We start from the raw sequence: 54,621 nt of genomic DNA on the forward strand, positions 1-54,621 counted from the left end.
GGCGGAGCTGTCTTCGATGTCGTCGCTGGGGCTCATGCCTTGTCCTCGGAGGATGAGCCGGCGGGCTGATCCTTGGCGGCCTTGGTGCTCTTGGTGGTCTTTGCAGTCTTTGTGGCCTTGGCTGCCGGTTTGGCTGTCTTGGTTGCCGCTTTAGCAGTCGTCGTCGCGGGTTTGGCCGCCGGTTTCGCCGCTGTCTTGGGGGCGGCGGGCTGCGCCGGTGCTTTGGGCGCATCGCTGGCGGCCTCGGCATCGGCCCGGGCCTGCGCTTCCTTGGCGAGACGCGCCTCGGCGACTTCGGCGGATTTCTGGCGGATCTTGTCGGCCTGGGCCTGACGCTCTTCGCTCAGGCGGCTTTTCTTGGGACCGGCCATCGTGTCCTGCGTGAAGCTGTCGGTCGCTTCCTTGGCCGTTTTCTTGACCTCGTCCATGGCGCTGCCAATGGGGTTGGACGCTTTCTTGAAGGTGTTCGACACATCCCGCACCCCGGCCTCATCGGCGGCGTCGTTCATGGCCTTGCTGAAATCGCGGGCCATCCCCTTGGCCTTGCCCACGAAATTTCCCACCGTCCGGAACATGCCCGGAAGGTCCTTGGGGCCGACGACGATCAGCGCGACAACGCCGATCACCAGCAGCTCGGTCCAGCCCAGGTCGAACATCTAGGTGTCAGACCTTGTCTTTTTCGTCGTTGGGCGTGACGTCCTTGGCGGTTTCCGAGGCGTCGTCCTTGCCATCCTCGAGCTCCTTGGTGCCCTCAGCCACGCCCTTCTTGAACGAGGTGATGCCTTTGCCCACTTCGCCCATCAGCGACGAGATCTTGCCGCGCCCGAAAAGCACCAGCACGACGACGGCGATCAGAAGAAGGCCCGGAAGGCCGATATTGTTCAGCATGTCTCAATCTCCCAATGTCGGGGTTCGTTTCTGCGCGTCCCCGGGAATTTCGTCAACCGTATCTAAGCCTTCACGGCGGCACTTGGAAGGACGAAAAAAGCCCGGCGGCCAACAAATCGGCAAAAAACCACTCTGGCGGCGCGATCAGGCGCGCTTGCCCACCGGAAAGACAAAGCAGCGATCGCGCCGGATCATCAGCCACAAGGGCTTGCCGGGACCGGGCAGGAACACATTGGGCACTGTGGCGCGAAGGATCGAGCCGTCGTGATCCATACGAAATTCCACAAGGCTTTCACTGCCCATGAAGCGGGCGCGCTGCACGATGCCGCGCGCGGCGGTGCCCATTTCGATCGTGGGATCGGGGCCGCGCCCGGCGCGGTCGAAGTCGATCTTGATGTGCTGGGGGCGGATCACGATCTCGACCTCGTTGCCCTCATGCACCCCCGGCGCCAGAAACTGGCCAAAGGCAGTCTGCACCAGCGACCCCTGAACCCGGCCGCGTATGATGTTGATATCGCTGAAGAAGGCCACCGCGTCGCGATCCACCGGCGCATTGTAGATATTGTAGGGCGCACCTTGCTGCACGATCCGGCCATTGCGCATCAGCGCGATCTCGTCGGCCATGCGCATCGCCTCTTCGGGCTCGTGGGTGACCAGCAGCACGGCGGTTTCCTGTTCGCGCAGGATATCCAGCGTCTCGTCGCGAATCCCGTCGCGCAGCCGGTTGTCCAGCCCGGAAAACGGCTCGTCCATCAGCATGATCGACGGGCGCGGCGCCAGCGCACGCGCGAGCGCCACGCGCTGTTGTTCACCGCCCGACAGCTCATGGGGGTATTTCTCGCCATAGCGCCCCAGCCCCACCCGAGTCAGAAGCTGATCGACGCGGGCGCCCATCTCGGCCTTGTCGCCCGACAGGCCGAACGCCACGTTGGCCCCCACCGTCAGATGCGGAAACAGCGCGAAATCCTGAAACATCAGCCCGATATGGCGCCGCTCGGGCGGCACGCGAAACCTGCGGTCGCAGACCAGCGCGCCATCCACCCAGATCTCGCCCTCGTCCTGCATCTCGACCCCGGCGATCATCCGCAAGGTGGTGGACTTGCCACAGCCCGACGGCCCCAAGAGGCACGTCACCTGCCCCGGCAACACCTTGAGCGAGACATCGTCGACCACCCGCCGCCCATCATAGAAGCGCACGAGATTCTTGATTTCCAGACGCGGAGTTGCTGACTGCACCTTGGCCTCATGTCTTTCCGATCAATTTGATCGGATTTATCCATGGGGCAGATAGCAACCCTTTCGCGGAGGCGCAAGACGGCACGCACCCTTGAAGGCGCATCACGACAGGCCTCAGCCCGCCAGCGCCCGGTCCAGATCGGCGATCAGATCGCCCGCATCCTCGATGCCGATGGACAGCCTGAGCAGGTTTTCGGGAATGCCGGTATGCGGCTCGATGGTGGCGCGATGCTCGACAAGGCTTTCGACCCCGCCAAGCGATGTGGCGCGCTGGAAGAGCTCAAGCCGCCCATTGACGTCAAGTGCTGCTTCGCGCCCTCCCTTGATGAGCACCGACATCAGATACCCTGACCCACCGCACATCTGGCGCGCCGCGATCTCATGGCCGGGATGCCCGGGCAGGCCGGGATAAAGCACCGCCTCGATCCTGTCATGCGCGTCCAGATGCCGGGCGATGGCAAGCGCGTTGGCGCACATCCGCTCCATCCGCAAAGGCAGCGTGCGCATCCCCCGCATCAGAAGCCACGCCTCGAACGGGCCGAGAATCGCCCCTGCATCATGGCGGTCGGCCTCGATCATAGCCCAGACAGGCAGTTTGGGATCGCGGCACGACAGCACCCCCGCCACCACATCGGTATGCCCGTTGATCGCCTTGGTGCCCGACTGCATCGATATATCGGCCCCCAGATCCAGCGCCCGGGTCAGAACCGGTGTCGACGCCGTGCCATCCACCGCCAGCAGCGCACCCGCGCCATGCGCCAGATCGGCGGCCCGCGCGATATCCACCACCTTCAGCCACGGATTCGACGGCACCTCGATCCAGACCAGATCGGCGCGCGTGGCACAGGCCGCCTCCAGCGCCGCGTCATCCGCCGCGTCCATCTCGTCCAGCGTGATGCCGCGCCGCGCGCAGAACGCCCTTACCCAGACCGTCGCGCCCCAATAGATGCCCGACTGCACCACGACGCGCCCGCCGTCCGGCACCGTGCGGAACAGCGCAGCGATCGCCGCCATGCCCGACGGAAAGAGAAGGCTCGCCGCCGCCCCTTCCAATTGACGCAGAACCTCTTCGGCCTGCCGGATCGTGGCGCTGTGATCGCGCGCATAGACATTGCCGGGCACCAGAAGCGCATTGTCCGGCCCGCGCCCATAGGTGGTGGCCATGCTGATGCCGGGCACGATACCGCCATCGGCAGCATTCTTGGCGCCCGCCGCCTGTGCTGCGATGGTGGCGGGCTTCAGATCGTCGTTTCGCATAACGCCTCATGGTGTTGAAAAAGCCGCCCCGGTCCCCAGCCCCGCGCCTCGGCCCCCGCAATCCGCAGCATGTGCCACAAGAGCGCCTGATTCGAGCTGATAACCGGCACGCCCAGTTCGGCCTCGACCGCGTCGATCACCCCGAAGGTGCGCAGGTTGGTGCAACTGGCAAACACCGCCTCCACCCCCGGTGCGCGCCCGGCCTCAAGCATGGCGGCGCGGGTGCTGGCCTCGGTTATCCGCGCCACGGTCCAGTCGTCCTTCTGGCCAAAGCTGACCTCGCTGACCACCTCGATGCCCTGACGGCCCAGATAGGCGCGCATTTCGGCGGTCACACTCTGGACATAGGGCGTGACCAGCGCGATCCGCCGCGCGCCCACAGCCTCCAGCGCCGCCAGAACCGCGCTGATCGGGTTGCTGACCGCAACGCCCGGATGCACCCCTCGGATCGCCGCCTCGACCGCCTGCGGCCCGATCACCGTCGACGCGGACGTGCAGCCGTAACCCACCGCCTGCAAGCCCTGCGGCAAGAGCCCTGCCGCCGCAGGCAAGGCCACCTCCATCTTGCGCAACTGCTCGGGCGTCACATCGGGCTGTGCCGGGATACGCGTGTGCAGCAGGTTCGCCGCTCGCCCCCCCAGCAGCGCGCGCGCCTCGTATTCCAGCGTCTCATCGGTGCTCAGCACGATCAGCCCAAGCCGCAACCCCGCGCCCGCGCCCGCATCCAGTGCATACTCCATCATCCCGCCTCCTGCCGTTGGGGTCGGCTCAACGTGCCACCTGCCACACTCGCCCTGACCCCGGTCGTGCCGGGGCACGAGGTGGGCAGCCCGCGGGCCACCCGCACCGCCAGATGCGCAAAAGCCTGCGCCTCCAGCATGTCACCGTCAAGCCCCGCCGCCTCGACCGGCTCCACCGAGCAATCAAGGCCTGCGCGCAGCATCTCCATCATCACCGGATTATGCCGCCCGCCGCCCGTCACCAGCACCCGCTCGGGCGGCTCGGGGCAATGCTCCATCCCGCGCAGCACCGCCGTGGCACTCATCGCCGTGAGCGTCGCCACCGCATCGGCATCCTCCAACTCGGCGACCTGCCCGATCATGTCGGCAAATGCATCCCGGTCCAACGACTTGGGCGGCATCCTGAAGAAAAAAACGTCCTCCAGGAACGATTCCAGCGCCCCCTGCGCCACCCGCCCCTGCCGCGCCAGCGCGCCGTCCCGGTCAAAGGCCTCCCCGCGCCGCGCCTGCATCACATCGTTGATCGGCGCATTGGCCGGTCCCGTGTCGAACGCCAACAGCGCGCCCTCCTCGTCGGGCCGCGCCTTGCGCGGATCGACCCAGGTGAGGTTCCCCACCCCACCAAGGTTCAGGAACGCCAGCGGCGCCTCAGCCCCCATCCACTGCGCACAGGCGAAATGGTAGAACGGCGCCAGCGGCGCCCCCTCTCCCCCCAGCCGGATATCGGCGCTTCGGAAATCCCACACCACCGGCAGGCCCAAGCCCTGCGCCAGCGCATCGCCATCGCCCAGCTGATGCGTCCCGCGCCCCTGCGGCTCATGCGCCAGCGTCTGGCCGTGAAACCCCACCAGATCGATATCCTCGAACCCGCTCAGCGCCTCCAGATGGGCGGTCTGCACCACCTCAAGCGCCTCCTTCAGATCCTCACCCGGCCACCGCCCGAGCGCGCGTGTCAGCACCGCGCGTTCGGCTTGCGTGTAGGGCCTGTAGCGGCTTGGCCCGAAGCCATAAAGCCGCGTGCCATCGGTCTCGACCACGGCGGCATCCACCCCGTCCAGTGACGTGCCCGACATCGCCCCCAACGCCCGGATGCGCCCGGCTGGCAATTTGGCCTGCAACATGGCCTTTCCCTTCGCGTTCTGCGTGCCTATACATGCCGCGCAATCAAGACCGGGACAAGCGATATGACCTACCACCCCAAGTCCGATTTCCTGCGCGTGATGATCGAGCGCGGCTTTCTCGCGGACTGCACCGATCTGCAGGCGTTGGATGACAGCCTGACATCGGGCACGGTGACGGCCTATATCGGCTATGACGCCACGGCCAAATCGCTGCATGTCGGCCATTTGCTGAACATCATGATGCTGCGCTGGCTGCAGAAAACCGGCCATCGCCCGATCACCCTGATGGGTGGCGGCACCACCAAGGTGGGCGACCCCTCGTTCCGCTCGGATGAGCGCCCGCTTCTGGACGAAGCACAGATCGCCGAGAATATCGGCGGGATGCAGCAGGTCTTCGCGCGCTATCTCGATTACGGCGACACCGCCCCCGGTGCCTTGATGCTCAACAACGCCGAATGGCTGGACGGTCTGAAATATATCGAGTTCCTGCGCGATATCGGCCGGTATTTCTCGGTCAACCGGATGCTCAGCTTCGAATCGGTCAAATCCCGGCTCGACCGCGAACAATCGCTCAGCTTCCTCGAATTCAACTACATGATCCTGCAGGCCTATGACTTTCTGGAACTCAACCGCCGCTATGGCTGCACGCTGCAGATGGGCGGCTCGGACCAGTGGGGCAATATCGTCAACGGGATCGACCTCACCCGCCGCGTCGTGGCGCACGAGGTTTATGGCCTCACCTCGCCGCTCCTGACCACCGCGGATGGGCGCAAGATGGGCAAATCGGCGGGCGGTGCCGTGTGGCTCAATGCCGACATGCTCTCGCCCTACGAATTCTGGCAATTCTGGCGCAACACGCTCGATGCCGATGTGGGCCGGTTCCTCAAGCTTTACACCGAACTGCCCGTCGAGGAATGTGATCGCTTGAGCGCGCTCGCGGGCTCCGAGATCAACGCCGCCAAGATCATCCTCGCCAACGAGGTGACAACCCTTCTGCACGGCGCCGACGCCGCCCGCACCGCCGAGGCGACCGCCCGCGAAGTGTTCGAAAAAGGCGGCGTGGGCGATGATCTGCCGACGCTGGAACTCACCATGGATGAGCTGGCCGAGGGCATGTCCATCGTGCAGCTTTTCGTGCGCACCGGGCTTGCCAAATCCGGCAAGGACGCCAAACGCCTGATCGCCGAACAAGGCGCGCGGATCGACGACGCGCCGCTCACGGATTCGGGGCTGATGATCGACGCGGCGGCACTGGCCTCGCCCATCAAACTGAGCGCCGGCAAGAAACGTCACGCGCTGGTCAAGCTGGCGTAATGCCGGGCCACGGCGTCGTTGGTCGGGGCTTGATCGCCCCCAACGGGTAGGACACTATCCCGCCAAGACCCTGCGCTTTGTGGGCGGGGATGTAAATCGTATGGGCGTGTTGCTCAAAGGGTATCAGTACAGCCATGGCACGGCCCAGGAAAAAGACCAAAACCAAGGTGTCCGCCAAAGAGCTCGAGGCAAAGGGCGCCCTTTTCCTGCAACATTTCCGCGCAGGACATTTCGACAAGGCGCTGGCACTCTCCCGTTCCATGATCGCGCAAGGTGTGAAGCGTCCCGTTGTCTTCGCGGATGCCGGCGTTGCCGCCATCAAACTCGAGCTTTGGCGCGACGCGATCACCTATGCGACGCGCGCCCTGTCCCTTGACCCCAACCATATCGGCAGCCTCGACACTCTGGCCCATGCCCATGGCGCCTTGCGCGAATGGCCACAGGCGGCGCAGGCGGGGCGTCGCGCCTTGATCCTGCGCGACAAGTTGATCGCCAAACAAGAGCCGTGCTCCCTGCCCCTGTCTGCCTGTCCTGCAACCGCCGACAAGGACGTGATCGCATTTTCGCTGTTTGGCGGGTCGTCGAAATACTGCGAAACGGCGGTGCTGAACTGCATCGACCAGCCCGAAATCTATCCCGGCTGGCTCTGTCGCTTCTATGTTGATGACACGGTGCCCGATACGATCCTGACGCGGCTGCAGGACAACGGCGCCGAGGTGATCGCCGTCCCCCCCGAGATGAAAAACTGGCCCGGCCCGATGTGGCGCTTTGCGGCCTATGACGCGCCGGATGTCCGGCGGGTGATATTTCGGGATGCCGACAGCGTGATCTCGCAGCGCGAGGCCGGCGCCGTGCGCGACTGGATCGCAAGCGAGCGCGCCTTCCACGCCATGCGCGACATCGGCAGCCACACCGAATTGCTGCTGGCCGGTCTTTGGGGCGTCGTCAAAGGCGCCCTGCCATCCATGACACAGATGATCGAGGCGTTTCTTGCCAAGCCTGTGAAAAACGCCCATTTCGCCGATCAGTTTTTCCTGCGCCAATATGTCTGGCCCTTCGCCCGTCGCGATCTCCTGCAACACGACTCGATCTTCGGCTTTATGGACGGCGTCGCCTTTCCCGACGGCCCACATCGCGACGATTTCCATGTCGGCTATGCCGAAGGCTCTCCGTTCCTGACCTTCACCAGCGCCCTGCCCGACGGGTCTGACGTGGTCTGGGAAATCCATGCGGCAACCGGGGATGACCCGCGCACGATCTGCCGCTATCCCGGCGTGATCCGGGACGGCAAGCTGCAGGCCCATGTGCCAGCGCGCTACGTGGCCCGGTTGCGCTCCAAGGAATGGGCGCTGCGGCTCGACAAAGCGTAATCGGGTGATCCGGTCATGGGCGCAAGTCGCGGCGCCGTGCTACCCCTTCCACTGATGCACGGCCCCGTCGCGTCTGGAATGACGCGGCTCTGAAATCAGGATTGCGTACGGGATGGACACAAATTCGGCAGATCGGGCCGGGTTTGGTGCTGAACGGCGTTTAAATCGTACGAACCCTACACAATCGCGGGCGTGGTCAGCTTCGGTCCTGCAAGGCCTCGGTCAGCAGGTCGCGCACCGCTGCCGGGTCCACATCCGAGGTGACGAACGCCTCTCCGATACCCCGCGCAAGGACGAATGTCAGCTTGCCATCGACCACTTTTTTGTCCTGCGACATCAGCTCCAGCAGCCCATCGGCATCGGGCAATTCCCCTGCGATATCAGATAGATCGGCCTTCATGCCCATGGCTTTCAGATGGGCGCGCACGCGGCTTGGGTCTTCCTGCGAACACAGCCCCATCCGCGCCGACAGCTCGAACGCCAACCCGCAGCCGATCGCCACACCCTCGCCATGCAGCAGCCGGTCCGAATACCCCGTCGCCGCCTCCAACGCATGACAAAACGTATGCCCCAAGTTCAAAAGCGCCCGATCCCCCTGTTCCGTCTCGTCTCTGACGACGATCTCGGCCTTCATCTCGACCGAGCGTTTTACAAGGTGGATCCGGGCCTCCATATCGCCCTCGGCGGCACGTGAAGCATGGGATTCAAGCCATTGAAAGAAATCATAATCTCCCAGAAGACCGTATTTGACGACCTCGCCGTAACCCGCCAGATAATCGCGCTTGGTCAGGGTGGTCAGAATGCCCGTATCGGCCAGAACAAGGTTCGGTTGATGGAACGCGCCGATCAGATTCTTGCCTTGCGGCGCGTTGATCCCGGTCTTGCCGCCCACCGAACTGTCCACCTGCGCCAGAAGGCTGGTCGGCACCTGCACGAACCGCACCCCCCGCCGCAACACCGCTGCCGCGAACCCCACAAGATCGCCCACCACCCCGCCACCAAAGGCGATGACGATATCCTGCCGCTCGATCTTTTCGGCCAGAAGCCACTCCACGACCCGTTCGAAATGCGGCCAGGACTTGGTCGCCTCACCTTGTGGTAGAGTCATACTCGAGACAGAAATACCGTTCTTTTCCAATCCCTTGCAGAGCGTTTCCAAATGCAGTTCCGCCACATGCGCATCCGCCACGATGGCCACGCGCGGGCGTTTGAGCAAGGGCGCGATCAACGCACCCGACCGCTCCAGCAGCCCGGGGCCGATATGGATGTCATAGGCCCGGTCATCCAGTGGCACGTGGACAATTTGCGTCATGTCAGACCCTCCAGCACATCCTCTCGCGTCGTCAGCGCCTCAAGCACCTTCTCCGCCATCGTGTCGATAGAATAATCCGGCTGCGCCGTCACCGTCAGATCGGCCTCCTGGTAAAAGGGCAGCCGTGTTTCATACAGGTCCCGTAGCGTCCCATAAGGATCAGCTGTGCGCAGCAAGGGTCTGGTATCCTTATGTTTTACTCGGCTCCAGAGCAGCGCCAGATCGGCCTTCAGCCACACCGAAACGCCCTTGCGGGAAATCAGATTGCGGTTGCGCTCGGACAAAAACGCCCCGCCCCCGGTGGACAGGATGCCCCGTTCCCCCTCGAGCAACCGGTCGATGACCTGCGTTTCACGGTCGCGGAAAAACGCCTCGCCATCGCGCGCGAAGATTTCCGCGATGCTCATGTTGGCAGCCTGCTCGATCTCGGCATCGGAATCGAGGAACGGCACGGCAAGCCGCACCGCCAAGGCCTTGCCCACAGCGGTTTTTCCGGCCCCCATCATGCCCACAAGCACGACCGTCTTCTTGAGCTTCCACCGCTCCGGCGCTGTCACGTTCTGCGCTCCCTTGGCAATATTTCGCGCTTTGCCACTGAATGACGTGATCTTGCCCAAAAGGCCAGTTATAAACATGCAAAAATACCGGCACAAACAGGCAGGCCCAACATGCTGAGATTGATCAAATGGCTGTTCTACCTCGCCATTCTGGCGTTCATCGCGCTTGTGGGCTATGCATATGTCGGGCCGTTTTTCGGCGCGGATTTCTCCCCACCGACCGAGGAAATTCGCCAGGACATCATACTTGAGACGGATTGACGCGCTGATCGCCGCTTTTCTGATCGCTCCGGCCGCCGCCGCGCAGCAACCGCTGTCGGCCATAGACTGGCTGGACGGTGCCGCATCAGTCAGCGTCGCGGGACCGCGCGTCGAACCGCTTGGACTTCCACCACAAGCCACTGGCGTCGACACGCCGACCGTGTCGGTCATGGCGCTTGACGCGGCCCGGTCGGATTCTGTCGGGCTTTTGCCCGCAACGGTCACCGGTCTGCCGGTCACGCTGTGGCAGGCCAGCAGCGAAGCCGCCATCGTGGCCTTGCTCGAGCGCCTCTCGCCCGAGCCACTGCCCGCCATTCAGGCGCTTTATTACACCCTGCTTCTGGCCGAGGCCGAGCCGCCCGGCGATGCCGGATCGGACGGATTGTTCCTCAAGGCGCGGGTCGCGGCACTTCAGACCTATGGCGCAACCGACCCGGCTCTTGCGCTGATCGAACGCGCCGGTCCCGCCACGCCCGCGCTGTTCGACACCTGGCTGGAACTCGCGCTTCTGTCCGGCACCGAAACCGAGGCCTGCGCGGCGCTGGCCGAGCGTCCTGCGCTGACCAATGATTACGGCGCAAGGGTGTTTTGCATCGCGCAGACCGGAGACTGGCAGACCGCCGCGCTGATTTATGAAACATCAGTCGGGCTTGGCCTTCTGTCGACGACGCAAGAGGGTTTGCTGGCGCAATTTCTGGACCCCGAGATGGTCGAAGGCAGACTTGCACTGGCCCCGACCTCGGGGATCACACCGCTGATTTTCCGGCTTTACGAGGCGGTGGGACAGCCCTTGCCGACCCAAGGCCTGCCGCGTGCCTATGCCTCGGCCGATCTGCGCCCGAGCGCGGGTCTCAAGGCCCGTCTCGAAGCGGCCGAACGTCTGGCCCATACCGGCGCCTTGCCACCCAATCGCCTGCTGGGTCTTTACACGGAACGCGCGCCCGCGGCATCGGGAGGGGTGTGGGACCGCGCCCGCATCATCCAGACCTTCGATCAGGCGATGATCCGCGAAAACCCCGGGCCGATCGCCGATATCCTGCCCGACACCTGGCAGGCGATGCGCGATCAGGGGCTGGCTGTGGCCTTTGCCGAACTTTACGGCGCGGCTCTGGCGGGCATCGAACTGCCGCCACGCGCGCAAGCGCTGGCGTTCCGGATCGGACTGCTCTCGTCGAGTTATGAAAGCATCGCAAGCGCCGCCCGGCCTTTGGATGATACCGAGACCTTCCTTGCCGGCCTCGCCCGTGGCATGCCGCCCGCCGATCTGGCCGATACCGCGCTCAAGCAGGCCATCAGCCGGGCCTTCGCCGCCGGTTCGGTTTCGGCGGATCACGCAAGTTTGCTGGAGGGCGGCAAGCTGGGACAGGCGATCCTGTCGGCCGGTCTTCAACTTGATCGCGCCGGGCTGCGCGGCTTTGACGATATCACCTCGGCCTTGTCCACCTTGCGCGCCCTCGGGCTCGAGGAAACCGCCCGCCGCGCCGCGCTCGAGCTTCTGATCCTCGAAAGCGGCGCATGAGGCAGGGGCGGCATTGGATATCCGCCTTTCTCGAGGCACAGGCGGCGGAACTCGGCGCGGCACAGAACACCTTGCAGGCCTATGCCCGGGATCTGAGCGATTTCGATGCGTGGCTGGCCAGCCAAGGCGACACCATAGAACAGGCCGACCAGAGCCGCGTTGAAGCCTATCTGGTGCATTGCGACGCCCAAGGGCTCGCGCGCGCCACCCGCGCGCGCCGTTTGTCGGCCATCAAGCAGCTCTACCGCTTCGCCTTTGAAGAGCGCTTGCGGGACGACAACCCCGCCATCACCATCAAGGGGCCGGGGCGCTCGCGAAAACTGCCCAAGACGCTCAGCGAAAAAGAGGTCGATCTTTTGCTGGGTGCGGCGCGCACGCATGGCCGCAGCGCCACGGACCGGGTGCGCAATACCTGCCTGATGGAGCTTCTTTATGCCACCGGCATGCGTGTCAGCGAACTGGTCGCCCTGCCCGTGGCGGCCGCGCGCGGCAATCCGCAGATGCTGCTGATCCGCGGCAAGGGCGGCAAGGAACGCATGGTGCCCCTGTCCCCCGATGCGCGTGATGTCATGGTGGAATGGCTGAAGCTGCGCGATGCCGCGGACGCGGCGGCGCGCAAGGCAGGCAAGCCCGGCTCGCCGTTCCTGTTTCCGTCCTCGGGAAAGATCGGCCATTTGACGCGGCACCGGTTCTATATGCTGATCAAGGAACTGGCAGTGGCCGGGGGCGTCTCACCGGACAAGGTCACTCCACATACGCTGCGCCATGCCTTTGCCACGCATCTTCTGGCCAATGGCGCCGATCTGCGGGCGATCCAGACGCTTTTGGGCCATGCCGATGTCGCCACCACCGAGATCTATACCCATGTTCTGGAAGAGCGGTTGCGCGAGCTTGTTCAGGAGCATCACCCGCTGGCGGTGGCCTCGCGGCGCAAGTCCGGCGGCAGCACATCCTCAGACGGCCAATAACCGCTGCCAAGCGCCAGGTGATAGCCTTGGGTCAGACCCGCGCGCCGCATCGCCTCCGCGGCGGCTTGGTGATCGTAGCTCAGCCGCTCGATCCGCGGCACGCCCGCCTCCAGCACGGCAAAGCGCGTCTCGGGGCTGCCATCATTGGCGGGCATCCCGATCACCCCGGCATTGACCCAGTCGACATGGCCGATACGGCGCATGAACGGCAGGCCGCAATGCCCGGCCAACACCATGTCGATCGGTCCATGCACCGCTTCGATCTGGGCGATTTCCTCCGCGAAATCGGCCTCGGGCGAAGTCGGCCACAAAAACCGCGCCACATCCGCGACCCCGCCATGGATCACCGCGCAGCGCCGCCCGTGATGCGTGAAGATCACCAGATCCGGCAGGCCGGCCATCCAGTCGCGCGCGTCAGCGTCAAGGCTGGCACTGGCATGGGCAAACCAGCCCGCCGACAAAAGGTCACAGGTGCTGCCCGGCGCAAAGCCGCAACCGCAATCCATCTCGCCCGCCGCCAACTGGATTTCGCAATTCCCCGCCACCACTGTGCAGCCCGCCTCGCGGATCGCGGCGACCGTGCCCGCGGCATCGGCGCAATAGGCCACGACATCGCCCGTGCAGATGATCCGCTCGCCCGCGACGCCTTGGGAGACGGCCCTCTCCAGCAGCGCCTGGGTGGCCTGCAGGTTCGAATAGGGACCGCCAAAGATCAGCACCGGCCCGTCCAACTGCCCCAGATCGCATTCATTCATCGCCATTCATCCCTTGATTGCCGCGCAACCCGGCCCCATAACCCTAATGAATAAAGGGACCCCGTACCGTATGGAACCAACTTCACCAACACTTGATGCCGCGTTCTGGATCACCTCGGCCTCCATCCTGCTGCTTCTGGTCATGTCCGGCTTCTTCTCGGGCAGCGAGACCGCGCTCACCGCCGCCTCGCGCGGCAAGCTGCGCGCCCGCGCCGACAAGGGCGAAAAAGGCGCGGCCCGCGCGCTCACCATCACCGAAGACAACGAGCGGCTGATCGGCTCGGTCCTTTTGGGCAACAACCTTGTCAACATCCTCGCCACCTCGCTGGCCACTGCCATGTTCACGCGGCTCTTGGGCGAATCCGGCGTGGCCCTGGCCACGCTGGTGATGACCCTGCTGGTACTGATCTTCGCCGAAGTGCTGCCCAAGACCTATGCCATCACCAATGCCGAAGCTGCGGCCTCAAAGGTAGCGCCGGTCATTCAGGTGGTGGTCAAGGTCTTCTCGCCCGTGGTGGGCGCCGTGCGCTGGCTGGTGCGCGGGGTGCTGCGGGTCTTCGGCGTCAACGCCGATCCCGACAGCCACATCCTTGCCGTGCGCGAGGAAATCGCCGGCGCGCTCTATCTTGGCCATTCCGAAGGCATCGTCGAGAAAGAGGACCGCGACCGGATCCTCGGCGCGCTGGATCTGGGCGAACGGGCCGTCGAAGAGATCATGCGCCACCGCAGCCAGATCGAGATGATCAATGCCGAGGACGATCCCGAAGCGATCCTCGAACAATGCCTGCAATCCAACCACACGCGCCTGCCGGTATACCGCGATGATCCCGACAACATCATCGGCGTGGTCCATGCCAAGGACCTGCTGCGTGCCATGCACAAGCTCGTCATGGGCGGCGACGGTTCTCGCAACACGTTGAAATCATTTAATATAATTGACGTGGCGATGAAGCCCTATTTCGTGCCCGAAACCACGACCCTGGACGACCAGATGCGCCAGTTCCTGCGGATGCGCAGCCATTTCGCGCTGGTGGTGGACGAATACGGCACCCTCGAAGGGCTCATCACCCTCGAGGACATCCTCGAGGAAATCGTCGGCGAGATCACCGATGAATTCGACCCGGACGCCGAACATCCGATCCGGAAAAGCGAGGACAATCAGTTCCTTGTGGACGGCGCCATGACGATCCGCGATCTCAACCGCGCCACCGACTGGAACCTGCCCGACGACGAGGCCAACACCATCGCCGGTCTGGTCATCCACGAAGCCCAGATGATCCCCGAGGTGAACCAGGTGTTCAACTTCCACGGCTTCCGCTTCGAGGTGGTCGCCAAGGCCGACAACCGGATCACCCGGCTGAAAATACGCAAGATCTGAGCGCCGCCTGCACCGCCTTGAAAACACGCAAAAAAACGCTGCGGTATAACGTCGGTATCACGTCGGTGCACTGAACCGATCTCCCCCCTGCCGCGCGCCCGGTTTCTTCTGGCCGAAAATATCCCCGGGGGTCCGGGGGGCTGGCCCCCCGGCGCTTGCCCCAAGCGCATCACGCCCGGAGTTTTTCACCCTTGGGATCGAAGGGCGGCTCATGCAGGATCCGGCCCTTGTGCGCTCGACCCAGCACCATGACCTCGACCTCATCGCCGGGGGCGGCCTGACCGTGGCGGACATAGCCGAGCGCAAGGCTCATGCCGACGGTATAGCCATAGGTCCCCGAGGTGACCCGCCCCACCGGTTTGCCCCGACAGAAGATCGGCTCGCCGCCCGTAGCATCGGCATTCGACGCGGTCACATCCGCCTCGTCGATATGGATCAGAACGAGATCCTCGCGCGGGGTCTTGGCCAGCACCGTCTCGAGCGTGGATTTGTGCAGGAAGTCCTTGTCCATCTTGCACAGCCCCGCCAGCCCCACCTCTTGCGGCCAGTATTCGGGGCTGTATTCGCGCGACCACGAGCCATAGCCCTTTTCGACGCGCATCGACATCAGTGCGCGCGCGCCTACAGGCCCTGCACCCAAAGCCTTGCCCGCCTCGAGAAGTGCGGCGTAAAGCTGCGCCTGATCCTGCGCGGCGCAATGCAGCTCCCAGCCCAGATCGCCGGTGAAACTGACACGCAGCGCCAGGCAATCGACCCCGCCCAACTCGATGCGCTGTGACCGCATGAACGGGAAATCCTCGGTCGCGAGCGACGCGTTGGTCAAACGTTGCAACAATTCGCGCGATTTCGGCCCGGCCACGTTGAAGCCGCACATCGCCTCGGTCATGCTTTCGAACGTGGTCCCTTCGGGCAGCGGCACCATGTCGAAGAACCGTTTGTGATAGCGCTCGGCCATGCCCGAGGACACGACCCAAAACTCGTCCTCGGCGGTGCGCGTCACGGTGGCGTCACCCGCGATCCCGCCGCGCACCGAAATCAGCGGCGTGAGACACGACCGGCCCACGGATTTCGGCATCCGGTTGGCGAAGACGGCGTTCAGCCAATCCTCGGCGCCCGGTCCCTTGACCCGGTATTTGGCGAAGTTCGAGATGTCGATGATGCCCGCACGGTCGCGCAGCATCCGGCATTCCGCACCCACCGGTTCCCACCAGTTCTGCCGGGTGAAGCCGTTGGTGTCGCTGGCCCCCGGTGCCTCGGCGAACCATTGGGGGTGCTCCCAGCCATAGTTCAACCCGAACACCGCTCCCATGTCCTTTTGCATCTGGTAAACCGGCCGCGTCCGCAGCGGGCGGCCCGCCGCGCGTTCCTCGTTTGGATAGTGGATGGCGAAACGGTGGGCATAGACATCCTCGACCTTGGCCATGATGAATTTGCGGTCATTGGCCCAGAGGCCAAAGCGCGCGATGTCCCATGGGAACATGTCGTATTGCATCTCACCTTCGATGATCCACTGGGCCACCATCAGCCCCATGCCCGCCGACTGACTGAAACCGGGGATGATGCCACCGCACATGAAATAGTTCTTCAGTTCCGGCACCGGACCAAGGATCACGTTGCTGTCGGGAGACCAGATCATCGGGCCATTGATGACCCGCTTGACCCCGGCCTCGGCGGCGACGGGCACCCGGTCCATGGCGCGCATCACGTTTTCCATGATCCGTTCCAGATCGTCGGGGAAAAGATCATGCGCGAAATCGAGCGGCGTGCCGTCCTCGGCCCAGAATTTCATGTCACGCTCATAGGCACCGATCAGCAGGCCCTTGCCCTCCTGGCGCAGGTAATATTCTCCGTCACGATCCGCGACCGAGGGCAGGCGGCGGTCCATCGCGTCGATCTCGGGGATGGTTTCGGTCACGAAATACTGGTGCTCGGTGGGTTGAAGCGGCACCTCGATGCCCGCAAGCCTGGCCACTTCACGCCCCCATAGACCGGCGGCATTGATCACCCATTGGGTTTCGATATTGCCCTTCGGCGTCTCGACAATCCATGTGCCGTCGGGCTTTTGCCGGGTCGCTGTCACGGGCGTGAAGCGGTTGATCTCCGCACCGCGCTGGCGCGCGCCCATGGCATAGGCGTTGGTCACGCCCGAAGGGTCCACATTGCCGCCATCGGGTTCCCACATGATGCAGCGGATCCCGTCGAAATTGACCAGGGGATGCTTTTCCTCGGCCTCGTCGCGGGTGATCTCGGAGAAGTTCATCCCGTAAAGCTGCGCCTTGGCGGCCTGCAGGCGCAGCTGATGCTCGCGTGCTTCGGTCTGCGCCAGATAGAGGCTGCCGGGCTGGAACACACCGCAGGACTGGCCTGTTTCGGTCTCCAGCTCCTTGTAGAGGTTCATCGTGTAATGCTGCAGCCGAGAGATATTCGCGCTGTCATGCAGGCCATGGATATTGGCGGCGGCGTGCCAGGTCGAGCCACTGGTCAGCTCGTCGCGCTCCAGAAGGACGACATCGCTCCAGCCCAGCTTGGTCAGATGGTAGAGAATAGAGCATCCGATGACGCCCCCGCCGATCACGACGGCCTGTGCATGGGTTTTCATTTTCGGTCCCTTGACTGTTCTGGCCTGACCCTGACGTGGCGCAGGGCTTTTGTGCCGCCGGTTCCCGACATCATTGGTCGCGACGATGCAAAAGTCCTATTGGTTTGCGACAGGATTTTTCGCTTTCCGGCAGGCGGAGGTCAAAGCCGCGCAAGGATCAGGCGGGCGTCGGATGCGCGGTGGATCCGGAGGGGCGCGGAACGGCGCGGGCGGATGCCTCCGGCGGGAGTATTTGGGGAACGATGAAAGCAGGCGGGGGCGCGGTGTTCAGCCGGTCAGGTTCAGCAGGTCAGGCCGCCGAGGCGGGCCAGGATCGCCGCCTCGTCGACCGCCCCGATGGTGCCTGCCGTGCGACCGCGCGCGCCCGAAAGGCGCGTGGCGATATAGGCTTCGGCGATGGCGGGCGGGGCATTCTGCATCAGCACCGAGGCGGTGAGCAGGGAGCCGAGGCTTTCGGCATACCAACGCGCCTCGCGCGGGTCGGGCAATTTGGGAAAACGGTCCATATGTGCACGCAGGGCTGCATCGTAGCGGCGGTATTGCCCGCTGACTGCGCCAAGCTCGGCGCTCAGGACCTCACCGGCGAGCGGCGCGCGACGCAGGGTGCGCAGGATATCGAGGCAGATGACATTGCCCGATCCTTCCCAGATCCCGTTGAGCGGGGCTTCGCGATAGAAAAGCGGCAGGCCGCTGTCTTCGACATAGCCCGCGCCGCCGATCGCCTCCATCGCCTCGTAGACGAGGCCGGGGCAGAGCTTGTTGCCGAGATATTTTGCCAGCGCCACCGCAAGACGGGCAAAGGCGCGCTCGGGCTCGGACGGGCTGTCGAAGGCGCGGGCGACGCGCAGGCCAAGGGCGAGTGTTCCCTCCCAATCAAGCGCCAGATCGGCCAGCACCGCGCGCATCAGCGGCTGATCGATCAGTCGCGCGTCAAAAGCGCTGCGATGGCGCGCCCAATGGGCCGCGCGATCAAGCGCCGCGCGCATCAGCCCGGCGGGCGCCATGGCTGTATCGAGCCTTGCGTGATGGACCATTTCGATGATGGTGCGGATGCCCTCGCCCTCGGGACCAAGGCGATAGGCCAGCGCGCCGTCATACTCGATCTCGGCAGAGGCATTGGCCCTGTTGCCCAGCTTGTCCTTGAGCCGCTGCAGACGGATCGCGTTGCGCCCATGGTCGAGCCAGCGCGGCACCACGAAACAGGTCAGCCCGCCCGGCGCCTGCGCCAGCGTCAGAAACCCGTCCGACATCGGCGCCGAGCAGAACCATTTATGCCCTGTCAGCCGGTGGGCATCGCCATCGGGCACGGCCCGGGTGACCGTGGCGCGCAGATCCGATCCGCCCTGTTTCTCGGTCATTGCCATCCCCATGGTCAGACCCGGTTTGCGCGCCATCGGCCGCACCGCACCGTCATAGGCCCGCGCAATCAGCTTGGGCACCCAGGCCGCGAAGAGATCGGCATCAGCCTTGAGCGCGGGCACGGCGGCATAGGTCATGGTCATCGGGCAGCACACACCGGGTTCGATCTGCGTCGTGAGATAGACCATCGCGGCATGGGTGGCATGACCGCCCGCCCCTCCTTCCCAGGGGATGGCGGCGTAGCCTGCGCTCAGCCCGGTCTCGAGCAACCGGTGATAATCGGGGTGATACCGCACCTCGTCCAGACGCCGGCCACCGGCATCGAAGGCCAGAAGTTCGGGGGGATGCCGGTTGGCCTGAATGCCGGCTTCCTGCATCTCGGCGGTGCCGATGGTGGCAGCATAGCTTTCGAGCGCGCCAAGCTGCGCGCCTGCGGCAGCGGCATGGGCCTGCAGCGCCGGGTCATCCCCCCAGAGCGCCAGATCCCCCCGCGGTTCGGGCTGGTTGGTGACCTCATGGCCGGGCAGATGAGCGGTGGGCGGCAGGTTGGGCATGGCGGCTCTCCTTAAAGATGAGTGTATGACGCAGCAGGCACAACGTGGAAAGGGGATTCACAAAGCGAATCACTTGTGGCATGGTAGCTGCAGACCGCCCGTCAGAGGCGGCACAAGAGGCAGAGCAACGGCATCCATGTCACAGCGCATACGACCCCAGATGGGGCTTTTCATTTACTCATTGATCGCCTTCGGCTTGGGCGCCTATTTCACCTTTGCCGCGGTGCAGGGGGATTACGGTCTTTTCCGCCGCGCCGAGATCGATGCCGAAACCGACGCGCTGCGCGCACAGCTGAAGGATCTGTCGGTGCAGGTGGCGCGGATGGAAAACCTGACCCTGCGGCTGTCGGACGATTTTCTGGATACCGACCTGCTGGATCAACAGGCCCGCGATGTGCTGGGCCTGCTGCGCCCCGACGAGATCGTCATTCGCTGAAGGCCGGGGGCCGCGCATCGCCGCCCAACCGCCCTGCAAAATTTGCCCTATCACTGCGGCCCCGCTTGGGATATAAATAGTTTAACGCTAAACTATTACCATCCGCAAAGGGGAGATGCGGCATGTCTGCCAGAAAAACCCAAGCAAAACCAAATGTTTCCGCCGATGAGCTGAAACAATATTACCGCGACATGCTTCTGATCCGGCGATTCGAGGAAAAGGCGGGCCAGCTTTATGGCATGGGCCTGATCGGCGGGTTCTGCCATCTCTATATCGGTCAGGAAGCCGTTGTCGTCGGGCTCGAGGCCACCGCCGAAGAGGGCGACAAGCGCATCACCACCTATCGCGACCACGGCCACATGCTGGCCTGCGGGATGGATCCCAAGGGTGTGATGGCCGAACTTACCGGCCGCGAGGGCGGGTATTCGCGCGGCAAGGGCGGCTCGATGCATATGTTCTCGAAGGAAAAGCATTTCTATGGCGGGCATGGCATCGTCGGTGCCAATGTGCCGCTTGGCGCGGGGCTGGCCTTTGCCGACAAGTATCTCGGCAATGATCGGGTGACCTATACCTATTTCGGCGACGGCGCGGCCAACCAGGGCCAGGTCTACGAGACCTTCAACATGGCGGCCCTGTGGCAATTGCCGGTGATCTTCGTGATCGAGAACAACCAATACGCCATGGGCACGTCGCAGAAACGCTCGACCTCAAGCCCCGATATCTACACGCGCGGCGCCGCCTTCGGCATTCCCGGCGAGGCGGTGGACGGGATGGATGTTCTGGCCGTGCGCGATGCGGGCCAAAAGGCCGTGGCGCACTGCCGCTCCGGCAAGGGGCCCTATATCCTCGAGATCAAGACATACCGCTATCGCGGCCATTCGATGTCGGATCCGGCCAAGTATCGCACCCGCGAGGAAGTCCAGAAAATGCGCGAGGAAAAGGACGCCATCGAACATGTGCGCGACCTGCTTTTGTCGGGCAAGCACGCGACCGAAGACGATCTCAAGGCGATCGACAAGGAGATCAAGGCCATCGTGAACGAGGCGGCCGAATTCTCGAAGGACAGCCCCGAACCCGATCCCGCAGAACTCTGGACCGACATCTATGCCGATGTCGCCCCGCAGAACGCCTGAGGAGGAGTGACGACCATGGCGACAGAAATTCTCATGCCCGCCCTCTCCCCCACGATGGAAGAAGGCACGCTGGCCAAATGGCTGGTCAAGGAAGGCGACGAGGTGTCGAGCGGCGACATCATCGCAGAGATCGAGACCGACAAGGCCACGATGGAATTCGAAGCGGTGGACGAAGGCACCATCGGCAAGATCCTCATTGCCGAAGGCACCGAGGGCGTGAAGGTCAACACCCCGATCGCCGTGCTTCTGGAAGACGGTGAAAGTGCCGATGACATCGAGAGTGCCGCCGCCTCCCCTGCCCCGCAGGCCACAAGCGACACCGACGCCCCCAGCCAGGCCGCACCGGCCAAGGCCAAGGCCCCCGACGCCCCGCAGCTGGATCGCTCGCCCGATTGGCCCGAAGGCACCGAGACCCGCAAACAGACCGTGCGCGAGGCGATCAACACGGCGCTGGCCGAAGAGATGCGCGCCGATCCCACCGTGTTCATCATGGGCGAGGAAGTCGCGGAATACGAAGGCGCCTACAAGATTACCCAAGGGCTGCTGGATGAATTCGGCTCCAAACGCGTGATCGACACGCCGATCACCGAACATGGCTTTGCCGGGATCGGGGTCGGCGCGGCCTTTGGCGGCCTGCGCCCGGTCGTGGAGTTCATGACCTGGAATTTCGGCATGCAGGCCATCGACCAGATCATCAACTCCGCCGCCAAGACGCTTTATATGTCGGGCGGTCAGATGGGGTGCCCGATGGTGTTCCGTGGCCCCAACGGGGCGGCGGCGCGCGTGGGCGCACAGCACAGTCAGGATTACGCGGCATGGTATGCCCATATTCCGGGCCTCAAGGTGGTGCAGCCCTATTCGGCCTCCGACGCCAAGGGCCTGCTGAAATCCGCGATCCGCGATCCCAACCCGGTCGTGTTCCTTGAAAACGAGATCCTCTACGGCAAGAGCTTCGAGGTTCCGGTGATGGACGATTTCACGATCCCCTTCGGCAAGGCGCGCATCTGGCGCGAAGGCACCGATGTCACCATCGTCAGCTTCGGGATCGGCATGACCTATGCCATCGAAGCCGCCGAGAAACTGGCCGAGGATGGCATCAGCGCCGAGGTGATCGACCTGCGCACGCTGCGCCCGCTGGATTACGACACCGTCATCGCCTCGGTCATGAAGACCAACCGCTGCGTGACCGTCGAAGAAGGCTGGCCCGTGGCATCGATCGGCAACCACATCTCGGCCACGCTGATGGAACGGGCGTTCGACTATCTGGATGCGCCGGTCATCAACTGCACCGGCAAGGACGTGCCGATGCCCTATGCCGCCAATCTCGAAAAACTGGCGCTGACCTCCACCGCCGAGGTGATCGAGGCCGTGCGCACGGTCACCTACCGTTAAGGAGACAAGAGCGATGCCAACCGAAATACTCATGCCCGCCCTGTCCCCCACGATGGAAGAGGGCACGCTGGCGAAATGGCTGGTCAAGGAAGGCGACGAGGTCAGCTCCGGCGACCTGCTGGCCGAAATTGAAACCGACAAGGCCACCATGGAATTCGAAGCCGTGGATGATGGCACCATCGGCAAGATCCTGATCGCCGAAGGCACCGAAGGCGTCAAGGTCAATACCCCCATCGCCGTGCTGCTGGACGAGGGCGAAAGCGCCGATGACATCGACAGCACCTCGGGCGATACGGGTGGTGACGTCAAGGCCGCCGCTTCCGAAGCACCCGCCAAAACCGGCGGCGAAGGCTCGGGCAAAGACGCGCCCACTGCGAAAGCCTCCGACACCAAGGCACCAGCCGCGCCGCAAGACGACAGTGGCAACCGGATCTTCGCCTCGCCCCTCGCCCGCCGGATCGCTGCCGACAAGGGTGTGGATCTTGCGCAGATCAAGGGCTCCGGCCCGCATGGTCGCATCGTCAAGGCAGATGTCCAAGGCGCCAAGGCCGGCACAGCCGCTGCGGCTGATGCGCCTGCCGCCGCCCCAGCCGCAAAGCAGGCCGCTCCGGTGGCACCCACAGGCCCCTCGGCCGATGCGGTCGCCGCCATGTACAAGGATCGCGCCTATACCGAGGTCAAGCTCGACGGGATGCGCAAGACGATCGCCGCCCGCCTGACCGAGGCCAAGCAGACCGTCCCGCATTTCTACCTGCGTCGCGACATCCGTCTGGATGCGCTGCTGAAGTTCCGGGGCGAGTTGAACGCACAGCTCGAAGAGCGCGGCGTCAAACTCAGCGTCAATGATTTCATCATCAAGGCCTGTGCCCTGGCGCTGCAGGCCGTGCCGGATGCCAACGCCGTCTGGGCCGGAGAGCGCGTTCTGAAACTCGCACCCTCGGATGTGGCCGTCGCCGTCGCCATCGAAGGCGGGCTGTTCACGCCGGTTCTCAAGGACGCCGAGGCGAAATCCCTGTCGGCTCTCTCCGCCGAGATGAAGGATCTGGCCAAGCGCGCCCGTGACCGCAAGCTCTCGCCCGAGGAATATCAGGGCGGCACCTTCGCGATCTCCAATCTGGGGATGTTCGGCATCGAGAATTTCGACGCCGTCATCAACCCGCCGCATGGTGCGATCCTTGCGGTCGGCGCGGGCATCAAGAAACCCGTCGTCGGCAAGGATGGCGAGCTTTCGGTGGCCACGGTCATGTCGGTGACACTCAGCGTGGATCACCGGGTGATCGACGGGGCACTGGGCGCCGAGCTCCTCCAGCATATCGTGGACAATCTCGAAAACCCGCTGGTCATGCTGGCATAAGCAGAACCCAACCCATCAAAAACCCCGGATAAGCAATAGCTTGTCCGGGGTTTTTCATGTTTTGCGTTAAGTTTGCGTTCGGGGATCGCCCGTCACTCGGACCCTTTGGTGCCCAGCAACTGATCCATGCTGACCGACGGCTGATCGCAGCCCGCCTCGCCCACGATCTTGGCCGGCACGCCCGCCACGGTCTTGCAAGGCGGCACCTCCTGTAGCACGACGGAACCCGCCGCGATCCGTGAGCAATTGCCGACCCGGATATTGCCCAGAACCTTGGCGCCCGCCCCGATCAAAACGCCGTCCCCGATCTTGGGATGGCGGTCTTCCTCTTCCTTGCCGGTCCCGCCAAGCGTCACCGAATGCAGCATCGACACATTGTCGCCCACCGTCGCCGTCTCGCCGATCACGATGGAATGCGCGTGGTCGATCATGATCCCCTTGCCCAGACGGGCCGCCGGGTGCACATCCACCCCGAACACCTCCGAGGCCCGCATCTGGAAGAACCGCGCCATGTCCCGGCGCCCTTCCACCCACAGCCAATGCGACACGCGATAGGCTTGAATGGCCTGAAACCCCTTGAAAAACAGCATCGGCTGGATGAACCGATCACAGGCCGGGTCACGATCATGCACCGCCACGATATCGGCGCGTGCGGCCACCGACAGCGATCTGTCACCCGCATAGGCGGCGTCGCAAATCTCGCGCAAAATCTGCTCGGGCATCTCGCTCGAGGCAAGCTTGAGCGAAATCCGGTAGGCCAGCGCCGATTCAAGCGTCTTGTGATGCAGGATCGACGAATGAATCACCCCGCCCAGCAACGGCTCGTGATCGATCGCTTCCTGTGCTTCGGCCCGGATGCGGCCCCAGACAGGGTCCAGCTCGGCCAGTTTCGCGCGGGTTTTCACCATAGTCAGGCTCCTGTTTTCGGCTCGAGTATACCAGATAGGCGCGTTTGGCAAAACGCAAAGCTGTCATGACCGCAATCACAAAACGAAATGACACCGGTATCCGCGATCCGGCGAACCCGCCATCATTCCCCGGCCACAACAAGCCGCGCCACCGCGCCTTCCCCGAACAACCCCGAGACCTGCGCCACCTGCAACTCGAACGCGCCCGTGATCCCATCCTGCGCCTGCGCGGTTGCGTCATAGGTCCATTCCGGTACCGCCACCGTCTCTTGGCGCCGCACGGCATCCCCCTGCAGAACCTTCACGACATAGCGTTCCACCTCTTCGCCAAGGGGCACCTCGGGGCCGTCCCACCTGTCCCCGCCGATCCGCGTGCGCCGGATCCAGGTCAGCCGCCGATCCTGCCCGGCCTGCCCCTCAAGCCGCAGATGCACCGGCGACAAGGGCCGCAGCCCCAGGCCGTCAAAGGCAATCCGCGCCCCGCGATACGCGGGATCGTCGATCGCGCGCTCGGCTGGTCCGATCCGGTAGAAGCGCGCAAGACCGCGCTTGGCCTCGGGAAGGGTGATCTGCCGCGCGCTGCCATCCAGCCGCACCACAAAGGCGCCCACGGGCCAGGGGGCGGCCATCGCCCCTTCGGTGCCCAATTGCCCGCGCAGCCGGTGGCGCAGAACATAGGTGTCCTCGCCGATCAACTCCGCATCGCGGAACTGGAACAGCTCCCAGCCATCCGGCTTCCCGGCTCCGATGGCGCATAGATTGGCCCCCCCGAGAAATGCGGGATCATCCACGCTTTGCAGCCCGCCGCTCAGCATCCTGACGACCAGCCCCTCGCCCCGGTCGATCCGGCCCATGGGCGCGGGTGCCAGCGGTGACGCGGTCATGCCCACGGGCGTGCGGGCCTCCAGAAGCGTGTTCAGCGCATAATCCGCATCCGCATCCGCCGCATAAAGCGCGGCAGCACCGGGCCATGGCTCCGCCGTCACCGCAAGATGCGGCGCATGCGGCACCTCGTCCCCGCTCATCAGCGGCAGATCGAGGAAAAACGGCGTGACCGACGCCGCCGCCACAAAGCTGCGCGCGCGCGGGCCGTCGGTCTCGAAATCGGGCACAGGGCTGGTTTCAGGCACGATCCGCACCGCGTCGATCCGTTGCGCCAGCCCGATCTGCTCGACCCGGTCGATCCGGAAATACCCGTCGCCTCCCATCTCGGGCAGGACGATCACATCCCCCGCGCCGGCCTCAAGCCGCGACGGTGGCAGCGCAAGGCGCAGCGTATCGGTGGCCATGCGCGCATCCGACAGCCAGCGTTCCACCGTCTGACGCCCCTCCCCGCGCGTCATCGACAGCGCCATCTCCGAGCTCGACACCCCGCGGCTTGCCTCGTCCGGCAAGATCGCCTCCTCGGCGATCACGTCGTAATCCGCATCGGCCTCGACAAAGCGCAGCCGCACCCGCCCGGCCAATTCGACCTCGCTGGCGCGGGTCTGCTCCAGCACCCCGTCCATCTCGGGATCGCGCACCAGCCGCTCCGGCTCCAGCCGATGATCGGCCCGTCCCTCACGCAGCCGGAACAAAAGCCGTCCATCGCGCTCGATCGCATCGAACCCATAGCGCAGCATCAGCGGTTGCAGGGTGCCGCGCCCCTCGCCCACCTCGTCCACCAGATAGCCGCGCACATGCCCGTGCAGCCCGTCGGTGTCGCCATGCCTCAGACCGGCGCGCGCCGTCACCTCATCCACCACCGAGGCCAGCCGCCGCGCCGACATCCGCCCGTTCAGCCAATGACCCCGCGTGTAATTGGCGCCATCGCTCCACAGCGCGCCATTGTTGGGAAAGAACGGAAACGGCCGCGCATCCCACGCCCAGGCACAGGCGTGATCCCAATCCACCATCGCCCCCTCATAGACAGGCGATACGGGATTGTTGGCCGGATCGGTCCAGTATCCGGCCATCGCCCTAAGATATTGCATCTGGATCAGATCGTCGCGTCGTCCGTCGGAATGATAAGGCAACCGCGACTCCGAGGATTTCTGATCGAGAAACGTGTTGGGCTGGTTGGTCGCGCGGTCCAGCGCCGCACAGCCATATTCCGTGAAGCGGATCGGCTTGGAGCGCGGCACCCATCCCGTGGGAAGCCCCGATCGCACGCCGCCGACCCGCTCGTGATGGGTGTTCTCCCACCAGTTGCGGATATCCTTGTAGCGCCAGACCCACGGCTCGCCATGGTCCTCATCGGTGATCGGGGTGCGGATCTGCGCCGCGCGCGCCGCATCCGAGGCATAATACCAATCATACCCCTCGCCGCCTGCGACATTGGCCATGAGATAGTCCAGATCATAGATCGTGTCCCACGCGCCCGCGTCCAGATGGTCATGCCCCTCGCGCCAGTCGCTCAGCGGCATGTAATTGTCGATGCCGATGAAATCGATGTTGGGATCGGACCAGAGCGGATCGAGGTGAAAGAACCGGTCGCCATTGCCCGGCTGATAGCCGAAATATTCCGACCAGTCGGCGGCATAGCTGATCTTGACATGCGGGCCGAGCAAGATGCGCACCTCTGCCGCCAGCGCGATCAACTGCGCCACCGCCGGAAAGCAGTTCGCGGCCCCTTGGATCTGCGTCAGCCCGCGCATTTCCGACCCGATGCAGAAGCTCTCAACGCCCCCCGCCGCCCGGCACAGCGCCGCCTGATGCAGGATGAACCGCCGATATCCCCATTCATCCGGCCCGCTGTAATGCACCGGGCTCGAAGGCGGCTCTTCCACCGGCCCGTATATCAGCGTTTCCGGCCCAAAATCGAGGCTCTCGGTGCTCAGGCGCGGCACCCGCGGTGCCTCCTGCACCTCAGGCGCGCGCAGGAAATCCGCCGCACTTGCCGTGCCGAAAAACGCCGCGACCTCGGTCTCGGTCTCGGCTGCGGCGGTCCCATCCGGGCTTCCGGGCCGCCCCGGCGCCTCCGAACTGGTGATCCTTCCCCGCCACGGCAGAACCGGCTGATCGGGCGCATCGCTATAGGGATCGGGTCGGCCATTGCCCGGCATCTGATCCATCAGGATGAACGGGTAATACATCACGTCCAGGCCCCGCGCTTTCATCCCCTGGATCGCCTGAATCACCGCCGCATCCGCAGGCGTGCCGCCGTAAACAGGCCGCCCCGCGCCATCCAGCGCCACCCGCTGCGCCGTGGCGCGCGTCGCCCCACCCGCCATCCACCGCATCCCTCGTGCATCGAACTGCACCTGCTCCACCTTGGGCCGGATCCTGCAGACCCCGCAGCGCAGATCGTCCCCGAACCAGCTCACGATCAGTAACGCCGTCCGGCAGGCGGGCAACTCGCCCTGCAAGTCATCCAGCGAGGTGGCGAAATCTGCCTTTCCCGAGGGCGAGTTGACATTGATGAGCCGCCCCGATCCCGGTCCGTAGTTCATCTCCACCGGCTGCATCGCCAGCGTATACTCCCCGCTGCCCGGCAGGATCGCCACACCGCGCATCGCATACGGCGGATCAAGCTCGTGACCGGGGCTGCCCGGCTGCGCGGGACGGCATACCTCGAAGCTGAATTGCGGCACCCGGTTGCCGAACCGCTCCAGCGCCAGCCCCTCGATCACCACATAGGCCGTGCCGCGATAGGCCGGCACCCGCCCTGCGCCCTCGACCGCCTCGATCTTGGGATCGGGCCGCTGGTCCTTCGTGCCCCGGTAGACCCGCATGTTCAGGCTATCGCGCCCGATCTCCTGCCCATCCGCCCAGACCCGGCCCACATGGCTGATCTCGCCCTCGCACAGCGCAATCGCAAGGCTCACCGAATAGCTGTGCACGCGCTGGAACGACTGCGGCGCGCTGCGCCTTGCCCCCTTGCCGCCGCCACCGCCACCGCCTCCGGCAAGCTGATAGGACACCGTCTCAAGAAATTCCGTGGCCCAGATCACCTGACCCGACACCCGCATCCGGCCATAGACCTGCGCGATGGCATCGCCCTCGCCCGCCCCCGTCAGCCGCAGCCGCTTGACCCGGCCGGTCTCGACCGTCTCGGATCCCTGCCCCATCAGCCGCTGGTCGATCGAGCGCCCGATGACCGCGCCTGCGAACCGGCCCACCGCCGCCATCGACAGCCCCAGAACCGAGCCGCCGACCGAGCCGCCGATCGCAGCACCCGCCGCGGAAAGAAGTATCGTCGCCATGTCCTAGACCTCCAGAGGAAAGGCGAAACGGGCCACGATCCGCCGCTCCCACGGCGGCGTCAGCGGGCTTTCCAGCACCGCGTGACCCGAATACGCATGTATGAAACTCGCCTGCGCACCAGCCTCGCCGGCAATGCCCAGATGCTTGGCCACCGCATCGTCGCGCATCCGAAACAACAGCACATCGCCCGCCGCCGCATCCGTCAGCGGCTTTTGTCGCAAATGCCTCAGCGCCGCGCGCCACAGCGCCTCGTCGCGCGCAGGCTCGGACCAGTCCATGCTATAGGCTGGCGGGCACTCGGGCTCCGGCCCCAGCACCTCGCGCCACACACCCCGGATCAGCCCAAGGCAATCGGCCCCCGCGCCCCGGCAGCTTGCCTGATGCCGGTAGGGCGTGCCGATCCAGCCGCGTGCGGCGCCCACGACATCCTCGCGCGCGCCGCTCATGCGCGCCTGCTCCCGCCGTTCAGGCTCCCCGCCCGCATCGGATCGCTGATCGACCAGTCATCTCCCGGAATATCCGGGAAGCCCTGAAAATTGATCAGGTTCGCGAACTTCACCCGGCAGGTGTCCGACCGCTTGTCACAGCCCGCCGTCAGTCGCAGCGCGTCTCCCGTCGCCACCGCCGCGCGCAGCGGATGCCACAGCTCGATCACCCTCAGACCGCCCTCCAGCCGGTCTTCCTTGATAAGCCCGCTCAGCCCCTGGGCCTGCCCGCCCGTCATCTTCACCACGCCATGACGGAACCAGCCCGGCGCCTGCCCCTCAAGCCCCTCGCAACGCAGCACCCGGCGGTCGTCGCCCTCAGCCAGCACCGTCTCCACGGTCCAGCCCGCCGTAAGATCAAGCCCACAGGCCGCATCCCCCAGCACCGCGCTGCACGGCGTCTGATAGACACGCCCCATCGGCACATTCAGCAGATCGGTCAATCCGCGCAGCTCGGCCTGAAACGCGCCGCCCGCGCGGCGCAGCTCTCCGATCGTGCCGCGAAACTGCAGATGGCGCTGCGCGACATCGGCCCAGTTGACCAGCCAGGCGCGCACCTCGGCCCCGTCATAGCGGCCCGCCTCGATATCCTCTTCGCGGATCGCCGCATCGCTCAGCGCGCCAAGCGCCTCGGTATTGTCCACCGACAGCCCCGTGCTTTGCTGCAGCGCCAGCGCGCTCATCCCGGTATCGGCGCGAAAGGTGACCCCCTCGAAACTCAGCGGCGCGTCATGATCGGTAAAGCCCATCACCACACCGTCGCGCCGGCTCAGCGCCCAGGCCCGGCAGGTGGTGGTCACCCCGGTCTCAAGATGCGCCTTCAGCCCTGCATCCAGCCCGCTCACAGCCGCAACTCCACCACCGGCACGCTTGGCACCTCACCGGCCTGAAAACTGGCCAGGCTGATCTGGATACTGTCCGTATCGAAACGCACCGGCACGTCGAACTCGTAGCCCGCGGTGATCTCCACCCCGGCATTGGGCGGATGCTCGAAGGTGACCAGCCCCGTGGTGCTGTCCACCTCGAAATGGATGCCCTCCTGCTGCACATCGCCATCCAGCCCGATCCGGACACTGCCCTTGACGGGCTTGGTGATGGGCCGAAGGTAGCTCTGCTCGCCCGAGCGATAGGTCTTGCTCAACGCGATCTGCGCCGTCACATCGTCACCATAGCCGATCACCTGATCCCCGAAATCAGGCTCCGCCTTCGCGGCGCCGGACTTGTAATCGCTCCAATCCTTCCAGCGAAACCCGTGGATGCGCCCCTGCCGCGCCTCGAAAAAGGCGATCAGCCGCTCCAGATCCTCCAGCCCGCGCATCGCCACGCCCGCATCATAGCGGCGGCGCGAATGGCGCCAGGGCGTGTTGCGCTCCTCGAACCCATTGGCCAGCGTGACCACATCCGTCAGCCGCTCTGGCCCACCGACCGACCCGAAGCTCAGGCTGGCGGGAAAGCGTATCTCGTGAAATCCCATGATCCTCGTCCCCCATGATTACCGATTGCGCCCGCCGCGGCCGATCACCCGGCCCAGTTCGGCGGCGATCTGCCCCTGCGAGCGGCGAAAGCCCTCCGCATCGGGCGTCGAGATGTTCATCACCACATGCACCGCGCGCCCGCCTCCGACGCCGCTTCCGCCGCGCGCCTGCACCCCCAGCTTGCCGTCAGGCCCGCGCGCCAGCGGCATGATCGCCTCGGGGCCGGCCTCGCCCATCAGCCCGGTACCGCCGCGCATCGGAAAGGCCACCGGCCCGCTCACGATGCCGCCGCTGGCAAAGGGCTGCACCCGGCCTTGCGCGAAACTGCCGCCCTTGGCGAAGGGCAAGAGCCCTCCCAAAAGCCCGCTGACGCCCTCCGCCAGCAGCCCGCCGACGTGATCGCTCACCGGCTTCACCGCCGCGTTGAACGCCGTGGTGATCATCGTGTTCGCCATCTTGTCGAGCGATTGCGCCAGGCTGTCGCCCTCCACCACGGCGCCCTTTATGGCCTGGCTCAGCCCCCGGCTAATGCCACGCTCCAGGGTCGCGGCATCCTGCCCGGCGCCTGCAAATCCCGCCCTCACCCGGGCAAGCTCGGCGTTGAACGCCGCCGCCATCCCGGTCGCCTGCCCAAGGCTGTCATCCAGCGCCTCGAGCTGGGCATCAAGATCATCCATGCTGTCCATGTCCCGTCTCCTTTCGCTCTCTATCCGCCCCGGCAGGGCCCACCCCGTCACGGCCCACCCCGTCGGGATAGGCCTCCAGCAACGCCTCAAGCCGCGCCCGCGCCAGCGGCACCACGACGCCCCCCCGGCCCAGCATCAGCTCCAGCTCGGCAGGCGTCAGCGCCCAGAAGTCCGCCGGGCGCAGGCCCAGCCCCCGCAGCCCCGCGCGCATCAGCGCAGGCCAGTTCACCCGCGCCCCGCTCATGGCCCGGCCTCGGGTGCCATGAAGGCCCGCGCCAGCAGGGCCGCCGCCGCCTTCGCCGCCCCCAAAGGCCCGCCCTCGATCTCGGCACTCAGCAGATCACCCGCATCGCCGCGCCAGCCCCCGCCGCGCAGCCCCGCCACGATCAGCCGCAGCACATCGCGGCTCGACAGCGCGCCCCCCTCGAAGCGCGCCACCAGATCGACAAGCGAGCCGCTCTCCAACTCCGGCTCCAGCTCCGCCAGCGCCCCCAGCGTCAGCTTCAGCACATGCCGCCGCCCGTCGATCACCAGCGCCACCTCGCCCGCCCAGGGGTTCGCCATCGCGCCTACGCCGCCGTGAAGGTCAGCTGCCCCGCCGAGGCCAGCGCCATCTCATAGGTCGCCTCGCCGTCATGCGTCCCGGCATATTCGATCGCCGTCACCTGAAACGGCCCCTCGACCGTGCCGAAATCCGGGATCACCACCTGGAAATCCGGCACCTCCCCGTCAAAGAAGATCTGCCGTGCGCGCGCGTCGCTGGCCGCATCGCGGAAAATCCCCGAGCCGCTGATCGCCGCAGATTTCACACCCGCACCGCCCAGCAACTCGCGCCAGCCGCCGCCCGACTCCAAGCTGGTGACATCCACGCTCTCGGCGTTGAAACTCACCCGCGTCGCGCGCAGCCCCGCCACCGTCTGAAAATTGCCATCCCCCGTCAGGTCGATCTTCACCAACAGGTCCTTGCCATTCTGTACCGCCATTTCACTCTCTCCATGAAATCAAGGGGTTAAACCGTGTCTTCCACCCGCGCCCGAAAACTCAGGTCGATCCGCCTCTGCGCGCCCGTCCCTTCCCTCTGTGCCCGTGCGCGGTAAAAATGCAGCCCCGCCAGACGCCCCCGGCTCAGGCTCAGACCCCCCTGCGCCAGCGCATCATCCACCGCCGCCGCCACCTGCTTTGCCGCGTGAAATCCCGCCGCCGAGGTGACCACCGACACCGTCAGCCGATGCCATGCACCGCCGCCGCTCGCATCGCTGCGCGCGCGCACCTCTTCGGGTCCAAGCGTCACATAGGTCTCGGGCAAGCTGCCCGCGGGCAGCGTGTCATAAATCGCCCCGCCCACCAGCGCCGCCAGCGCCGCATCGCCCACCAGCCGCTGATACACCGCCTCCTGCAAAGCCGCCGCCACCGCATAGCTCATAGCGCCACCTCTTCCTCGGCAAAGCAGACCAGGAACCGCGCACCCGCATCGCGCTCGGCCACCGCCTCGATGCGAAACACCCGTGTGCCCTCTCGAAACCTCTGGCCGGGCCGGGGCCGCATCGCGGCCCCCTCGGGCGCCGCCCGGACCGTGATCCGGTATCCCGTGGCCGAAACCGGCGCGCTCTCGCCGCTGCGCTCGCGACCCGTCCGCGCCACCAGCTCGGCCCAGAGCGTGCCAAGGCCCGTCCAAGCCTCGGTAAACCCGCCTGCGCCATCCGCCACGCGCTCGGGCGCCTCCAGCACCAGCTGCCGGTTCAGATGCACCCGCCCCATCATCCCGCACTTCCGTGAAACAGCCGCACGGTGCGATAGCGCTCGATCAGGCTCGACACCCCGAAAGGCATGCAGCCCCCGCCCAGCGCGGTCTCGTCGCGATATTCATAGTAATGCGCAGCCAACAGCAGCACCGCCTGCGCCAGATCCGCCGGCAACCCGCCCCAGTTGTCGGAAAACCCCGCCTCAAAGACGATCTCCGCCGTGCCGCCGCGCGGGATCGCCGGCAGCATCGCGCCTTGCGGGCGCAGGACCGGGCGATGCGCATCGACCTCAAGCCGGTAAAACGCAGGCCCGATCCCCTCTTGATCCCCATCCCGGCTGTGCAAGGTCAGCGACGTGACAGCCGTCACCGGCGCCACCGGCATCGGCTGGCCATTGGGCGCGCGCCACTCGGAGTGGGTCCAGTGAAACACCCGCCGGATCAACACCTTGCCGGTCCGCGCCTCGATCGCGGCGATGGCCGCGCGCAGGAAGCTTTCCAGCACAGGCTCCTGAAGACCCTCTTCGGCAAATCCGGTTCCCAGCCGCAGATGCGCCTTGAACTCGGCCAGCGGCAACGCATCCCGAGACACCCCGGTTTCTTCAATCAACATCATGGACCTTCTCCACAAATCCCGGCCCCCTCCCGTCGTTCAGGCGCGCGCCGCCCCTTTGCCCGCCCGGAGGGGGGATCAGCCGGACAACACCTTCGGGGACTCCGGCGCACGCCCCGGAGGCAGGCCGGCATTCGCCCGGCCCGCCCCCCATCCGCGCATCCCTTACGAGACGGCGAATTTCAGCAGCTTGATCGCGGCGAAATCGCTCACATCCCCGCCCACGCGCTTGGTGGCATAGAACAGGACATGCGGCTTGGCGCTGAACGGATCGCGCAGCACCCGCAGATCCGGGCGCTCGGCCACGGTGTAACCGGCGGCGAAATCGCCAAAGGCGATGGCCGTCTCGCCTGCCGCGACATCCGGCATGTCCTCGGCAATCAGAACCGGGTACCCCAGAAGCCGTGCAGGCTCTCCGGCGGCCAGCCCATCGGACCACAGGAACCGCCCGTCATTGTCCTTGAGCTTGCGCACCGTTCCTGCGGTTTTCGAATTCATCACGAACACCGCATTGGCGCGGTATTGCGCGCCCAGCGCATAGACCAGATCAATCAGCGCCTCGGCCCCCGCAAAGGCGCCCTCGGCCCCTGTGGGCACATAACCCAGATTGCCCCAGACCCAAACATCATTGTCCACATCGGGATGGGTCAGAAAGCCCTTGGGCTTATCGATCCCGTCACCGGCGACAAAGGCCGCCGCCTCGGCGCGGGCGAACTTGTCGGCGATGCGCCCCGCCAGCCAGGCCTCGATGTCGAAGGCGCTGTCATCCAGCAGCCGCTGGCTGGCTTTCGGCAAGGCGCTCAACTCGTGCAGCGGAATGGTGATCCGGTCGATGGCGGGCGTGCCGGTCTCTGCGGTGGCGCCGCTCTCGGTGGCCCAGCCATGGCCCACATCGGTGTGGTCGATCAGCACATCAAAGGACGTGGCCTCCACCTGCACCACATTGGCGATCGCCCGGATCGACGCGGTCGAGGCCAGCGTCGAGCGGATCGTCTCTGCCGTCTGCGGATCCACCAGATAGCCGCCATCGCCCGCCACCGCACTCGACATCGCCTTGCTGTCCAGCTCCAGACCGCGCAGCCCGTCATCATCGCCAGTGCGCAGATAGGCGTCGAACGCCTTCACATGCGGCGCGGCGCTCTCGGCGCTGGCGGACAGAATGGGGCGCGCCTGCGCCAGTGATTTTCGTTCCATCTTCGTCATCTTGTCGTCCTGCTGTTTGAAACGTTCCAGAATATCGGCCCGAAAGCCCATGAACTCGGTCATGAATCCCGCCACGGCGGATTTCACCTCGGCCACCGGAGACACATCTCCCCCGGTCCGAGCCTTCGCCTCGGTCTTGCTCATCGCTTGATCCCGTCTGTTTGAGGTGATCCTCGGCGCGTCAGTCGTCCCGGCGCGCCAGCTCCTGGCGGGCGACCTCGAAGATCGCCGCCACGTCACGCAAGGCAGGGTCGTCTTGCGGGGTCTCCCCCTTGGCCCCCACCCTTGCACTGGGCAGCATCGGGAAGGTCACCAGCGACACCTCCCACAGCTCCAGTTCCGTCAAAAGCCTGTGGCCCTTGTCCGTCTTGACCGCGCGCAGCGTGCGGTAGCCGATGGACAGACCATCCAGCGCCCCCGCCTCGATCAGCGCCCCGGCCTCGCGCGCTCGGGTGACACCGTCCAGCAGACGGCCCTTCACCCACAAGCCGCGCGCATCCTCGCGCGCCTCCTCCCAGACACCGATCGGCTGGGCCGGGTCATGCTGCCAGAGCATCCGCACCCGCCGGCCCTCGCGCGCCATGCGCTGCAACGAGGCCGCGAAGGCGCCCGGCGCCACCACGTCACCGCCCCTGTCGGGATCCCCGAACAGGCTCGCATACCCCTCGATCCGCGTGCCCTCGGTCACGCTCAAGCCCTCGCCCACCCGGCAAAACTTGTGTTCCAGCCCACTGTCGCCCTGCATGTCACTCATCCTTCGCTCACCCATCATTGCCTCGCCCCTCATGGCAGCGCCGCCAGCAGCGGATGGAACGCCTGCGCAAGGATCGCGCCCACCACGCCGTAAACCGCCAGCCACAACCGCTTCTCCAGCCGCTCCAGCGCGCCCTCGATCTTCTCCAGCCGGTGCAGCAGCGCATCATGCTGCAGCTTGGCCACCCTCTCATGCGCCTCCAGCCTCAGCGCCGGCGCACAGTCGAACGCCTCGAACCCGTAGCGCTCCGGAAGATAGGGATCACCCATCGTCCGTTTCCCGCGCAGGCAGCCCCAGCATCCGGCGCTTTTCCGCCTCGGTCAGAAACGCCGCCCCCGCGATCCGCGCCCATTGCGCATCGCGTTCCGCACCCAGCGCCGGCACCTGGTCCAGATCGGGACGCAGCTCGAGCCGCTCGCCGGTGAACCCCGCCAGCCAATGGCCGACCCCCGCCGCCACCCGCGACACCATCGGCAGCACGCTCAGCCTGTAGAACGCGCGATGCGCCTCCTGGTAATTGGCATAGGTCGCATCCCCCGGTATCCCCAAGAGCATCGGCGGCACCCCGAAGGCCAAAGCGATCTCGCGCGCCGCGGCCTCCTTGGTCTGCTGGAACTCCATGTCCGACGGGCTGAACCCCATCGGCTTCCAGTCCAGCCCCCCCTCCAGCAGCATGGGCCGGCCCGCATTGCGCGCCCCCTGATGATGCGTCTCCATCTCCGACACCAGCCGGTCATACTGATCCGCACTCAGCGCGCCCTGCCCCTCGGCCCCGCGATAGACGATCGCCCCCGAGGGCCGTGCCGCATTGTCCAACAATGCCTTCGACCACCGGCTGGCCGCATTATGAACATCCACCGCCTGTGCCGCCGCCTGCAAGGCCGACAGCCCGTAATGGTCATCCTGCGGATGGAACGACTTCAGATGACAGATCGCCTCGGCCCCAAACCGGTGCTTGCGCCCGCCCACGGCATATTCATACCCCACAGGCCAGCCATCCGCGCCGGGAAGGACGCTCATCCGGTCCGAGCGCAGCACATGCAGCTCCCCCGGCACGCCACCGGCCTCGCCCCCCACCGCCTCGAGATAGGCATTGCCCGTCAGCAGCAATTGCCCGTAAAGCGCCTCCAGCAGCGCCGCGCGCCCCTGCGCCGGGTTGGGCCGCGCGATCAGGTCGATCAACGGATGCTCGGCAAAGCGCGCCTCTCCCGTCTCCACCACCAGTGGCAACGACGCCGCCGCCTCGGCCAGCATCTTGACACAGCGAAACCCAACCGGGTTCCCGGCAAAGCCCGTGCGTGTCAGCGTGGCACTGTCCCTCGGGCTCCAGACCACCCGGCCCAGACCCGTGCCCAGGCCCAGGCCCAGGCCCATGCCCTGCCAGGCCGCAACCCGCCCCGCCGCACTTGCCTTGCGCTCGGGCGCGCCGGCCTCCTGCGCCGCAGCACTCCCCTGTCGGAAGAAATCCAGTATCATCTCGGCTCATCTCCTTGGCTCGGCCCGCCGACCTGTCGCATCACATGCGGGCCATCAGACCGCGAAAGGTTTAACAAAAGTAAATCAGACCGCGCGCACCTGCGGCCGCCGCCAATGCGCCGCCGGCTCGATCATCAACTCGGTCAACGCCCAGACCAGCGCATCCACCCGGTCGGGGCTGCCCTTGCCCTCGAAGCCGCGCGCCGTCATCGCGCACATCTGGTCCTCCAGCGTGCCCAACCCCCGCAGATGATGCACCCGCCCCTGCTCATAGAGTGCGGCCACAGGCTCGGCCCTCGTCACCTTGCCGCGCCGGGCATGCACCGATTTGACCGGCACCAGCGGGTCCACCTGCCGGATCACCTGCGCCACCATGTCCCCACCCTGGTTGACCTCGGCCACCAGCCGGTCCGCCCCCCAGTGTTCCATCGCGGAAATCGCCGCATTGGCCCAGCTGAGCGGCCTTGCCGCCCCCACCGAGCAATCCGCCAGCACATAGGCCCGCCAATCCTGCACCGGGCCGCGTGTCACGGCCCCCGCCACCACGATCCCGCATTCATCCGATCCCGCCCGCCCGGTCACCGGCGGATCAATGGCCACCACGATCCGATCCAGTTCCGGCAGATTGTCGACCCGGCAGGCCTCGATCCCGCTGTTGGTCCACAGCGCGCCCTCGGCCTCAGACAGCAGCACGCCGTCCAATTCCTGACGCCCGAGCCGTGTCCCCGCATAGCGCGCGCGCACCTCCTCAAGGAAGGATTGCGCCAGAAACGCCCGGTTGGCCTCGGTCGGGGCGCTGGTGACCACGGTGCTCTTTTGCTCCAGCAAGTCCTTCAGCACCCCCACATTGCGCGGCGTCGTGGTGATGCAGACCTGCGGATGATCCCCCAGCCGCAGCCCGAATTGCAGCATGTCCCACGTATCGCGCGCCTTTTTCCACTTGGCCATCTCATCCACCCAGGCCCCGTCGAATTGCGGACCGCGCAGCGCCTCGGGCTCATGCGCCGAAAACGCCTGCGCCACGGCCCCATTGGGCCAGACCAGCCGCTTGCGCGTCGCCTGCCAATCGGGCCTGCGGTCGGGCGGCGAACAAGCCATGATCCCGCTTTCGCCGAAAATCATCACCTCGCGCACCTGGTCTATCGTCTCGCCTACCAGCGCCATGCGCCGGCACAGGCCCTCGCTCAGCGGTCGCGCGCCCTCGACCTGCGCGCGCACCCATTCCGCACCGGCCCGCGTCTTGCCCGCGCCCCGCCCGCCAAGGATCACCCAGTTGCGCCAATCCCCCTCGGGCGGCACCTGATGCTCCAGCGCCCAGAACTCGAACAGGAAGGGCAGCGCCATCAGCTCCCCCTCAGCGAGACTGTCGATAAACGCGTCCTGGGCATCTTGCCCTTCTGAGACGATCCAGCCGGCCGCAAACCGCAACCCGTGCTTCGGAAAGGTCGAGCGCGTAGTCGTTGACGATGCCCTTTTCGTGTTTTCTGCGTTTTTCAAGATGTACCTCCGCTTCAATCGCGATCTTCAGCCATTGCCGGATTTCCGCCGTGGCCCGGTTCGCGTTTTTCAAGTTCTCAAGATCGCCGTCTTGAATCCGGTCGTAGAGTTTCAGCAACCCCACCTGCATGTCCGCCAATTGCCGTTCCAAAGAGTCGATAGACGTCGTCAATCCCGTGGGACGGTCGTCCTGGGTGATCAAAACCATGTATGCTCATGCCTCATGTGCCGTGTTCTTGTCCGCCCCTCCGGGTCGTCAGGACGGGCACAGACCGCCCTTCCGGCTGCAATCAGGCTGGACGACAGGCGTTAAGACAGCCTGAAGGCACCGCGCGGTGCTCCGGGCGGTGTGTTTCCTGATATGCTTTTTGAGGGTGGTGTCGCCGTGCGCTTCGCCGCGCCCGACGCTGGCGCCTGCGGGTCACGGCTTGCCTGTCTCAGGATCGGACCATCAGACGTCTCAAGCGCCTGTCAGCCCGCATTTGTGTACGAGATGGACACAAATTGCGGGCCAACAGCCAAGTTTGGTCCCAAACGCGTGTAGGTTTCGTACGGATCGTACGACCTCAGTCCGTGGCGCGCTGCGCCTCGATCTCGCGCCAGCGGGCGACGTTTCGGTTATGCTCGTCCAGCGTGATCGCAAAGGCATGTCCACCCGTGCCATCGGCCACGAAAAAGATGTAATCGTTGCTCAGCGGATTGACCGCCGCCTCGATGCTCGCGCGCCCCGGATTGGCGATCGGCGTGGGCGGAAGCCCGTCAATTACGTAAGTATTCCAAGGGGTTTCGGCCCGAAGCTCACTTCGCCGCAGCCCCCGGCCCAGCACGCCCTGACCCTCGGTGATGCCGTAAATCACCGTCGGATCGGTCTGCAACCGCATGCCCCGGTTCAGGCGATTGACGAACACGCTGGCCACCTGCCCGCGCTCTTCGGCGACGCCGGTTTCCTTCTCGATGATCGACGCAAGGATTAACGCCTCGAACGGGCTGTCCAGCGGCAGCCCCTCCTGCCGCTCCTCCCAGGCTTGGGCAAGGATAACATCCTGAGCCTGACGCATTCTTTCGACCACGCTGGCGCGTGTGTCGCCGTCCCGTACCTCGTAACTGTCGGGCGCAAGACTGCCTTCGGGCGGGATCTCGTTAACCTCTCCCTCCAGCACGTCCACCGCCGCCAAACCTTGCATCACCTGCCAGCTCGTGACCCCCTCGGCCACCGCGATCCGGTACCGCGTGTCGGCTTTTTCCCGAACGGTTTCAAAAGCTTCCGGTACGTCGCCCTCGCCGGGGACAAAGGCGGCCTTCTCGACATAGCGGTTTGTGGCCGGGTCCAGTTCGCGCACTTCGATCTCGGCATCGGTCACACCGATTCGATAGACCACCTCGGTCCCGCAGGTGCTCGCCCCTCCGCGGGTGATGATGTCGGAGATCTCCGACATGCTTGCGCTTTCCGGAATGAGCCAGCTACCAGCCTTCAACAGACTGTTCTTGTTGGCATAATCCACGCCGACCCGGAAAATCGTACCGTTGGAAATCGCCCCTTCCTGCTCCAGCTCGCGCGACACCGCCCGCATGTTGCTGCCCCGCTCCACCCTCAGGCAGATCGGTTCATCCAACGGGCCTTGCGCGGTGTATTCCGATTGGCCCCACAGGATCACACCACCTACAAGGAAAACCAGAACAACAAGGAAAGTCAGGAAGTTAGAGGCAATATGCCGCCACATCAGCGCGGTTTCCCAAGACACAGACAGGCATTCGTGCCCCCGAATCCAAAGCTGTTCGAGATCGCGACATCGATTTTCCGCTCCCGTTTCGCGTTCGGCGCAAGATCAAGCACCGTCTCCACCGCCGGGTTGTCCAGGTTGATCGTCGGCGGCGCCACATCATCGCGCACCGCCAGGATCGAGAAGATCGCCTCGATCGCCCCAGCCGCCCCCAGCAGGTGCCCGGTCGAGGATTTCGTCGAACTCATCGTCGCCGTGCTCGCCGCATCCCCCAGCAGTCGCTCCACCGCCTTCAGCTCGATCGGGTCAGCCATCGTGCTGGTGCCGTGGGCATTGACGTAATCCACCTGATCCGGCGTCACGCCGGCATGTTTCAGCGCCGCCTGCATGGCCCGGAACCCGCCATCGCCATCCTCGGACGGGGCGGTGATGTGATAGGCATCCCCCGACAGACCATAGCCCAGGATCTCGGCATAGATCTTGGCGCCGCGCGCCAATGCGTGCTCGTATTCCTCCAGCACCACGACGCCCGCGCCCTCGCCCATGACAAACCCGTCCCGGTCCTCGTCATAGGGCCGGCTTGCCGCCTTCGGGTTGTCCGCCCATTTGGTGCTGAGCGCCTTGCAGGCGTTGAAACCTGCGATCCCGATCTCGCAGATCGCAGCCTCGGCCCCGCCCGCGACCATCACATCGGCATCGCCGAACTGGATCAGCCGCGAGGCATCGCCAATCGCATGCGCGCCCGTCGAACAGGCAGTGACGACCGAATGGTTCGGTCCCTTGAAGCCATATCGAATGCTGACCTGACCGCTGATCAGGTTGATCAGCGCGCCGGGAATGAAGAACGGAGACACCCGCCGCACGCCCTTGTCGCGGATGATGAGCGTCGTCTCCTCGATCGAGCGCAGCCCGCCGATCCCCGATCCGATCATCACGCCCGTGCGCAGCTGGCCCTCTTCGTCCTCAGGCGTCCAGCCCGAATCCTTGACCGCCATATCCGCCGCCGCCATCCCGTAAAGGATGAAATCATCCACCTTGCGGCGCTCTTTGGGGGCCATGTGATCGTCAGCATTGAACGTGCCGTCGCTGCCATCGCCAAGCGGCACCTCGCAGGCATATTTCGTCGCCACGTTCACCGGATCGAACCGCGTGATCGTGCCCGCGCCCGACTGTCCGGCCAGCAGGCGTTTCCATGTTTCCTCGACGCCCGAGGCCAAAGGCGTGACCAATCCCAGCCCGGTGACAACCACACGACGCATCATGCTGCCCTTTCCACGTGTTTTCTTCGGTTGCTCTTAACCCGCCTTGCCCCCAAGGGGCAAGAGCACTGCAAGCCCGGCCTGCCCATGGACGCAAGATTGCCGATGCCTTGCCCTCGCGGAGACAGGAACGCTGCCGCTTGCTTGCTGGGCCGCGCATTGGTCCGAGATGTGCCAACGATGTTCCGGAGCCGCACATGAAAAAGGCCCCCGCGCTTGCGCAGGGGCCTTTTGCCGTCAGGCAATGTAGGTCGGCTTAAGAGGCGTCGCTGATGAACTTGACCGCATCGCCGAAGGTCTGGATGGTCTCTGCGGCGTCATCCGGGATCTCGATGCCGAATTCCTCTTCGAACGCCATGACAAGCTCGACCGTGTCAAGGCTGTCAGCACCCAGATCGTCGATGAACGACGCGTTCTCGGCCACCTTGTCTTCTTCCACGCCGAGATGCTCGACTACGATTTTCTTCACGCGGTCTGCGATATCGCTCATGTCTTAATCCTCATCTTCTTTCGGGTCGCTGAACCCGCTTTTTGCCCCTGCCCCAGCCGGGAGGCGGCTTGGTGATGCCCCTTGCCGGGCGATTTTTCGAACCCGTCCACGCGGGCAGCCGAGCGTCTGGTCCGGGGTCACCCGGCCAGTCTGCGCCGCCTATAGCATATGCCGCGCCATTGGCAAATCCTTTCGCAAATGCCTCGCCGCCGGAACGCCCCTCTGTCCGGTCGGCGTTGCATCGACGCCGCATCCGGGCCCTAATCCTCTGAACGAAAACCGAAAACACCGTTTGTCACAGTCTCCGACGGGACGCGCCGCTGGCCTCGCGGGTCGCATCCAAGCTTCGGGCGAGAACGGCATTTATCCGCCACGTTGCCCCTGACGTGCAGCCAGCCGAATTGATTCCCGCGCACAGCCCGGGCGTCAGAGCATCGCCATGCCGCCATTGACATGCAGCGTGGTGCCCGTGACATAGCCCGCCTCGGCGCTTGCCAGATACAAGACCGCCGCCGCGATCTCTTCGGCGCTGCCCATCCGCGCCATCGGAATCTGGGCGTTGATCTTGTCCTTCTGGTCGTCGGTCAGCTTGTCGGTCATGGCCGTCCCGATGAAGCCCGGCGCCACCGCATTGGCGGTGATGCCCCGGCTTGCGACCTCATAGGCGATGGATTTGGTCATGCCGACCAGCCCGGCCTTCGAGGCCGCGTAATTCGCCTGTCCGGGATTGCCCGTGGCGCCCACGATCGAACTGATATTGATGATCCGCCCCCACCGGGCCTTCATCATCGGACGCATCACGCCACGGCACAGCCGCATCGCCGAGGTCAGGTTCACATCCAGCACTTGCGACCATTCCTCGTCGGACATGCGCATGAAAATCTGATCCCGGGTGATGCCTGCATTGTTCACGAGGATATCGACCGATCCCATTGCCTCGATCGCCTGCTTGGGCAGCGCCTCGACCGCCTCTGCGTCACCGAGGTTGCAGGGCAGGACGTGCGCGCGCGCGCCCAAATCGGCCGCCAGCGCCTCGAGCGGTTCGGTGCGCGTACCGCTCAACCCGACGGTTGCTCCGGCTCCGTGCAGCGCCCTTGCGATCGCGCCACCGATGCCGCCCGATGCGCCGGTGATCAGAGCGGATTTCCCTGTCAGATCAAACATTCTCGTGCTTCCTTCTGGTCTGGTGCCGGATTTGTCACTGCAAATCCGGACTGAAAAATGCAATTTTTCGCGCCCGGGCTCAGCCGTTCATCGCCGCGACCGCCGCCGCGACATCTTCGGGCGTGCCCACCGCGCGGGTCTCGATGTCACGGTCGATCCGGCGCACCATGCCCGACAGCGCCTTGCCCGCGCCGATCTCCCATGTCTCGGTCACGCCCTGGGTGGCCATATAGAGCACCGACTCGCGCCAGCGCACCGCACCTGTCACCTGCTCCACCAGAAGCGCGCGGATGCGGTCCGGATCGCTTACCTGCTCGGCCACCACATTGGCCACCAGCGGCACCCGCGGCGCGCTGATCGCCACGGCACTCAGCGCCTCGGCCATCGCATCGGCTGCAGGCTGCATCAGCGCGCAATGAAACGGCGCGCTGACCGGCAACAGCATGGCGCGCTTTGCGCCACGGTCCTTGGCCATCGCGACTGCGCGCTCCACCGCCCCGCACTGCCCCGAGACGACCACCTGACCGGGATCGTTGTCATTCGCCGCCTCGCAGACCTCGCCTTCGGCCGCATCCGCCGCCAAGGCGCGCACCGCCTCCAGATCGAGCCCAAGGATCGCGGCCATCGCGCCCACACCCACCGGCACGGCCTTCTGCATCGCCTCGCCCCGGATGCGCAGCAGCCGCGCGCAATCGGCCACGCTCAACGCCCCCGCCGCCGCCAGCGCCGAATATTCCCCAAGCGAGTGGCCCGCCACCATCGCGGCGGCATCGATCGTGATGCCTTCGGCCTCGAGCGCGCGCATCGCGGCAAGCGACGTGGCCATCAGCGCAGGCTGGGCATTCTGCGTCAGCGTGAGGTCATCCTGCGCGCCCTCCCAGACCAGCGCGCTCAGCTTTTCCCCAAGCGCCTCATCCACCTCGTCGAAAACCGCCCGCGCGGCAGGATAAGTCTCGGCCAGGGCCTTGCCCATCCCGATGGTCTGCGCCCCTTGTCCGGGGAATACGAATGCTCGGCTCATCTGATCGTCTGCCTCCCTGATCTTGCGCCCCCCGGATAGCGCGCCTCGCGCCCGGAGGCAACGACCAACACCCGCGCACGTCGCCTGTGCGCAGGCGGGCATTGTTCCTGTCCAAAGCCCGGCTAGATTGGCCTGCAGACGCAACCGACAGGAGCCAAGTGATGCCCACCAGCAACTCCAGCACGACCTATGGCAGCGTGACCAAGACCTTCCACTGGCTCACTGCGCTCCTGATCCTTGCCGTCATTCCATTGGGGTTGATCGCCAATGATCTGGCCTATCAGATACGCAATCCCGATGCCTCCGCATCCGAGGCGACCGTGCGGCTGGCCACCACGCTTTTCTCGGCCCACAAGACCCTCGGTCTTGCCGTGTTCTTCGTGGCGCTGGCGCGTATCGGGTGGGCCATCAGCCAGCCCAAGCCGGGCCTTCTGAATGGTGACAAGCGCGCCGAGGCGTGGTTGGCCGAAACCGTGCACTGGCTGCTTTACGGCTCGCTGGTGCTGGTGCCCTTGTCGGGCTGGGTGCATCACGCCGCCACCACGGGCTTTGCGCCGATCTGGTGGCCTTTTGGGCAAACCCTGCCCTTCGTGCCGCAAGACCCGCATCTGGCCGAGATTTCGGGCGTTGTGCATTTCGTGCTTCAATGGGTGCTGGTCGGCGCGATCACGCTGCATGTGGCGGGCGCGCTCAAGCATCACGTGATCGATGGCGATGCCACCTTGCGCCGGATGCTGCCCGGCCTGAACCCCGCGCATCCCACCGCCAGGCAACCCGGGCATCTCCTGCCCTTCGTGACGGCTCTTGCGGTCTGGGCGGCGGTTCTGGGCGGTGCCGGTGCCTTGGGCTGGTTCTCCAAGGGGGCGGGTGCCGCGGGCATGGCCACTCTGGCCGCCGTCGACAGCGAATGGCAGGTTCAGCAAGGCACATTGAACATCGACATCACGCAGATGGGCAGTCAGGTCACCGGAAGCTTTGCCGACTGGACCGCCGAGATCAGCTATGCCGAGCAGCCCGATGCGAACGGGCGGCATGGTGACGTGACGGTGACCATATCCATCGGATCGCTCACCTTGGGATCGGTCACCGATCAGGCCATGGGCAAGGAGTATTTCAACGCCGAAAACTTCCCCACAGCCACCTTCCAGGCCGATATCCTGACCACTGAGACCGGCAAACTGGCGCGCGGCACGCTGACGATCAAGGATCAGTCGGTCCCTGTCGAGATGCCGTTCGACCTGAGCATCGACGGCGACACCGCCTCTGCCAGTGGCGGGCTGAGCGTGGATCGGCGCAACTTCGGGATCGGCGGCGATGGCACGGACTCTCTGGGCGCGACCGTCGATATCAGCTTCGATCTGACCGCCGCGCGCGGCTGATCGCGCGCCATTCCATCGACACCAACGAAAAAGGCCAGCCCAAGCCGGGCTGGCCTTTCATCTTGTGAAACTGCCGCTGGCTTACTGCGCCTTGCCGGCCTCGATCGAGATCATGACCTCGACCTCATCGCTGACCGCGGGGGCGAACTGGCCCACGCCGAAATCCGAGCGCAACAGCGTGGTTGTCGCATCGAACCCGGCCCAAGGCTGGCCGTTCTTCATCGGGTGACCTTCGACCTTGTTCAGCTTGGCATCCAGCACGACCGATTTGGTCACGCCATTCATTGTCAGATCACCAGTGATAAGCGCCGTATCCTCGCCCGTCACCTCGATCCCGGTGGAGGTGAAGCTCACCATGTCGCCCTCGGCCGCGCCGAAGAAATCATCGGACATGAAATGCTCGAACCGCTTTTCCCAGCCGGTCAGCATCGACCGCAACGGCATCGATACGTTCACCGACGAATTGGCCGGGTTTTCCTGATCGAACATGATCTCGCCCTCGAAGCCCGAGAACATTCCGAACGTGGTCGAATAGCCAAGGTGGTCATACGAGAACACGATCTGGCTGTGGCTTGCGTCCAGCTCATAGGTCTCGGGGGCGGCAAAGGCGGCACTTGCACCAAGCGTCAATGCTGCGGCCAGAAGGGTCTTTCTCATTGCAATTCTCCCTGTAGGGTTGTGTAAAATGCGTGTAAAGCAAACGTGGGGCGTCCGCTACAGCGGACAATCCCCCAGAATTCAACAAAATGTGTGGATCAGCGAACAGATGTGGCGCGGGTTTTCGCTTGGCGCGGGTCGCTCACGCCCGAAGATCGAACACCCGGCACAGTTGATCGTGCAACCGGCGATCGGTCACCCGCACCGAAACCAGCTCCTTGCCGCCAGCGTCGCGCACCGAAAAGAACCCGTTATCCAGCGTCGCCTCCTGCAAGCTGTCCAGCTGATGAGAGGCCGCGACGCGCGCGACGCCCCTTGCGTCGCGCTCCATCAGGCGCAGCTCGCCCCGGGCCCGGTCGACGTGAATTTCGGGATCGGCGCGGTGACTGCCCAGACAGGAAAGACAGGTCAGACCGGCCACCACCGCCACAGCCGAGATAAGCAGCTTTATCAACTGCATCGCGTAATCGCCCGGCTCTCCCGGCATCATCCACAGGCCCATGGCCGACATCAGGAACGCTGCACCCAGACACATAAGCCCCGCGCGACGCAGCGCGAAACCGGGCTTGTATCCACTTGCGGGGACGCCGTCTTGTATCTTCGCACGATACTGATCGGAAAAGGCAACCATTGCTCGACCTCATTCTTCTTACTCGTGAACAATTCAACTTCGGTATTCAAACCATCCAAATCGGGCAGGTTTGGGGCGCCTGCGCGGAGAAATCTTGCATCTGCACCGCCCCGGTCGGCAGGCCTTGCCACGCAGCGCAATCCATCGTAAGGACCGGCTTCCTTTCGCAAAACGATTTGAACCGCGCAGTCTCTCGTGGTGGGGCAGCGGAAGGGTATGACCCCGCCTATGAAATGCGCCTTGAAAAAAGTGGAGATCACATGCCGCTCTACGAGCATGTATTCATCGCGCGCCAGGATCTGTCCAACGCGCAGGCCGAAGGCCTTATCGAACATTTCGGTACCGTTCTGTCCGACAACGGCGGCAAGATCGTCGACAGCGAGTACTGGGGCGTCAAGACGATGGCCTACAAGATCAACAAGAACCGCAAGGGGCATTACTCCTTCCTGAGAACCGACGCACCCGCGCCGGCCGTGCAGGAAATGGAGCGCCTGATGCGTCTGCACGACGATGTGATGCGCGTCATGACCATCAAGGTCGACGAGCATGCCGAGGGTCCCTCGGTCCAGATGCAAAAGCGCGACGAACGTGAACCCCGTCGCGAGCGCCGTTGATATTCGCCTGAAGAAAGGACACTAAACCATGGCTGCAAAACCGTTTTTCCGCCGCCGCAAGGTCTGCCCCTTCTCGGGCGACAACGCACCTGCGATCGACTACAAGGACACGAAACTGCTCCAGCGCTACATTTCCGAGCGCGGCAAGATCGTCCCGTCGCGCATCACCGCCGTTTCGGCCAAGAAGCAGCGTGAACTGTCCCGTGCCATCAAGCGCGCACGGTTCCTCGCCCTGCTCCCCTACGCCGTGAAGTAAGGAGAGAGCATCATGCAAGTTATCCTTCTCGAACGCGTGGCCAAGCTGGGCCAGATGGGCGAAGTCGTCGACGTCAAGCCCGGCTTTGCGCGCAACTACCTGCTGCCGCAGGGCAAGGCGCTGACCGCTTCCGAAGCCAACATCAAGGGCTTTGAGAACCGCAAGGCACAGCTCGAGGCGCACAATCTCGAAAGCCGCAATGAAGCCGAGAAACTGGCCGAACAACTCGACGGTCAGCAATTCATCGTGATTCGCCAGGCATCCGACGGCGGCAACCTCTATGGCTCCGTGTCGACCCGTGACGCGGCCATCGTCGCCACCGAGGCCGGGTTCACCATCGACCGCAAGCAGGTTCTGATCCGTCAGCCGATCAAGACCCTCGGTCTGCACGAAGTCGAGGTGCATCTGCACCCCGAAGTCGACGTGACCATGCTGCTCAACGTCGCCCGCTCCCCCGAAGAAGCCGAGCTTCAGGCCTCCGGCAAGACCATTCAGCAGGTCGCCGCCGAAGAAGAAGAAGCCGCGGATTTCGAGATTGCGGAACTCTTCGACGATATCGGTGGTGCAGCGTCGGACGACGACGACCTCGCCGAAACCGGCGAAACGGCCCGCCCTGCACAGGACGACGAAGAGCGCTGAGCCGCCTCGCACCAGAGTATACCAAAGGGCCGCATGGGATCATGCGGCCCTTTTTGTTTGTCTCACACGCGGTCCGCCACCGACTTGCCGCCTGCAGGTGCATGGATGGGCAGGACGCGCGCTCTGGCGGGCCATCTGTCGCGCCCGGCCCCACTCAAGCCGCGCGGCTCTAGAACGAAAAAGGGCCGCTCCGTCAGATCGGAGCGGCCCATCGTGGTCCGGCGCGGTCTGAAAGACCGATTGCGCCTTATTCCTCGTCCATCGCCTCAACGGCCTTTTCAAGCTCGTCCTTGGTGCTCTCTTTTTCGGTGACCTGCGCCAGCTCGGCGACATAGTCGATCACCTTGTCCTCGAAGATCGGCGCGCGCAGCTGCTGGCGCATCTGCGGATTGTTCTGCACGAATTCGAAGAACTGACGCTCCTGCCCCGGATATTGGCGGGCCTGCTGCATCACGGCTTGGGTCATCTCGGCATCGGTCACCTCGACCTCGGCTTTCTGACCCAGATGGGCCAGCAGAAGGCCAAGACGCACGCGGCGCTCGGCCAGCTTGGTGTGCTCTTCGGTCGGCTCGATCTCGGGGTGATCGTGGCCCTGCACCTCGGGGTTTTCCTCGTGCCAGAGCTGATGGGCGATCTGGTTGGCCTCGGCCTCGACCATGCTGGGGGGCAGATCGAAATCGACGAGCTTGTCCATCTCGTCCAGCAGATGGCGCTTCATCACGGCGCGCGCGGCGCCGGCATATTCGGCTTCCAGACGCTCCTTGATCTGATCCTTCAGCGCATCAAGGCTTTCGGCGCCGTATTTCTGGGCCAGATCATCGTTGATCTCGGCCGCGACCGGCTCCTTGATTTCCTTGATCTTGCATTCAAAGACGGCATCCTTGCCGGCCAGATGCGCGGCCTGGTACTCATCGGGGAACTTGACGGTGACGTCCTTTTCCTCGCCGACCTTCACGCCGACCAGCTGATCCTCGAAGCCGGGGATGAAGCTGTTCGAGCCAAGCGCCAGCGGATAATCCTCGGCGCTGCCCCCTTCGAAGGCCTCACCATCCACCTTGCCGACGAAATCGATCACAACCTGATCGCCGTCCTTCGACTTGGAGCCTTTCTTGCGGTCCTTGAAGTCCTGTGCGCTCTCGGCAAGGTTCTTCAGCGCCTCGTCAACGGCTGCGTCATCGGCCTTAGCGACCAGTCGCTCGACCTTGATCGCCGACAGATCGACCTCGGGGATCTCGGGCAGAGCCTCATAGGACATCTCGATCTCGACGTCGTCGCCCTCTTTCCAGTCCTCGTTTACCATCTTGACCGCAGGCTCTGCTGCAGGACGCTCGCCTTTTTCCTCGAAATGGGCCGACATCGCGCCGTCCACGGCTTCCTGCATGGCCTCGCCGAGCACCCGCTGGCCAAACTGCTTTTTCAGCAGCGCAAGCGGCACCTTGCCCTTGCGGAAGCCCTTCAACGCCACATCCGGCTGAGCCTCTTTCAGCTTTTCGGTTACCTTGTCTTCCAGCTCCTGCGCTGTCAGGATCATCTTGTAGGCGCGCTTCAGGCCTTCGTTCTGGGTCTCGGTGACTTGCATGAGCTTCCTCGCATAAGCTGACAGGGCGCCCGAACGGCGCCCCGATGAAATTTTCGTCTTACTAGTTTGGCCCCGAGGCAGGATCAACCCTGAATCAGCACGCAAGCGGTGCAAGGCACACGCCCCTTCGGCCAGATCCATGAGGGCGTCCGCCGCCCCGGCCATGGCCGCCCTTTGCTCAGGGATCACTGGTGCGGGTGGAGGGACTTGAACCCCCACGCCTTGCGGCGCCAGAACCTAAATCTGGTGCGTCTACCAATTCCGCCACACCCGCCAGTTTCACGCGGCCTGCCAGCAGGTCAAGCATGATAGAGCGGTCTCTAGCAAAGCCGCATGCCGGATGCGAGTGGAAAAATCATCTCAACTTTAATGCAGTGCCTCACAAAAAGGAGGCGACATTTACCAATTATTGTCATAACTTGGTCTAAAATGAGGCAGTAAAAAGTGAGAAACGCCATGAAACCGAAAACGGTCGGGCGGATCGCGGATGGTACCCCCTCCCGAATCCCGAGTGACACCACTGGCCTTTTGGCCCATTCCATCATCCTCACCTTGGACGGCGCAAAGCCTGTGGGCCATGTGCAGGCGGGTGACCGCGTCATAACCCGCGACAGCGGCATGGCCATCGTAAAGGCGGTCCATAGGCGCCAAATCCGAACAGCTGCGGTGCGCATCGCCGCCGGCTCTCTGGGTCAAAGCCGCCCCGATCGCGACGTGACCCTTCCGGCTCGCCAAATGGTGCTTATGCGCGACTGGCGGGCTCAGGCGCTGTTCGGCAAACCCCAGGCGCTGATCCCGGTTTCCAGTCTGGTCGATGGCGAATTCATCCGACTTCAGGACGATGTTCCCATGACAGTCTGTGATCTTGAATTCGACCGCCCGCATATCCTCTATGTCGACGGCATTGAAGTGGCCGGGTATTTCCCACAAGCCGCTAACGCCGCCGCCTCCGCCGCCGCCTGAACCCAAAGCCTTCTACCCGGATCACGACGGGGGCTGGCGCCTCAGCAGGCGTCCAGCCCTCGCAAGACACCCGGCAGCGCCTCGGGCAGATCTTCGGCAATCAGCCCCGGACCAAAGCGGCGCGCCGCCTCCACATGGCACCATGCCGCCAGCTCGCTGGCCTGCATCGGGCCAAAACCCCGCGCCATCAGCCCTGCAATCAACCCGGTCAACACATCGCCTGATCCAGCTGTCGCAAGCCAGGGCGCCGCGCGCCCGTAACAGGCCGCATGGACCGACACCCGCCCATCGGCCGCCGCGATCACCGTATCCGCCCCCTTGAGCAGCACGACACAGCCCGCCCGCCTTGCCGCCTCGCGTGCCGCATCCACCCGCGACATGGCCGGGCCGGTCGTCGGCACCGCCACCAGACGCTCGGCCAGATCCGGGAAAAGCCGCGCGAACTCTCCGCCATGCGGGGTCAGCACGCACTGCGTCCCCGACGTCAGATCGAACAGCTCGTCCGGATTATCCGCAAAGACGCTCAGCGCATCCGCATCCAGCACACAAGCCCGCCCCGACGACACCGCCACCGCCGCCAGACTGGCCGTCGCCTCGCTCACCCCCATCCCCGGACCAAGCCCGATGGCCGAAAACCGCGGATCGTCCAGCAGCTCGGCCAGCGCATCGATATCTGGCACAGGGCGCATCATCAACGCAGTGATCTGTGCTGCGACCTCGGCCTGCGCCCCCGGCGGCACGCCAAGCTTCACAAGCCCCGCCCCGATCCGCAGCGCCGCACGCGCCGCCAGCCGCGCCGCCCCTGTCTGCCCCGCATCTCCCGACAGGATCAGCGCATGACCATGCCCGTATTTATGCCCCTGCCGCTTGTCCAGAACCTCCCCGTCAGGCGCATCGACCAGTTGCGCCACCAGCGGATCCTCCGGCCCCTCCAGCCCGATATCCGCAATCGCCAGTGCCCCACAGGCCGCAGGCCCGTCCTGCAGATAATGCCCCAGCTTGGCGGCGTGGAAACTCACCGTCAGATCGGCGCGTACCGTCTCGTGATAGCGCGCCGCGCCCTCGCGCCTCAGATAGCGGCCTGAATCCGCGCAAAGCCCGCTTGGCACATCCACCGCGACAACCCTCGCGCCCCGCCGTGACGCCATCTGCGTGGCCAGCCCGAACGCATCCACCCCCTCCAAGGGCCGCGTCAGCCCCGTGCCAAAAAGCGCGTCCACCAGCAGCACCCGCCCATCATGTCCGCTGTCCGGCAAGGCGAACGCGCCCTCGCCTTCCTCGCGATAGGGGCGCACCGCGCCGCCCATCGCGCACCAGCGGTCATGATTGGCCCTGGCATCGGGCGGCAACCTCTCGGGATCACCCAAAAGCCACAGATCGACCTCCCAGCCCCAGTCGCGCAGCAGACGCGCGATAACGAACCCGTCGCCGCCATTATTGCCCGGCCCACAGAGCACGGCCGCCCATCCCGGCGCCTGCACCAGATCCGGCCATTGCGAGAAAACCGCCTCGACAACGCCCCGCCCGGCGCGCTCCATCAGCTCCAACCCGGTCACCTGCCCCGACTCGATGGCCTCGGTTTCAAGGGCGCGCATCTGCCCGGCACTCAAGACTTCGGTCATCATCTCACTCCCAAGTTTCCAAAACGGCGCAAATTTATGCATTTCGATTAAATTTTACGCATGACCCAAGCGCCACCCGGCCGACGCCAGCGCCTTTTACCCTATCCGATTGAGCCCCCCGGTGAGAAGTGGTCTCACAGGCCCGCAATACATGGCGAGGGAGGCCGAAGCCCATGAAGAAAATCGAAGCGATCATCAAGCCGTTCAAGCTTGACGAGGTCAAAGAGGCCCTTCAGGAGGCCGGGATTCAGGGGCTTTCTGTCATCGAGGTCAAGGGTTTCGGGCGCCAGAAAGGCCATACCGAACTCTATCGCGGGGCAGAATATGTCGTGGATTTCCTGCCCAAGGTGAAAATCGACGTCGTCATCGACGATGACCAGGTCGATCAGGCCATCGAGGCGATCATCGACGCCGCAAAGACCGACAAGATCGGCGACGGCAAGATCTTCGTCAGCCCCGTCGAACAAGCCATTCGCATCCGGACCGGCGAAACCGGCCCAGACGCTCTTTAATCCACACCGAATACAGACCCACTATCAGAAAAGGGAAGAAGGCACATGAGCCAGAAAGCAATCCTCCAGCAGATCAAGGAAGAAGACGTAGAATACGTCGACATCCGCTTCACCGACCCGCGCGGCAAGTTGCAGCACGTCACCGTGATGGCCGATCTGGTCGATGAAGACTTCCTTGAAGAAGGGTTCATGTTCGACGGCTCCTCGATCGCCGGCTGGAAATCGATCGAAGCCTCCGACATGAAACTGATGCCCGACACCGAGTCGGCCTATATCGACCCGTTCTACGCCGAGAAAACCCTCTGCGTGCATTGCTCGGTGGTCGAGCCCGACACCGGCGAACCCTACGAGCGTGACCCGCGCGGCACCGCCCAGAAGGCAGAAGCCTACCTGAAATCCTCGGGCATCGGCGATTCCGCCTTCTTCGGCCCCGAAGCCGAATTCTTCCTGTTCGACGACGTGCGCTTCTCGAACAAGATCAACAAGGTCTCCTACGAAATCGACGCGCTCGACGCCTCGTGGAACACCGACACCGAATACGAAATGGGCAACACCGGCCATCGTCCGGGCGTCAAGGGCGGCTATTTCCCCGTAAACCCGATCGACGATGGTCAGGATATCCGCTCGGAAATGCTCAGCACCATGAAGCGCCTTGGCATGAAGGTCGACAAGCACCACCACGAGGTGGCGTCGTGCCAGCACGAGCTGGGCCTGATCTTCGGCACGCTGACCACGCAGGCCGATGAGCTTCAGAAATACAAATACGTGATCCACAACGTGGCACAGGCCTACGGCAAGTCGGCCACCTTCATGCCCAAGCCGATCTATGGCGACAATGGCACCGGCATGCACGTGAACATGTCGATCTGGAAAGACGGCAAGCCGCTCTTCGCAGGCGACAAATACGCCGATCTCAGCCAGGAAGCGCTGTATTTCATCGGCGGCATCCTCAAGCACGCCAAGACGCTCAACGCCTTCACCAACCCGTCCACCAACTCCTACAAGCGTCTGATCCCCGGCTTCGAAGCCCCGGTTCTGCGCGCGTATTCGGCCCGCAACCGGTCGGGCTGCGTCCGGATCCCATGGACCGAGTCGCCCAAGGCAAAGCGCGTCGAAGCCCGCTTCCCCGATCCTTCGGCCAACCCCTATCTGTGCTTCTCGGCCCTGTTGATGGCCGGCCTCGACGGCATCAAGAACAAGATCGATCCGGGCGAAGCCATGGACAAGAACCTCTACGATCTGCCCGCCGAGGAACTCGAAGGCATCCCCACCGTCTGCGGCAGCCTGCGCGAAGCGCTCGAAGCCCTGCAGGCCGACCATGCCTTCCTGCTGGCCGGTGACGTCTTCACCAAGGACCAGATCGACGGCTATATCGACCTCAAGATGGAAGAGCTCGAAACATACGAGCACACACCCCATCCGGTCGAATTCATGATGTATTACAGCTGCTGATCGCGTTCCCGCCCCTCCGGGCGGGATCACGCAGCGCCATCATGGGACAGTGAAACGAAGCGCCCCCTCTGCCGGAGGGGGTGCATTTTCATGACCGCGCCCAAAGGCCCGGCGCCGTGGCCAGCGGGTGGTGACC

General features: G+C 64.7%; 56 protein-coding genes and 1 tRNA gene (1 of these 57 running past the window's edge). 17 read left to right on the top strand and 40 right to left on the bottom strand.

Annotation, left to right across the window (positions count from 1 at the left end; all coding sequences use genetic code 11):
- From tatC to RAZWK3B_RS06860, 7 genes are all read right to left on the bottom strand, one after another.
- Positions 1-36, bottom strand: the 5' end (the start) of a protein-coding gene (gene tatC / locus RAZWK3B_RS06830; protein ID WP_007813503.1) for a twin-arginine translocase subunit TatC. The gene continues 1,029 nt to the left of window position 1, outside the view; 36 of the gene's 1,065 nt are visible here — the first part of the coding sequence; its start codon is at positions 34-36; its stop codon lies off the left edge, out of view.
- The gene (tatB, locus tag RAZWK3B_RS06835) at positions 33-656 is read right to left on the bottom strand and encodes a Sec-independent protein translocase protein TatB (protein WP_007813505.1); all 624 of its coding nucleotides are present in this window, start codon (positions 654-656) and stop codon (positions 33-35) included. The genes tatC and tatB overlap by 4 nt, the downstream gene beginning before the upstream one ends.
- 7 nt (positions 657-663) lie before the next feature.
- Positions 664-888, bottom strand: a complete 225-nt coding sequence (locus RAZWK3B_RS06840) for a twin-arginine translocase TatA/TatE family subunit (protein ID WP_007813507.1) — start codon at positions 886-888, stop codon at positions 664-666.
- 144 nt (positions 889-1,032) lie between these two features.
- Complete coding sequence (locus RAZWK3B_RS06845) at positions 1,033-2,124, bottom strand: ABC transporter ATP-binding protein (protein ID WP_007813508.1); 1,092 nt, start codon at positions 2,122-2,124, stop codon at positions 1,033-1,035.
- Between the two features lie 114 nt (positions 2,125-2,238).
- Positions 2,239-3,381, bottom strand: a complete 1,143-nt coding sequence (locus RAZWK3B_RS06850) for a trans-sulfuration enzyme family protein (protein ID WP_007813510.1) — start codon at positions 3,379-3,381, stop codon at positions 2,239-2,241.
- On the bottom strand, positions 3,363-4,121 hold the full coding sequence (locus RAZWK3B_RS06855) for a maleate cis-trans isomerase family protein (protein ID WP_007813511.1): 759 nt from the start codon (positions 4,119-4,121) through the stop codon (positions 3,363-3,365). The genes RAZWK3B_RS06850 and RAZWK3B_RS06855 overlap by 19 nt, the downstream gene beginning before the upstream one ends.
- On the bottom strand, positions 4,121-5,242 hold the full coding sequence (locus RAZWK3B_RS06860; protein WP_007813513.1) for an anhydro-N-acetylmuramic acid kinase: 1,122 nt from the start codon (positions 5,240-5,242) through the stop codon (positions 4,121-4,123). Before RAZWK3B_RS06860 ends, RAZWK3B_RS06855 begins: the two co-directional genes overlap by 1 nt.
- 63 nt (positions 5,243-5,305) lie before the next feature.
- On the opposite strand from RAZWK3B_RS06860, the gene tyrS reads away from it, so the two are divergent.
- Positions 5,306-6,556, top strand: a complete 1,251-nt coding sequence (tyrS, locus tag RAZWK3B_RS06865) for a tyrosine--tRNA ligase (RefSeq protein WP_007813515.1) — start codon at positions 5,306-5,308, stop codon at positions 6,554-6,556.
- A gap of 134 nt (positions 6,557-6,690) precedes the next feature.
- Positions 6,691-7,926: a tetratricopeptide repeat protein gene (locus tag RAZWK3B_RS06870; protein ID WP_007813518.1), complete on the top strand. Its 1,236-nt coding sequence runs from the start codon at positions 6,691-6,693 to the stop codon at positions 7,924-7,926.
- Positions 7,927-8,122: 196 nt separating this feature from the next.
- Here RAZWK3B_RS06870 and aroB read toward each other — a convergent pair whose 3' ends face one another.
- Both aroB and RAZWK3B_RS06880 read right to left on the bottom strand, forming a co-directional pair.
- Positions 8,123-9,238: a 3-dehydroquinate synthase gene (gene aroB, locus RAZWK3B_RS06875; protein ID WP_007813519.1), complete on the bottom strand. Its 1,116-nt coding sequence runs from the start codon at positions 9,236-9,238 to the stop codon at positions 8,123-8,125.
- Positions 9,235-9,744 carry a shikimate kinase gene (locus RAZWK3B_RS06880; protein ID WP_232279496.1) on the bottom strand — a complete coding sequence of 170 codons (510 nt, stop codon included), beginning with the start codon at positions 9,742-9,744 and terminating at the stop codon, positions 9,235-9,237. Before RAZWK3B_RS06880 ends, aroB begins: the two co-directional genes overlap by 4 nt.
- A 162-nt stretch (positions 9,745-9,906) precedes the next feature.
- Here RAZWK3B_RS06880 and RAZWK3B_RS21410 point away from each other — a divergent pair, with 162 nt between their 5' ends.
- The 3 genes from RAZWK3B_RS21410 to RAZWK3B_RS06890 are packed head-to-tail and all read left to right on the top strand — an operon-like array spanning position 9,907 to position 12,543.
- Positions 9,907-10,056, top strand: a complete 150-nt coding sequence (locus RAZWK3B_RS21410) for a hypothetical protein (RefSeq protein WP_007813521.1) — start codon at positions 9,907-9,909, stop codon at positions 10,054-10,056.
- On the top strand, positions 10,043-11,575 hold the full coding sequence (locus RAZWK3B_RS06885; protein WP_007813522.1) for a hypothetical protein: 1,533 nt from the start codon (positions 10,043-10,045) through the stop codon (positions 11,573-11,575). The genes RAZWK3B_RS21410 and RAZWK3B_RS06885 overlap by 14 nt, the downstream gene beginning before the upstream one ends.
- The gene (locus tag RAZWK3B_RS06890) at positions 11,572-12,543 is read left to right on the top strand and encodes a site-specific tyrosine recombinase XerD (RefSeq protein WP_007813523.1); all 972 of its coding nucleotides are present in this window, start codon (positions 11,572-11,574) and stop codon (positions 12,541-12,543) included. The genes RAZWK3B_RS06885 and RAZWK3B_RS06890 overlap by 4 nt, the downstream gene beginning before the upstream one ends.
- On the opposite strand, the gene RAZWK3B_RS06895 is transcribed toward RAZWK3B_RS06890, so the two are convergent.
- Positions 12,480-13,298, bottom strand: coding sequence for a metallophosphoesterase family protein (locus tag RAZWK3B_RS06895; RefSeq protein ID WP_037295313.1), 819 nt, complete (start codon positions 13,296-13,298; stop codon positions 12,480-12,482). The two genes, RAZWK3B_RS06890 and RAZWK3B_RS06895, sit on opposite strands and share 64 nt — an antisense overlap.
- A gap of 70 nt (positions 13,299-13,368) precedes the next feature.
- On the opposite strand from RAZWK3B_RS06895, the gene RAZWK3B_RS06900 reads away from it, so the two are divergent.
- Positions 13,369-14,676, top strand: coding sequence for an HlyC/CorC family transporter (locus tag RAZWK3B_RS06900; RefSeq protein WP_007813526.1), 1,308 nt, complete (start codon positions 13,369-13,371; stop codon positions 14,674-14,676).
- 169 nt (positions 14,677-14,845) lie between these two features.
- Here the strand turns inward: RAZWK3B_RS06900 and RAZWK3B_RS06905 are convergent, their stop codons facing one another.
- Positions 14,846-17,275: a GcvT family protein gene (locus RAZWK3B_RS06905; protein WP_007813527.1), complete on the bottom strand. Its 2,430-nt coding sequence runs from the start codon at positions 17,273-17,275 to the stop codon at positions 14,846-14,848.
- A 281-nt stretch (positions 17,276-17,556) separates the two neighbouring features.
- Complete coding sequence (locus tag RAZWK3B_RS06910) at positions 17,557-19,188, bottom strand: acyl-CoA dehydrogenase family protein (RefSeq protein WP_007813528.1); 1,632 nt, start codon at positions 19,186-19,188, stop codon at positions 17,557-17,559.
- A 136-nt stretch (positions 19,189-19,324) separates the two neighbouring features.
- Between RAZWK3B_RS06910 and RAZWK3B_RS06915 the strand changes: the two genes are divergently transcribed.
- From RAZWK3B_RS06915 to RAZWK3B_RS06930, 4 genes are all read left to right on the top strand, one after another.
- A complete protein-coding gene (locus RAZWK3B_RS06915) occupies positions 19,325-19,624 on the top strand; it encodes an FtsB family cell division protein (protein WP_037295232.1) in 300 nt (99 codons plus the stop codon).
- A 122-nt stretch (positions 19,625-19,746) separates the two neighbouring features.
- Positions 19,747-20,757 (top strand): pyruvate dehydrogenase (acetyl-transferring) E1 component subunit alpha, encoded by a 1,011-nt coding sequence (pdhA, locus tag RAZWK3B_RS06920; RefSeq protein WP_007813532.1) that lies wholly within the window; start codon positions 19,747-19,749, stop codon positions 20,755-20,757.
- 15 nt (positions 20,758-20,772) lie between these two features.
- A complete protein-coding gene (locus RAZWK3B_RS06925) occupies positions 20,773-22,149 on the top strand; it encodes a pyruvate dehydrogenase complex E1 component subunit beta (RefSeq protein ID WP_007813533.1) in 1,377 nt (458 codons plus the stop codon).
- A gap of 13 nt (positions 22,150-22,162) precedes the next feature.
- Positions 22,163-23,503, top strand: a complete 1,341-nt coding sequence (locus RAZWK3B_RS06930) for a pyruvate dehydrogenase complex dihydrolipoamide acetyltransferase (RefSeq protein WP_007813535.1) — start codon at positions 22,163-22,165, stop codon at positions 23,501-23,503.
- A 92-nt stretch (positions 23,504-23,595) separates the two neighbouring features.
- On the opposite strand, the gene cysE is transcribed toward RAZWK3B_RS06930, so the two are convergent.
- The 23 genes from cysE to fabD form a co-directional block, all read right to left on the bottom strand.
- Complete coding sequence (gene cysE / locus RAZWK3B_RS06935; RefSeq protein ID WP_007813537.1) at positions 23,596-24,411, bottom strand: serine O-acetyltransferase; 816 nt, start codon at positions 24,409-24,411, stop codon at positions 23,596-23,598.
- A gap of 122 nt (positions 24,412-24,533) precedes the next feature.
- Positions 24,534-28,595, bottom strand: a complete 4,062-nt coding sequence (locus tag RAZWK3B_RS06940) for a baseplate multidomain protein megatron (protein ID WP_007813539.1) — start codon at positions 28,593-28,595, stop codon at positions 24,534-24,536.
- Positions 28,596-28,598: 3 nt separating this feature from the next.
- On the bottom strand, positions 28,599-29,042 hold the full coding sequence (locus tag RAZWK3B_RS06945; protein WP_007813541.1) for an NlpC/P60 family protein: 444 nt from the start codon (positions 29,040-29,042) through the stop codon (positions 28,599-28,601).
- Positions 29,039-29,926 (bottom strand): phage/gene transfer agent baseplate hub protein, encoded by an 888-nt coding sequence (locus RAZWK3B_RS06950; protein WP_007813544.1) that lies wholly within the window; start codon positions 29,924-29,926, stop codon positions 29,039-29,041. The genes RAZWK3B_RS06945 and RAZWK3B_RS06950 overlap by 4 nt, the downstream gene beginning before the upstream one ends.
- Positions 29,923-30,555, bottom strand: a complete 633-nt coding sequence (locus RAZWK3B_RS06955) for a DUF2460 domain-containing protein (protein WP_007813545.1) — start codon at positions 30,553-30,555, stop codon at positions 29,923-29,925. The genes RAZWK3B_RS06950 and RAZWK3B_RS06955 overlap by 4 nt, the downstream gene beginning before the upstream one ends.
- A gap of 18 nt (positions 30,556-30,573) precedes the next feature.
- Positions 30,574-31,242, bottom strand: coding sequence for an RcGTA-type gene transfer agent tail tape measure protein (locus RAZWK3B_RS06960; protein WP_007813547.1), 669 nt, complete (start codon positions 31,240-31,242; stop codon positions 30,574-30,576).
- Positions 31,226-31,486, bottom strand: coding sequence for a rcc01693 family protein (locus tag RAZWK3B_RS06965; protein ID WP_007813549.1), 261 nt, complete (start codon positions 31,484-31,486; stop codon positions 31,226-31,228). The genes RAZWK3B_RS06960 and RAZWK3B_RS06965 overlap by 17 nt, the downstream gene beginning before the upstream one ends.
- The gene (locus tag RAZWK3B_RS06970) at positions 31,483-31,806 is read right to left on the bottom strand and encodes a gene transfer agent family protein (RefSeq protein ID WP_007813550.1); all 324 of its coding nucleotides are present in this window, start codon (positions 31,804-31,806) and stop codon (positions 31,483-31,485) included. The genes RAZWK3B_RS06965 and RAZWK3B_RS06970 overlap by 4 nt, the downstream gene beginning before the upstream one ends.
- A gap of 5 nt (positions 31,807-31,811) precedes the next feature.
- Positions 31,812-32,225, bottom strand: a complete 414-nt coding sequence (locus RAZWK3B_RS06975; RefSeq protein ID WP_007813552.1) for a phage major tail protein, TP901-1 family — start codon at positions 32,223-32,225, stop codon at positions 31,812-31,814.
- 26 nt (positions 32,226-32,251) lie between these two features.
- A complete protein-coding gene (locus RAZWK3B_RS06980) occupies positions 32,252-32,665 on the bottom strand; it encodes a DUF3168 domain-containing protein (protein ID WP_007813555.1) in 414 nt (137 codons plus the stop codon).
- Positions 32,662-33,003 carry a head-tail adaptor protein gene (locus RAZWK3B_RS06985; RefSeq protein ID WP_007813557.1) on the bottom strand — a complete coding sequence of 114 codons (342 nt, stop codon included), beginning with the start codon at positions 33,001-33,003 and terminating at the stop codon, positions 32,662-32,664. The genes RAZWK3B_RS06980 and RAZWK3B_RS06985 overlap by 4 nt, the downstream gene beginning before the upstream one ends.
- On the bottom strand, positions 33,000-33,599 hold the full coding sequence (locus tag RAZWK3B_RS06990) for a head-tail connector protein (RefSeq protein ID WP_007813558.1): 600 nt from the start codon (positions 33,597-33,599) through the stop codon (positions 33,000-33,002). The genes RAZWK3B_RS06985 and RAZWK3B_RS06990 overlap by 4 nt, the downstream gene beginning before the upstream one ends.
- Positions 33,600-33,761: 162 nt before the next feature.
- Positions 33,762-34,943, bottom strand: a complete 1,182-nt coding sequence (locus RAZWK3B_RS06995; RefSeq protein WP_007813560.1) for a phage major capsid protein — start codon at positions 34,941-34,943, stop codon at positions 33,762-33,764.
- A 37-nt stretch (positions 34,944-34,980) separates the two neighbouring features.
- On the bottom strand, positions 34,981-35,544 hold the full coding sequence (locus RAZWK3B_RS07000; RefSeq protein ID WP_007813562.1) for an HK97 family phage prohead protease: 564 nt from the start codon (positions 35,542-35,544) through the stop codon (positions 34,981-34,983).
- A 38-nt stretch (positions 35,545-35,582) separates the two neighbouring features.
- Positions 35,583-35,822, bottom strand: a complete 240-nt coding sequence (locus RAZWK3B_RS07005) for a GTA head formation protein, RCAP_rcc01685 family (protein ID WP_007813563.1) — start codon at positions 35,820-35,822, stop codon at positions 35,583-35,585.
- Positions 35,815-37,029, bottom strand: coding sequence for a phage portal protein (locus RAZWK3B_RS07010; RefSeq protein WP_007813565.1), 1,215 nt, complete (start codon positions 37,027-37,029; stop codon positions 35,815-35,817). Before RAZWK3B_RS07010 ends, RAZWK3B_RS07005 begins: the two co-directional genes overlap by 8 nt.
- 84 nt (positions 37,030-37,113) lie before the next feature.
- Complete coding sequence (locus RAZWK3B_RS07015; protein WP_083799048.1) at positions 37,114-38,457, bottom strand: terminase large subunit domain-containing protein; 1,344 nt, start codon at positions 38,455-38,457, stop codon at positions 37,114-37,116.
- Entirely contained in the window at positions 38,384-38,734 is a 351-nt protein-coding gene (locus tag RAZWK3B_RS07020) for a hypothetical protein (RefSeq protein ID WP_007813568.1), read from the bottom strand. The genes RAZWK3B_RS07015 and RAZWK3B_RS07020 overlap by 74 nt, the downstream gene beginning before the upstream one ends.
- 358 nt (positions 38,735-39,092) lie before the next feature.
- Positions 39,093-40,247, bottom strand: coding sequence for an endolytic transglycosylase MltG (gene mltG / locus RAZWK3B_RS07025; protein WP_007813570.1), 1,155 nt, complete (start codon positions 40,245-40,247; stop codon positions 39,093-39,095).
- Positions 40,247-41,506 (bottom strand): beta-ketoacyl-ACP synthase II, encoded by a 1,260-nt coding sequence (gene fabF / locus RAZWK3B_RS07030; RefSeq protein ID WP_037295317.1) that lies wholly within the window; start codon positions 41,504-41,506, stop codon positions 40,247-40,249. The genes mltG and fabF overlap by 1 nt, the downstream gene beginning before the upstream one ends.
- Positions 41,507-41,762: 256 nt before the next feature.
- Positions 41,763-41,996 carry an acyl carrier protein gene (locus tag RAZWK3B_RS07035; protein WP_007813575.1) on the bottom strand — a complete coding sequence of 78 codons (234 nt, stop codon included), beginning with the start codon at positions 41,994-41,996 and terminating at the stop codon, positions 41,763-41,765.
- A 426-nt stretch (positions 41,997-42,422) separates the two neighbouring features.
- Positions 42,423-43,160: a 3-oxoacyl-[acyl-carrier-protein] reductase gene (fabG, locus tag RAZWK3B_RS07040; RefSeq protein WP_007813577.1), complete on the bottom strand. Its 738-nt coding sequence runs from the start codon at positions 43,158-43,160 to the stop codon at positions 42,423-42,425.
- Between the two features lie 79 nt (positions 43,161-43,239).
- A complete protein-coding gene (gene fabD, locus RAZWK3B_RS07045; protein WP_037295235.1) occupies positions 43,240-44,181 on the bottom strand; it encodes an ACP S-malonyltransferase in 942 nt (313 codons plus the stop codon).
- A gap of 161 nt (positions 44,182-44,342) precedes the next feature.
- Here fabD and RAZWK3B_RS07050 point away from each other — a divergent pair, with 161 nt between their 5' ends.
- Positions 44,343-45,560, top strand: coding sequence for a cytochrome b/b6 domain-containing protein (locus RAZWK3B_RS07050; protein ID WP_007813580.1), 1,218 nt, complete (start codon positions 44,343-44,345; stop codon positions 45,558-45,560).
- Between the two features lie 81 nt (positions 45,561-45,641).
- On the opposite strand, the gene RAZWK3B_RS07055 is transcribed toward RAZWK3B_RS07050, so the two are convergent.
- Positions 45,642-46,217, bottom strand: a complete 576-nt coding sequence (locus RAZWK3B_RS07055; protein WP_007813581.1) for a YceI family protein — start codon at positions 46,215-46,217, stop codon at positions 45,642-45,644.
- Positions 46,218-46,359: 142 nt separating this feature from the next.
- Positions 46,360-46,848 carry a hypothetical protein gene (locus RAZWK3B_RS07060; protein ID WP_007813583.1) on the bottom strand — a complete coding sequence of 163 codons (489 nt, stop codon included), beginning with the start codon at positions 46,846-46,848 and terminating at the stop codon, positions 46,360-46,362.
- Positions 46,849-47,108: 260 nt separating this feature from the next.
- On the opposite strand from RAZWK3B_RS07060, the gene rpsF reads away from it, so the two are divergent.
- Genes rpsF through rplI form a run of 3 tightly spaced genes read left to right on the top strand, consistent with a single transcriptional unit; the run spans position 47,109 to position 48,357 of the window.
- Positions 47,109-47,462, top strand: coding sequence for a 30S ribosomal protein S6 (gene rpsF, locus RAZWK3B_RS07065; protein WP_037295318.1), 354 nt, complete (start codon positions 47,109-47,111; stop codon positions 47,460-47,462).
- Between the two features lie 28 nt (positions 47,463-47,490).
- Positions 47,491-47,718 (top strand): 30S ribosomal protein S18, encoded by a 228-nt coding sequence (gene rpsR, locus RAZWK3B_RS07070; protein ID WP_007813591.1) that lies wholly within the window; start codon positions 47,491-47,493, stop codon positions 47,716-47,718.
- Positions 47,719-47,730: 12 nt separating this feature from the next.
- Positions 47,731-48,357 (top strand): 50S ribosomal protein L9, encoded by a 627-nt coding sequence (gene rplI, locus RAZWK3B_RS07075; RefSeq protein ID WP_007813593.1) that lies wholly within the window; start codon positions 47,731-47,733, stop codon positions 48,355-48,357.
- Between the two features lie 247 nt (positions 48,358-48,604).
- Here the strand turns inward: rplI and tig are convergent, their stop codons facing one another.
- Together tig and RAZWK3B_RS07085 are read right to left on the bottom strand one after the other, a co-directional pair.
- The gene (gene tig, locus RAZWK3B_RS07080) at positions 48,605-49,936 is read right to left on the bottom strand and encodes a trigger factor (protein WP_007813595.1); all 1,332 of its coding nucleotides are present in this window, start codon (positions 49,934-49,936) and stop codon (positions 48,605-48,607) included.
- A 189-nt stretch (positions 49,937-50,125) separates the two neighbouring features.
- Positions 50,126-50,210: transfer RNA gene (locus RAZWK3B_RS07085), tRNA-Leu, on the bottom strand.
- A gap of 182 nt (positions 50,211-50,392) precedes the next feature.
- Here RAZWK3B_RS07085 and RAZWK3B_RS07090 point away from each other — a divergent pair.
- A complete protein-coding gene (locus tag RAZWK3B_RS07090) occupies positions 50,393-50,899 on the top strand; it encodes a Hint domain-containing protein (protein ID WP_007813597.1) in 507 nt (168 codons plus the stop codon).
- A gap of 41 nt (positions 50,900-50,940) precedes the next feature.
- Here RAZWK3B_RS07090 and RAZWK3B_RS07095 read toward each other — a convergent pair whose 3' ends face one another.
- Complete coding sequence (locus tag RAZWK3B_RS07095; RefSeq protein WP_037295323.1) at positions 50,941-52,521, bottom strand: bifunctional ADP-dependent NAD(P)H-hydrate dehydratase/NAD(P)H-hydrate epimerase; 1,581 nt, start codon at positions 52,519-52,521, stop codon at positions 50,941-50,943.
- A gap of 173 nt (positions 52,522-52,694) precedes the next feature.
- Between RAZWK3B_RS07095 and RAZWK3B_RS07100 the strand changes: the two genes are divergently transcribed.
- Together RAZWK3B_RS07100 and glnA are read left to right on the top strand one after the other, a co-directional pair.
- Positions 52,695-53,033, top strand: coding sequence for a P-II family nitrogen regulator (locus tag RAZWK3B_RS07100; protein ID WP_007813600.1), 339 nt, complete (start codon positions 52,695-52,697; stop codon positions 53,031-53,033).
- Between the two features lie 45 nt (positions 53,034-53,078).
- Entirely contained in the window at positions 53,079-54,485 is a 1,407-nt protein-coding gene (gene glnA / locus RAZWK3B_RS07105) for a type I glutamate--ammonia ligase (protein WP_007813603.1), read from the top strand.
- Positions 54,486-54,621 lie beyond the last annotated feature (136 nt).

Origin of the sequence: Roseobacter sp. AzwK-3b (assembly GCF_000170875.1) — a bacterium.
Classification (GTDB): Bacteria; Pseudomonadota; Alphaproteobacteria; order Rhodobacterales; family Rhodobacteraceae; genus Roseovarius; species Roseovarius litoreus.

Coding starts and splice junctions, on each gene's coding strand:
- aroB (WP_007813519.1), bottom strand. CDS start 9,238: ATGACGCAAATTGTCCACGTGCCACTGGATGACCGGGCCTATGACATC.
- RAZWK3B_RS06905 (WP_007813527.1), bottom strand. CDS start 17,275: ATGAAAACCCATGCACAGGCCGTCGTGATCGGCGGGGGCGTCATCGGA.
- RAZWK3B_RS06925 (WP_007813533.1), top strand. CDS start 20,773: ATGGCGACAGAAATTCTCATGCCCGCCCTCTCCCCCACGATGGAAGAA.
- rpsF (WP_037295318.1), top strand. CDS start 47,109: ATGCCGCTCTACGAGCATGTATTCATCGCGCGCCAGGATCTGTCCAAC.
- RAZWK3B_RS07050 (WP_007813580.1), top strand. CDS start 44,343: ATGCCCACCAGCAACTCCAGCACGACCTATGGCAGCGTGACCAAGACC.
- rpsR (WP_007813591.1), top strand. CDS start 47,491: ATGGCTGCAAAACCGTTTTTCCGCCGCCGCAAGGTCTGCCCCTTCTCG.
- RAZWK3B_RS06850 (WP_007813510.1), bottom strand. CDS start 3,381: ATGCGAAACGACGATCTGAAGCCCGCCACCATCGCAGCACAGGCGGCG.
- RAZWK3B_RS07095 (WP_037295323.1), bottom strand. CDS start 52,521: ATGACCGAAGTCTTGAGTGCCGGGCAGATGCGCGCCCTTGAAACCGAG.
- RAZWK3B_RS06955 (WP_007813545.1), bottom strand. CDS start 30,555: ATGGGATTTCACGAGATACGCTTTCCCGCCAGCCTGAGCTTCGGGTCG.
- RAZWK3B_RS07100 (WP_007813600.1), top strand. CDS start 52,695: ATGAAGAAAATCGAAGCGATCATCAAGCCGTTCAAGCTTGACGAGGTC.
- RAZWK3B_RS06895 (WP_037295313.1), bottom strand. CDS start 13,298: ATGAATGAATGCGATCTGGGGCAGTTGGACGGGCCGGTGCTGATCTTT.
- pdhA (WP_007813532.1), top strand. CDS start 19,747: ATGTCTGCCAGAAAAACCCAAGCAAAACCAAATGTTTCCGCCGATGAG.
- RAZWK3B_RS07010 (WP_007813565.1), bottom strand. CDS start 37,029: ATGATACTGGATTTCTTCCGACAGGGGAGTGCTGCGGCGCAGGAGGCC.
- glnA (WP_007813603.1), top strand. CDS start 53,079: ATGAGCCAGAAAGCAATCCTCCAGCAGATCAAGGAAGAAGACGTAGAA.
- fabD (WP_037295235.1), bottom strand. CDS start 44,181: ATGAGCCGAGCATTCGTATTCCCCGGACAAGGGGCGCAGACCATCGGG.
- RAZWK3B_RS06975 (WP_007813552.1), bottom strand. CDS start 32,225: ATGGCGGTACAGAATGGCAAGGACCTGTTGGTGAAGATCGACCTGACG.
- mltG (WP_007813570.1), bottom strand. CDS start 40,247: ATGTGGCGGCATATTGCCTCTAACTTCCTGACTTTCCTTGTTGTTCTG.
- RAZWK3B_RS06840 (WP_007813507.1), bottom strand. CDS start 888: ATGCTGAACAATATCGGCCTTCCGGGCCTTCTTCTGATCGCCGTCGTC.
- RAZWK3B_RS06995 (WP_007813560.1), bottom strand. CDS start 34,943: ATGAGCAAGACCGAGGCGAAGGCTCGGACCGGGGGAGATGTGTCTCCG.
- RAZWK3B_RS06915 (WP_037295232.1), top strand. CDS start 19,325: ATGTCACAGCGCATACGACCCCAGATGGGGCTTTTCATTTACTCATTG.
- RAZWK3B_RS06940 (WP_007813539.1), bottom strand. CDS start 28,595: ATGGCGACGATACTTCTTTCCGCGGCGGGTGCTGCGATCGGCGGCTCG.
- RAZWK3B_RS06900 (WP_007813526.1), top strand. CDS start 13,369: ATGGAACCAACTTCACCAACACTTGATGCCGCGTTCTGGATCACCTCG.
- cysE (WP_007813537.1), bottom strand. CDS start 24,411: ATGGTGAAAACCCGCGCGAAACTGGCCGAGCTGGACCCTGTCTGGGGC.
- RAZWK3B_RS07060 (WP_007813583.1), bottom strand. CDS start 46,848: ATGGTTGCCTTTTCCGATCAGTATCGTGCGAAGATACAAGACGGCGTC.
- RAZWK3B_RS06970 (WP_007813550.1), bottom strand. CDS start 31,806: ATGGCGAACCCCTGGGCGGGCGAGGTGGCGCTGGTGATCGACGGGCGG.
- tig (WP_007813595.1), bottom strand. CDS start 49,936: ATGCAAGTCACCGAGACCCAGAACGAAGGCCTGAAGCGCGCCTACAAG.
- RAZWK3B_RS06965 (WP_007813549.1), bottom strand. CDS start 31,486: ATGAGCGGGGCGCGGGTGAACTGGCCTGCGCTGATGCGCGCGGGGCTG.
- RAZWK3B_RS06855 (WP_007813511.1), bottom strand. CDS start 4,121: ATGGAGTATGCACTGGATGCGGGCGCGGGCGCGGGGTTGCGGCTTGGG.
- RAZWK3B_RS06945 (WP_007813541.1), bottom strand. CDS start 29,042: ATGAGCGGCGCGCGCGAGGATGTCGTGGGCGCCGCACGCGGCTGGATC.
- RAZWK3B_RS07055 (WP_007813581.1), bottom strand. CDS start 46,217: ATGAGAAAGACCCTTCTGGCCGCAGCATTGACGCTTGGTGCAAGTGCC.
- RAZWK3B_RS06990 (WP_007813558.1), bottom strand. CDS start 33,599: ATGATGTTGATTGAAGAAACCGGGGTGTCTCGGGATGCGTTGCCGCTG.
- RAZWK3B_RS07020 (WP_007813568.1), bottom strand. CDS start 38,734: ATGGTTTTGATCACCCAGGACGACCGTCCCACGGGATTGACGACGTCT.
- RAZWK3B_RS06910 (WP_007813528.1), bottom strand. CDS start 19,188: ATGCCCAACCTGCCGCCCACCGCTCATCTGCCCGGCCATGAGGTCACC.
- RAZWK3B_RS06880 (WP_232279496.1), bottom strand. CDS start 9,744: ATGATGGGGGCCGGAAAAACCGCTGTGGGCAAGGCCTTGGCGGTGCGG.
- RAZWK3B_RS06980 (WP_007813555.1), bottom strand. CDS start 32,665: ATGAGCTATGCGGTGGCGGCGGCTTTGCAGGAGGCGGTGTATCAGCGG.
- RAZWK3B_RS07005 (WP_007813563.1), bottom strand. CDS start 35,822: ATGGGTGATCCCTATCTTCCGGAGCGCTACGGGTTCGAGGCGTTCGAC.
- RAZWK3B_RS07090 (WP_007813597.1), top strand. CDS start 50,393: ATGAAACCGAAAACGGTCGGGCGGATCGCGGATGGTACCCCCTCCCGA.
- tatB (WP_007813505.1), bottom strand. CDS start 656: ATGTTCGACCTGGGCTGGACCGAGCTGCTGGTGATCGGCGTTGTCGCG.
- fabF (WP_037295317.1), bottom strand. CDS start 41,506: ATGCGTCGTGTGGTTGTCACCGGGCTGGGATTGGTCACGCCTTTGGCC.
- RAZWK3B_RS06870 (WP_007813518.1), top strand. CDS start 6,691: ATGGCACGGCCCAGGAAAAAGACCAAAACCAAGGTGTCCGCCAAAGAG.
- rplI (WP_007813593.1), top strand. CDS start 47,731: ATGCAAGTTATCCTTCTCGAACGCGTGGCCAAGCTGGGCCAGATGGGC.
- RAZWK3B_RS06985 (WP_007813557.1), bottom strand. CDS start 33,003: ATGATGGGGCGGGTGCATCTGAACCGGCAGCTGGTGCTGGAGGCGCCC.
- RAZWK3B_RS06960 (WP_007813547.1), bottom strand. CDS start 31,242: ATGGACAGCATGGATGATCTTGATGCCCAGCTCGAGGCGCTGGATGAC.
- RAZWK3B_RS06860 (WP_007813513.1), bottom strand. CDS start 5,242: ATGTTGCAGGCCAAATTGCCAGCCGGGCGCATCCGGGCGTTGGGGGCG.
- tyrS (WP_007813515.1), top strand. CDS start 5,306: ATGACCTACCACCCCAAGTCCGATTTCCTGCGCGTGATGATCGAGCGC.
- fabG (WP_007813577.1), bottom strand. CDS start 43,160: ATGTTTGATCTGACAGGGAAATCCGCTCTGATCACCGGCGCATCGGGC.
- RAZWK3B_RS07000 (WP_007813562.1), bottom strand. CDS start 35,544: ATGCAGGGCGACAGTGGGCTGGAACACAAGTTTTGCCGGGTGGGCGAG.
- RAZWK3B_RS06890 (WP_007813523.1), top strand. CDS start 11,572: ATGAGGCAGGGGCGGCATTGGATATCCGCCTTTCTCGAGGCACAGGCG.
- RAZWK3B_RS06930 (WP_007813535.1), top strand. CDS start 22,163: ATGCCAACCGAAATACTCATGCCCGCCCTGTCCCCCACGATGGAAGAG.
- RAZWK3B_RS07035 (WP_007813575.1), bottom strand. CDS start 41,996: ATGAGCGATATCGCAGACCGCGTGAAGAAAATCGTAGTCGAGCATCTC.
- RAZWK3B_RS21410 (WP_007813521.1), top strand. CDS start 9,907: ATGCTGAGATTGATCAAATGGCTGTTCTACCTCGCCATTCTGGCGTTC.